Genomic DNA, 57,671 nt, shown 5'->3' with positions numbered 1-57,671 from the left:
TAAGGTTTAGCCGCTATAGAATCTTTCTTTTCCATAGCCCGGTTATATTGGTCTCCAATTTTGATAATCTGTTCCTGTATTGCTAGTTTTTTAGCTTGTAAAACCTCGAAATCTTTCTGGAAGGGTGATCCCGAAACAGTCAGCATCTGTATATTGCTCCCTGATTTGATATACAGATTATTTGCGCTCAGGATAAAAGTTCCGCCAAATTCGAAAAACTTGGTCTGCAGGGTCGCAAATGAGGGTTCACTGATCTTTCCTGTAAAAGTTCCTTTACCATCACGCACACCTACGCTGTCCTGGCCACTGTTCATCTTACCATTCTCCATGTTGAAATAGTTCAAAATCAAAATCTCCGGTACTGGTTTTATATTGCTTACATCTACTGTGACAGAGAAGGTCTGCCTGGTTTTTTCCTGGCTCATCACTTTTCCGGAAAAGCAAAGGAATATCAAAACCATTTTAATTATTTTCTTCATATGTGTTTATCGTATAATAGGTAACCTAATTCTTATTGATTCCAGCTGATTTGCTTAGAATTTACTTTTAATTGATGCAAAAACCCTTTTAATTTCCTCCAGTTCGCTGGGCGTTGCTCCTCCTGTTTCCCTAAGAATTTTTTCAAAGGTTTTATAGGTTGACTCATCTGCGGTATCGGGATAGCCGTTATAGTCGGCTAGGAATTTCCCGTTCTTATCTATAATTATCCAATATGGAATACCAATCCTGTCTGGCCCCTGATACTTTTTTATAATTTCCTTTGCCCCTGGATTTTGATCGGTGATGTGATTTTCACTTTCAAGAACGGTGATGTGATTAATGGCATACTTTTTATCAAAAAATGCCCTAACAGAAGGTTGGGACATGGCCGTATCAAGTACGTGGCACCAGTGACACCAGGAAGCATGGAAAATGATGAACGCTTTTTTATTCTCTTTATTTGCTATGGCAACGGTCTGACTGATAATGTCCTGCGCAGCAGGTGGTGCAATTTTTTTGTATAAAGCAGTCACTTTTCGATTTAAATCCTCGGCATCTCTGAATGTGAAGGTTTTGTTTTTAGTCAATAAGTCGCTCAACTTACTTAAATCGGCAAGGCCTTCCGTGAATCCACCGCTAAACTGTGCTAAGACTTTAACGTTTTGATCCAGTAGAATGACAGCGGGATATGGTGGAATTCCTTCAGTTTTTATATAATACTGATCAAAAACTTCCTTAGCGTCGGGATTTTCCCTTTCTCTATATTTAAGCGGCTCTTTTGGATTAATTTCGCACAACACGAAATTTTTCGATAGAATGGGTTTTACCTCTGGGTTGTTTAATACCTTTTGGAGGAATGGAGACCATGCATTCGTTGAGGAATAAGCCACCAGCAAAACTTGTTTGTTCTCCTTTTTTGCTTTTAATACTGCATTTTTTAACAATGTCTTTGCTGGTATACCCAGACGGGGTTGTGCAGAAATATTGTTCCAGATAGTTAGCATACCTAATGCGAGTAATCCGAATTTTTTAATTTTCATCATTTTGATTAATTGAAAGTTAGTTTGATCCGCTTAATGTTGCCAGCGCGTAATGCGCTGGCAACGTGGTGTAATTAATAATTTGGAGAAGCGAATACTTGATAACTGTCAGTAGAAAAGGGTGCTGAACTGAGCGAACCAAAAACCACCAAGGTTATAGCCTTAAAGCGAGCAGAAGTACTTGAAATGGGGTAGCCGTATTGACTAAGGTTAAATGTGGTCAATATTTGTCCGCTGGAGGCGTCTATGATATCAAAATCCAAGCCATTCCTTCCCTGCGAGCCGCTTAATGAGATTTTTTTAAATTCAGACTTTTCTTTATAGCTGATATTTGTTCCCAGACTGTTGCCTGATATAGAAAGATTTATTGATGGGCCATCCGATGATAGGTTAATCACGCGTACCGCCAGCGCACTGTCTGTATATCTTGGGATGATGTCATCCTTTACAAGCAAGTTTTCTCTCTTGCTCGCATTACCAGCAATAAATAATGAATACATTTTTAGCGGTTCCAGGTTAACAGTATTGCTGTAAAATGTTTTCAGTGTATCTGAAGCCGATACTACTTTTAAATCCGCACTTCCTGATCGAATTCCATAGACAATCGAATTTTTTAAATAGAGTGGGCTATTCTGACTGTTTTGCTTGGTATATATAATTTCGGACTTAAAAGGATTAATGTACACAGCAAAATCATCTGTTGCAACATTTACGATATTAAGTGATGCCAAAAGGGGCTCGGGGTTGACTGCAATATCTTTTTTACAGGCCATTGCGAAAATGGTCAGAAAGGCAGAGAGATAAATTAATTTTTTCATTTCCTATTTTCTTTAGATTAGTTGTAGCCTGTGTTCTGTGTTATATTACGGTTAAGCTTAATATTTTCAAATGGGATAGGCCATAACTGTTTGAAGGAAGCCCACGTGCCACCTTTGATAGGTGAAACATTAGTCATGACAGTATTGATAACAGCTGTTCTTTTAAGATCAAAAAAGCGATGTCCCCATTCGCAGAAAAGTTCGACTTGACGTTCCTGTGCGATTGCTGAATTGATGTCACCTTTAGATAAAGCTCCGCTATATGCTGAAAGTCCTGCACGAAGACGGATTACATCTAGGTCTTCTTTAGCTCCGGCGGGATTATTGGTTTCATTTCTGGCCTCTGCCCGAATGAGTAGAATTTCCGCTAATCTGATTACCGTTTCATTATGTTCCGGGATTGCCCCAAATCTGGCATTCTTGTACTTATAGGGGATGCTCAATGTGGTTCCGAAATTATCATAATTGTAAATCCATTTTTGCTTTCTCTGGTCTCCGTTTTCAAATGAGGCGAGCAGCTGTGGACTTATTGTCGAGGACCAGCTATCGCCAAAACTGCCGATTCCAAATTGTGGATAATAATTGTAACCTTGTGAATAATAATAGGTTTGTTGCTGTAAATCAAGTTGCCAGATGGCTTCGGTATTGATTGAACCCGAATTTTTTAGAAAAACTTGTTCCAGGTCTGATACCAGTGCGTATGTGGTGTTGTTATTGATAATCTCGGTTGCTTTAGCAGCAGCGTTAACGTAATTTTTCTGGTAAAGATAAACCCTGGCCAGCATTGCCTTAGCCGCCCATTTGTTAGGTCGAATACGGTCAGATGAACTGGCTGAACTATTTGATCCAACGTAATCATTTCCCAATAAGTTTTCAGCATTCAAAAGATCTGTAACAATCTGCTGATAAACCTGTGCTTGTGTGCTTTTAGATATTTGGAGATTCGTCCGATAATCTGTATTGATCACCAGCGGTAAGTCGCCATATATATTGGTCAAGTTAAAATAGGCAAAAGCCCGGGTAAACATGGCTTCTCCCAGCAGCTGATTTTTTACCTGTCCTGTAATGCCAGTGGAGTTGTTTAGCCCGGAAATAATCTGGTTTGCCTGGCTGATCACCTTAAAGTAATTTCGCCAAAGGTTATCATTCAGGTTTGCATTCAGCGAATTAACATAGCAGTTTCTTGTAAAATCTCCACCATCCAGATTAGTGAGTTCGTCAACATAACTACCGGTATAACGGCTCATTTGGTATGGCGTTTGATTGGCCAGCGTAAGATACATGCCCACTTCTGCAGCCGTCGCAGCCTTGACATCATTGAATACCGTATTCGAATCAATCAGAGTCTGCGGGGCTGGTAGTTCGATAAATTTTTTGCACCCTATTGCTGATAAGATGATCAGCAAACAAAGAAATATATTTATGCTTTTCATTTTTTTGTCTTTAATTGTCATGATAATTATAAAGAGACACGTATTCCCATTGAAATAGTTCTTAAGGGAGGCATTCCCGGCCCGGTTACCTCAGGATCAGGACTTGCGTATGGTGTAATCACCAAAACATTATCAATATTTCCATAGATTTGTAGCCCTTTTATTGAAAATTTATTTAACCATTCTTGCGGGAAAGTATAACTAAGATTAATGTTTTTTAATCGGATATACGAGCCATCAACAACTGATGCATCAGAATTAACATAATTGAAAAAATTAGTGGTAGCATTTGCAAAAAATGCGCCGGTGGTAAACCGTTGCACCACGCTGTTATCACCGGGTTTTTGCCATCTGTCTAAAACCATTACCGGGCTATTACTGAAACTACCCGAAGCCCCGTAATTAGCCAGATAGGCCCTTTGGGTTTGCTTAACAAAACTTATCAGCACATCTAACTGGAAATTTTTGTAACTTACAGTATTCGTTAACCCCCCATAATAAGATGGAGAAATATTTTTGATAGCTGTTTGATCCAGGTAATTGATCACCCCATCTTTATTTGTGTCTTCAAAGGTATATAAGCCTGTTTGCGGATTTAAACCTGTGTAATGGTATAGATTTCGAGCGCTTAATGGTTCACCTATTCTGTAAAAACTGGCGTACACTGATTGATCAAGTGAGGGGAAGGATATTAACTTATTTTTAAGAAAACTTAAATTGATGTTGGTGCTCCAGTTTACTTTACTCGATTTTAGATTTATGGTATTTAATACAATCTCAAGCCCTTGGTTTTGTACTACGGCAGGCAGGTTCTCTAAAATATTCTCGTAACCCAGGTACGAAGGTAAAGTTGTAGACACCAGCTGGTTTCCGGATCTGTTTCGGAAATAATCAACGGACAGATTTAAACGGTTATTGATAAAACCAAGATCTATTCCAAGTCCAATTTTGTGATTACTTTCCCATGCGGTCTCAGGATTGGCCAAACGGGTTGGTACAAGTCCTGATACATTTCCGTATAGAGTATTGTTGCTGGTTTCGTATGTGGTTAAAATATTATAGTCATCAATTTTATCGTTACCGGTGATTCCGTAATTTACTCTCAATTTACCTAGGCTTAGCCAGGTGAATTTTTTAGCAAACTCCTCATTTGAAATCAGCCATGCTAAGCCGGCCGATCCAAAGTTGCCATATTGCCTGTCAGGTCCGAAACGACTGCTCCCGTCTCTTCTGCCTGTAAGATTGATAATGTATTTCTCTTTATAAACATAGTTTAATCGGGTGTAAAAGGCTAAATAATGATAATCAGCATATCTCTGGCTGGTAAATGATTTGGTTTGTGCCGAGGAATAATTATCAAGTTGAGCATCACTTAAAAAACCCTGTGCCATGAAGGCAGAGCCGGTAGAACGCGTCTGCTGGAAAGTGGATCCTATTAAGGCCGAAAAATTTCCGTTTCCGAGTTTTTTATTATAATTTATTTGTGGTTCTGCAATCCAGGATTTTGAATCACTTTTTCCAACATTTACTGATGCTGAACTATACTGGTCATCAGGAGAGATAGCTGCAAATGGGTTTTTACCTAATTCATTTAGTTGTACTTTATTATAATTAAAGTTTGATGTAAAGTATAAATCGGGCGTGATTTTATAGCTAAGCCTGAAATTTCCCAGCAAATTATCAGTTACTGATTTCACTGTTCTCACTAAATTGATTGCCGGATTGCTATTGAAAGTATTGTTTTCGAAATTAATCTTCCCATCTTCTGTATACAAATCTGGGGCGTTTGGCGCCATTCTTAAAATAGAAGTGGTGGGATCATTCAGTGGCAGCAGGTTATTGTTGTTGATATAACTTATCTCTGCCGTTAAGCTCAATTTTTTATTATTCGATGTATGAGTAATACTGGTTCTTAACGATGCAGTTTTATCCCCCAGGCCATCGCCGCTATTGAATATCAATGATTGTGTTCTATATCCACCGTTAATGATGAACTGGGTATCCTGGTTTCCGCCAGATATGCTGGCTTGCAGATTGTTGATGCTCGCGTTATTCCCTAACAATTCTTTTTGCCAGTCAGTAAATTTGTTCTGATCCCAAGTTGTGAGGTCATAATCACTCGATTGAATGTTTGCACCGTCATTTCTATAAGCTTCCTTTCGCATTTCCAAATACTGCTGGGTATTCAACATATCAACAAATTTTGGGTAAGCGGAAATTGAATGACTATAATCCACAGAGGTTACAGTTGCGCCGATTTTACCTTTTTTTGTCGTAATTAAAACTACTCCATTGGCACCTCTGGATCCATAAATAGCTGTAGCGTCGGCGTCTTTCAAGATAGTGATTTCTTCAATATCGTTAGGATTCAATGCCGCCAGAGGATTAAGCCCCATAGAACTTCCATTTTGCTTATTTGAACCTACAAAAGATAGTGTGCTGGAATTGTATGGGACCCCATTTATAATGTAAAGTGGTTCTATGGCATTATTAATACTATTTCTACCCCTTATGGTAACCTGCTGCATCGCTCCTGGTAGTCCAGAAGAAGTTTCGATATACAATCCGGGAACTCTTCCTTGCAAACCCAGAATTGGGTTGGTCGATGGCGTTTTGCGTATATCATCACCGCTGACCATTATACTTTTGCCTGTAGAGAGTATTTCGCTTTCTGTATAGTAACCTTTATTGATCACAACTTCATCAAGCTGGTTAACTTTTTCAGAGACGGTGATGTCAAGATTCGTTTTTCCCTGAACATAGGTGTATGTCGTTTGTATCGTGAGGCCATTAACTCTTATGGTAGATAAGGGGTCCACATTTTTGAGCATATAATACCCATTCGCGTCCGTTACAACAATGTTATTGGTATTTACAACCTGAACGGCCAGTCCAGGGTAGGGGTCACCTTTGATGGTACTCACCTTGCCAGATACATTTATAGGCTTATCCTCATTTTTTTCGGGCTGAATTGATCGTGGCGTCACAACAATTGTTTTGTTTGTAATTACATATCTAACAGGTTGATCTAAGAAAACAGCCTCAAGCACACTATTTAACTCAGCTTTTGTGAAGGTCTTGCTGATTGTTTTGGTGTTCTTTAACTGATCTTTCCTATAAAAGACCTCATAACCTGTTTGCGATCCGATTTGCTTTATTACACTTTCAAGTGTCGCATGCTTGACATTTAGGGTTACAGTTTGTGCATTAATGCGGCTACCTAACCCTTGTATGACGATAATACAAAAGATGGCGATGACTAAGCGAATGATTGGAGATCCATTTCCACGGCTTGCCCCAGACGCGGGATAACCTTTTTTGGGTAAAATTAATTGCATAAATTTGATTGTTTGGTTGGGTTGATAAGTGGTTGATACTGCTTTTAGTCAGTTACCTGACCGGATTTTCCGGGGGCATTGCAGTGCTCCCGGTTTGTTATTGTTTTGAAACTATAATTTTTTTGTTTTCATATCGGAAATGCACGCCATTCAATTCAAGAACTTTGAGAACCTCAATTAAATTGTTGTTCATCTTTGTGCCTCCTGAAAATCTCAAGTTTTCTACGCCTTCTTCGTAGATAACATCTACATTGTACCATCTTTCAATTTGATTCATGATCGTGTTCAGGTCAGTATCTTCAAATTTGAAAATTCCTTTTGTCCAAGCTATTGCCGTCTCTGTTTCAATATTCTGAACGGCGAGATTGTTTGTAGACTTTTGGATAATTGCCTGTTGACCCGGTTTAAGTAATCGCCTCTGCCCGCTGGTCTGTAATTCAATGCTCCCTTCCAGCAAGGTCGTTTTGCTTAATGACTCATTGGGGTAATCGTTAATGTTAAAATGTGTTCCCAGCACCTTTAATGACTTGCCTGCAAATTTTACAATAAATGGATGGCTTTTGTCTTTTGCAATTTCAAAATAGCCCTCGCCTGCAAATTCTATGACACGTTCCTTAGCCTGTGCGAAAGAGACAGGAAATCTAATGTATGAACTAGCATTAAGCCAAACCTGGCTTCCGTCTGGCAGTAATACCTGATATTTCCCTCCTCTGGGGGTTTCAATTTTGTTTAACTCAGCCGATCCGTTTTTTAATGCTTCATATTTAATTTTTCCATCTGCTGATTTAATAACTCTTGTTCCATTCTCTAAAGCTATAATGCCATTATCTGAATTATTCAATACAATCTGTCGTCCGCTTGAAAGGGTTAGCAAGGCGGTGTTTATTCCTGGGGCTGCGTCAATCTTTGCAAGGGATTTCACAATTGGAATTCTATTATTTGACTGCTCTAGATAATATAGAGATCCCGCAATGATGGTCAATGCTGCAGCAATACTCCACTTTAACCATAAGCGAATAGGATTTCGTGTGCTTCGTATCCTTCGATCATTTAAGGTCGTATCTATACGGTCGAACATTGCATTCTGTGTGGCCAGGTCTAAAAACGCTCTCGCAGGTACTTCAATAGCTGCTGAGGCAAATGAGCTTAGGGCTTCGTCAAATTCTACTTCATGGTTACCGTCCCGAATAAGTTCGATAACCAATTCGTATTCGGTGTCGGAACAATTTCCTCGTATAAATTTTGTAAAAAGTATCTGTATCGCCGTGTTCAATTTATCCTCCTTTAATACCATTACAACTGGCCGGTGGATTACATATACAAGGAAACTAAATAAAAAGGATATTTTATTTTATATTGATTACAGGAGTCTTATTTTGTTAGGTAGAGCAAAATCAAAGTTAAGGATCCCTTAATGATGATATAGCGTTTAATAGATTTCAGTGCTCTAACCATTTGAGTGTTTACCGTGCCCTCTGTTATTCCAAGTTGCTTGGCTATTTGCTTATAGGACTTTCCCTCGAGTTTACAAAGATTGAAAATCCGTTTGCGTTGATCTGGAAGCTTCGCAATGGCTTCCAATATAATGGAACTGCTTTCATTAAAATTTACCTGATCTTCAGTAGCATGACTTGAAACGATCCGGTGTTTTTTGATTTCGTCCAATATGTATGATTCGTTTCTTGCCCTTTTGATTAAATTCAGCAAGTGGTTTTTTGCAACGGCAAACAGGTAAGGTTTAAAATTTCGTTCCGGATCGATACTGGAGCGGTTTTCCCAAATTTTGACAAACACGTCGTGGACAACATCTTCCGCCAGTGCCGGAGATTTCGAAGTATGAAGGATGAACTGATGCAAGTCGGCTACATAGCGATTGTAAAGTTCCCTGTAGGCATTTCTATCCTCCTTTTGAAGCAATTTCAGGAGTTTATCATCTGAAAGGGACACTAAGAAGGTCATTTGTTGATTACTTACTTTGTTATTTTTAAACTGTTCAAGATAACAAATATGATCAATAAATTTTAACCAACCTAGTGAGACCTATCTCGGGTGAGTATATCTGTTGCTTTTTCTACCAATTGACCTATACCTGATCCAAGTGTTGTGGATAGTTAAAGGATAGAACGTATAACACTATAAACATTAGAAATTATTTCGCATTCTATATTATAATGCTTCACGGCCTTGTAAATTATCACCAATAGAAAGGCGTGCGATGCGCATGATATGATATTGATCTGAATCGGGGAATAGCAGAGAATAATATCAGCCTATTTACACCTTTTAAAAAACGGACATTAATTCGAATCTAAGCTTATGGCACACTGAATAAAATTTATACTAAAACCTTCAATAATTTGCTGACCGTGCCCAATGGGTGGTCTATATTGGCAATAGCATTTACTTTTAAAACCATGTAGCTTTCGTGTATTGCTCAACAGGGATGTTAATTGTAGCTGTTATTTCTCGTCGTTGGTTTACACATAAAAAAAATCAAGGAAAAAATGCAGGTCATTTCACAGCTATAATCTGCAAGAATTTAATGAATGTAGCTTGTGGTGTTGATATATTTCAGTGCACATCTTATTCAGATCCGTCCAGATTATTAGGTGTGATAAAGTCAAGTGAGTGAATTAGCTAATTTAGGAAATTTAAAAGCTTTTTCATTTTAATTGGTATTTTGCGGACGATTACCATGGCTATCAAGCTAAGTACAGCGCTATGACCAGAATCCTAACTAAATACATCGCAATTACAATTCTTGCAATATTTTCATCTTTGTCAACCCTGCATGCCCAGGAGCAAATCGATCGGATCGGATTAATCGAAGGAATATCGAATAATGGTGTGCGCTGCATTCAACGGGACGCCTATGGTTTTTTGTGGTTTGGTACTAAAGACGGATTAAACAGGTATGATGGATATGGTTTTAAGGTCTTGCGAAATCAATTCAATGTTCCTAATTCGCTGATATGTAATAGCATCTCGGTATTGGCCAGTGATGCGGGTAGCAAGCTATGGATCGGTACGCGTCAGGGACTTAATGTCTACGATCAGATCATGGAAAAGTTTAACACTGTATCATACTCTGATGGTGCAAAAAGAAAAAATATTACGCAGGTTATCAAGGATATAAAAATAGATAGATCTCAAAATGCTTTGATTGCCAGTGAGGGGATTGGATTGATTAGTTGTAAAAAAGGTGCTTTCAGTGGGGACTTAATTCCATTATACATCAAGGGCGAGAGGATACAAAACTACGGTGTTCAGTCGATTGGTATCGATCGGTCAGGTCGCACCTGGGCCTTTGTGCAGAGTCAGGGACTAGCTGAATTAGATTCAAAAGGAAAGAAACTGCAAATCAAATGTTCAGACATTAAGCTTGCCTATTGTATGCGTATCTATGAAAATAACATTTTCATTGGGACCGCCTCAGGGGTTTATCGTTATGACAAAGAATCAAATCGATTTAACATTCTTCAAGGGACAGCGAATAATTTAGTGAGCGTATTTAGTCTGGATTTTGATAAAGAAGGAAACCTTTGGATTGGTTCGAAAGACCAGGGCATTTCGATTTATAACTTTAAATCCAAAGTAATTCAGCACATCAGATCAGGAAATAAGAATAACCAGATTGGAAATGGGATTGTTTATGCTATTTATGTCGATGAGGAAAATCGCAAATGGATTGGGACATCTCTTGGTGGTGTAAGTATTATAGATCCACGAAAAAATCGTTTTCAACGAATTACATATCAGTCCGGAGAAATCAATGGCATTCAAGCTAATGAGATTTCAGGTATATTTCAGGATAAATATAAAAAAGTTTGGATCGGAACAGAACTCTCAGGGGTTACGGTATGGGATAGAGATCGGAACGTTTTCACCAGTTTTAAGCATAATCATTCAGATCCGGGTAGCATTTCCGGAAATTATATCACCAATATAACTGCTGATGCCAATGGTGCTGTCTGGCTCTGCACACAATCAGAAGGTATAAATCGCTTCGATCAAAAAACAAAAACTTTTAAGCGCTACCCATGCATCAATCCCGTGACTGATTCAGAAAGCAACCCCGCTTATTTTTTGTATAACGATCTTAACCGAGATTTGTGGGCATCAACGCTTAGGAGGGGAACCTTGCTAGGTGGATTATATCGATTTGATGCCAATAACGATCGATTTGAATTATTTGATACGGGCTTGACAGATCTTTTTAGTTTGAAAGAAGATCAAGCAGGTGTGCTCTGGGGAGGGACGTTAACACAATTGGTCAAGATTGATAGAATAAATAAGCATCATCAGTTTTATGCGATTAATTCTATCGTCAGGGCAATTTACGACGATGCCCATGGGAATTTGTGGATTGGAACCGAAGACGCTGGACTCTTGCTTTTTGATAGGACTAAAGGAATAATCACAAAACGATTTACCACTGAGGATGGACTTTGCAATAATGCTGTGCTGACTATATTGGATGATCATTTAGGCAATCTTTGGTTGAGCACTTATAATGGACTTTCTAAGTTTAATATCAAGAACAAAACATTCTCCAATCTGTATCAAGGAGATGGTTTGCAGAGTAATCAGTTTCAGGCCAATAGTGCACTGATGCTTAGCAGTGGTGAGATGATTTTTGGTGGGATCAACGGCTTGAGCCTATTCTCACCTTCATCTATTCTACCAGTTAATAATTTTCCGCCATTATTGTTAACTAACCTTAAGATCAATAATGCACCTATCGATCAAAGTGCAAATTATATTGCCTCTACAGAAAACGCGCAGATTACGGCACTTAAAGTTCCGTATAGCCAGGCCGTGTTTGAATTCGGATTTACCGCGTTAGAGTATTCAACACCTAATAAAATAAAATATGCTTATTTTATGCAGGGATGGGATAGAAATTGGAATAATAACGGTAATGCAAGAAAGGCATCCTATACCCACATTGATGAAGGAAGCTATCTGTTTAGGGTAAGGAGTACAAATAGTGAAGGGCTATGGAATAAAAAAGAGATTACCTTAAGAATTATTGTACTACCGCCCTGGTACCGTAGCTGGTGGGCTTCCCTGTCATATTTGGCAATTATTGGATGTTTTGTCTATGTCTATCTTTGGTATCGTTCAAAACAAATTAATCTCAAATACCAGGTACAAATCGCTAATATCAGCGCTCAGCGTGAGAAGGCGGTGCTGGAAAAAGAGCGCTCTGAGTATGAGAAGGAGCGGGTCATAAGAGAGAAGGAAACAGAAATTAATGAAAAGCGTCTTACGTTTTTTACCAATATATCACACGAGTTCCGAACACCCTTAACACTTATTATTAATCCGGTTAAAGACCTTATCGATAAATACAGCGGGAATACTGGCATTCCTAGGAAAGACAAAGAACTTAATATAATCTATCGAAATGCCCGCAGAATGCTGAGTTTGGTTGATCAGCTACTACTTTTTAGGAAGGCAGAAACTGATACTAACCAGCTTCGTATCCGGGAACTCAACATCATTGAATTATGTAAAGAAGTTTACGTATGCTTTACCCAGCAAGCGAATGTTCAAAATATAATCTATCAGTTTGATGCTGAACATGGTGATGCGGAAGTTTTTGGCGATTGGGATAAAATTGAAATTATCCTGTTTAACCTTCTTTCAAACGCATTTAAATATACTCCCCCATATGGTAGTATAACATTAAAAATCTCCATTGAATTGGAAAGTGTATTGATTTCGGTTGAAGATACCGGACCAGGTGTACCTCAGGATGTCGGTAATAAAATCTTCGAAAGATTTTACCAGGTGAGCGGCCGCGATTTTCAATCTAAACCCGGTTTTGGTATTGGTCTATTTTTGGCTAAACAATTCGCTCTTGCCCATTATGCGACACTTGATTATGTCAGTAAGCACCAGCAGGGGAGTATCTTTACACTACAGCTTCTAAAGGGTAATGCCCATTTCAATGGCGCTATTTCACTAGATAACATGGCATTAAATAATGGTTCTATTTTAGAGGAACTATTACCAGATGATCATTCCGAAAGCCCCGAGGTAGACGATGAAAATTTTGTCTTAAGTGAAATCGTTACCGATAAAAAATCCATATTAATTGTCGACGATGAGATCGATATCAGGAAGTACATTAAAAACATGTTCTTAAAGGATTATATTATTTACGAGGCGGGAGATGGAATTGAGGGGTTTAATTTGGCACTGGCTAAGATTCCTAACCTGATTATTACGGATTTCAAAATGCAGGGAATGGATGGAATAGAACTTTGCGAAAAAATCAAGGCAGATGCAAGTATTTCTTTTATCCCGGTAATTATGCTAACCGCCAGTTCTTCCTCTGATATTAAAATTAAAAGTATTGATGGTGGTGCCGATGATTATATTAATAAGCCTTTTGAAAAGGACTATTTAATTGCCAGAGTAGCCAACCTCCTTAAAAACAGGAGCAACATTCAAAAATATTTTTATAATGAAATCACGTTACAAAAAAATTCAATTGTCGTTTCTGAAGAGTATAAGCAATTTCTGGATAATTGCATTTCTGTGGTTGAAAGAAATCTAATGAGCGCAGAATTTGGTGTGAAAGATCTGGCGCAAGAGGTAGGGGTTAGCCATTCTAATCTTTATAAACGTGTGAAGTCCATATCTGGGCAAAGCGTTAATGCGTTTATCCGTTATATCCGTCTGAAAAAATCTGCTGAACTGTTCATAAATACAGATCACAATGTAAATGAAGTCTCCTTTCAAGCTGGTTTTTCAGATGCAAAATACTTCAGTAAACAATTCTCGAAACTATTTAAAATGACACCCTCTGAGTTTATTAAAAGGCATCGTAAAATTTTCAATAGTGGTTTAAAGCGTGAATAATGGCATTTCCTGAAGGTTTTGGGGTGAAAATACACTCCTAAATTACCAAAATCACACCCCTCTCCATTTTATTACCTGTATATCTTCGGTAAGTAATTATTCTTTTTTAATTGAGATAAGCAATTGGAAAAATTCATGCAGAAAAATCAGCATGAATAGAATCCAATAGTTTCAATATTAAAAATTGTATTGCGCACTAACCAAATAACTAAATAATAAGATGGCACAATTTGAGGATTTAACCGCCTTGTGGGAGCAGGTCAAAATTGGAAATGAAACAGCATTCAGTAGTTTGCATGGACAACTTTATCAAGGCCTATTTATATATACGCTTAGGATTGTTGAGGATGAGGAAGTTGCAGATGACCTTCTTCAGGATTTATTTGTAAAGTTTTGGCAGAATAGAGCCAAAATGGACCATATCTATAATATCAAGGCGTATTTTTATAAGTCAATCCGATGCATGACACTAAATTACATCAGAAACAGTCAGTTGAAAGAATCAAAACTGAAGCTGATGCCCGAACCTGAGCTGATTTTTTCTAAAGAAGATTTGATAATGAAGGATGAATTCGATGTGAGATTGAAACATGAAATGCATCAAGCGCTGAATAATCTTCCGGGCAAGCAGCGGGAAGTCTTATATATGCGTTTCTACGAAAATCTGGAGTATGATCAGATTGCGGATATTATTGGGATCAAATATCAATCTGTCATTAATCATGTTTACCGCGGCATACAAATTTTACGGGAGGTAAAATCCTTATCGGGCATTTATGCTGCATAATGACTCAATCAGGTCTGATTTCCAGACTTAAAAACTATTAAAATCAAATTGAATAACAAAATATTATGATAAGAAGGAAATTTCTTAAGAATACATTATTTACTTCTGCGGGGATTTTACTATCGCCAGCAATTTCAACTGCAAATGGATTTTTTGATGTGGATTTATCAACAGATTTGAGCGTAAATGTTGATGGAACGGCGGCAGGGAAGCCTTTTAAACATTTTTGGAGTAAGTGTGTAGGGGCCGGGCGGGCCAATGAAGGTTTAAGGGCATCCTGGCTGGAACAACTGGCCCTTACAAAAAAGGATTGTGGTTTTCAGTATTGCCGTTTCCATGGGTTATTGCACGATGATATGTTTGTTTACAAAGAAATAGGAGGAAAACCTTTTTATAATTGGCAGTACATCGATGAATTATTTGACCGAATGTTATCGATAGGCGTTAGGCCTTTTGTAGAATTCGGTTTTATGCCTAAAGATTTGGCAAGTGATCTGAATGCCACACAATTTTGGTGGAAGGGAAATGTTTCTCCGCCAAATAATTATGCCAAATGGGCTGGTTTAGTTGGCGCTTTTACTCAACATTGTATTGATCGTTATGGGTTGGATGAAGTTAAACAGTGGTATTTTGAGGTCTGGAATGAACCGAATTTATGGGGCTTCTGGCAAGGAACAAAATTACAGTATTTTGAACTGTATAAAGTTTCCGTTCAGGCTATCAAAGCAGTAAATAAGGATTTGAGGGTAGGTGGACCTGCTACAAGCAATTACGTTCCAGATGATCGTTTCGCTGGAGAGAAGGAAGACAAGTCCAAACATAAGACTTTTACTGTTCAAGATATTGATTCATTAGAATGGCAAGGAGTCTGGATTAAAGATTTCTTAATCTACTGTTCAGAAAAAAATCTTCCAGTTGACTTTGTTTCGACTCATCCTTATCCAACTGACTGGGCACTTGATCCGATGACAGGTAAAGGTGGAGGTAAAGTCCGGAATGTAAATGCTACCAAAACTGACCTGGTCTGGTTGAAGAAGACAGTAGCCTCAAGTCCATACCCACATGCGGAGCTGCATTGCACTGAGTGGAGTAGCAGCCCGTCTTCCAGAGACACAACACATGATTCCCTACAGGCAGCCACCTATATTGTCAAAGCAAACCTGGATGGTATAGGACTTGTCGATTCCCTATCTTACTGGACCTTTAGCGATATTTTTGAAGAAAAAGGGGGAGGGGATGCTGCTTTTCATGGTGGTTTTGGAATGATCAATTTTCAAGGAGTAGTTAAACCAACTTTTCATGCTTATAGGATGCTTAATCAATTGGGTAACGAAATACTCCACCAGGAAGAAGGAATTATCATTACAAGAAATTCAGCCGATGGAAAAATGAGCGTGTTAATATATCATTATCCAAATGAGCGCAAACAAGTTGTTGATGGTGATATTGAGCAGGTGTTAAAGTCGGGCAGTAGCAGAAAGTTTGATCTCAGGCTGACACGGTTAAAATCAACAGTGGATTTTACTGAAGAAATTTTAGATGCGGATCATGGATATGCCTTACAGGATTGGAAAAAAATGGGAAGCCCTGTGTCCCCTACACGCGAACAGACCCAGATGCTTAAAAAACGGGCATTGGCTACAGATAAGCGTCAGCTAAAGACAGATAGATCCGACGGTCTTATTTGGCGCAAAACGCTCTCTCCATGGACGGTAATTCTTTTAAAGCAAGCCTAACAGACGCAATATCCTCTCTTGAATTCCTGGTTTTTATTTGCCGATTTAAAACTAAGTATTTAATAAACCGTCGGAATTTGAGATTTATTTAAATGAATTGAGTGGTCTAAATGCTTAGATACACACAGCGCATTTTTAGGAAAAAAAATATGAAAACCCAAATATTATGCATTATCGCCTATTTTCTTTTGCCCGCTCATTTATTTGCTCAGCAAGTTGATATTCCACAGTTTCCAGATGAAAATCATCCCAGATTACTTACAAATAATCTCACGGGTAAAAAAGAATTCCTGGATCTGATCAGAAATCAGAACTGGGCTAAGTCTACTTTTGAAAATATAAGCAAGCAGGTTGACTCTGATCTAAAGCGTTATAAAACAGATAGTACCTGGCTGGTTTCAAGATTGCAAATGTATTGGAATTCGCATTTCACTGATGTAAATATTCAAAATGGGGCATTTGTGAATGGCTCGGGGAAGGCGCCCATTCCTACCGTTCGTTTTACGGGGACGCGCGATGCAGCGTCAATGTACCTGCGGCCGAAACTTGAAGATGTGAAACCATACATGGACTTGGACGGGAAGATATTTCTTCAAAGTAAACAGGGAAGCCAGCAATGGGAGTGGGTTGAACAGGCTAAAACAGGAAGAATTGTGGAGTCGATTAACATCGAAATTCTCAAAAAAGCACGCGATGCTGCAATGTTGTATTGGGTATCCGGTGAGCAAATATATGCTGAGTTCGCTTATGATATTTTTGACGCCTACATTTCAGGTATGTATTACCGAAATGAGCCTGTCGACTTAAATCATGGTCATGATCAGACTTTGGTAGGCTTAACCTCCTTTGAGGTTATTCATGAGGACATTATTGAACCAGTTACGATCTGCTACGATTTTCTTTTCAAATACATTAAAACCAGGCATCCGGAAAAAATTGACCACTATTCTGTATGTCTTAAAAAGTGGGCCGACATCATCATCAAAAATGGAGTGCCATTTAATAACTGGAATCTGATAGAGGCCCGTTTTGTAGCAATGATCGCTATCGTTTTAGAAAATGATTCGGTATATCCGGATCGGCGCGGGGCACAGTATTATTTAGATGCTATTATCAATAAAACCAGTACCAGACAATGGGCTCTTGCAGATTTGTTTAAAACAGGGTACGATCGGCACCACTCCATATGGTTTGAATCTCCTGGTTACGCAACTGGAGTACTGGCGGATTTTACGGGATTTGTAAGTCTTTTCGATCGGACACTGGGGGTTGATATGATGCCTAAGTTTCCAAATCTTGATAAAGCAGTACTTGCTTCAGCCCAGTATTTATTTCCGAATGGATCAATCGTGGGTTTTGGCGATACGCATTATGGACCCCTAAGGACGGAACCCATTGAAGATATGATCAGGAACGCAAGACGCTATAAAAAAACTGAACAGGAGAAAACTTTTAGCCAGATGCTTAGTACAATTAGGGCGTTTGATAAAAAAAAATCGCCTGAAAACCTTTCAGGAGTAATGGGTTTCTCTGAATTATTTAACAATAAACCGCTTACAATTAATAAATCGATTGGCTCATTGCCACTAAGTGATTTTCTTACCCCAACTTATTGGTCTCAAAATGTAAGCTGGTTTGTACAGAGAAATGGTCTAAATCCTGAAAGCGGTATGATGATATCACAGGCTGGGTCCACTGGTAATCACGCCCATTCCAATGGTATTGCTATGGAACTTTATGCCAAAGGATATAATCTTGCGCCAGAAAGTGGGATTGGGTCAAGTTATTTTCAAAACGATTACTCCGAATATTATTCCCAATTTCCGGCGCATAATACCGTCGTTGTCGATGGTATCTCGTCATACCCTGTTATGAAAAGTAATCATGGTATTGACCTTATTAGTTGTTATCCTAAACCTGGATCCCGATACTACAACTTTGACGGCATTACCTTTTCGAGCCTTAATTTTCTTGAGCCTGAAACCAACGCCATCCAGAACAGATTAATGAGCATTGTCAGGATTAACGACAGTTTGGGCTATTTTGTAGATATCTTCCGTTCAAAAAAGAAGTATGGCGGAGATAAATACCATGATTATATTTATCATAACTTAGGACAGAGCCTATCCATTACAGATGGTTTCAATAGACCACTTGATTTGAAAAAGACAGATAAACTAACCTTTGCACATCAGGAATTAATGGGATATGATTACTGGTATAATAAGAAATCAATTCTTACTGATTATGATTTTAATGCCAGGTTTGATTTGAATCTTGGTCCGAATAAGCATATATCAATGAATGTTTGGATGAAGGGGGATAAGGACAGAGAAGTATTCAGCGTCTCGGCCCCTCCTTCAAGGGTTTGGCGTAAAGGCCAACTCATCGCTGATAGTATCGCAAATTTACCCTTACCTACATTGGTAGTGCGACAATCAGGGGCAGCATGGAACCGACCCTTTTTTGCGATATACGAGCCCGCAGATGGGAAAGAATCTCACATCAAGCATATTTCGTCTCTCGATCCATTGATGACAAAATGTGATTCCACCTTCTCTGGCGTAAAGGTGGAAACCGCAAGCGGAATAAAAGACTTTATATTAACTGCTGCGAATGCTGGTGTTAACGTGTTTTCAGATATTTGTTTTGATGGAAGCTATGCGGTAATCAGGATGAAGGATGAGCTATTAACATCCCTATTTTTGGGAAACGGACTGCTGGTTTGTAAAAATGGTTATGGATTGAGTGCTGAAGCGTCTTCATCAGCCGTACTTAGGTTTGAAAAAGGGAAGATATATTTTGAAAGTGAGGGATCGGTTTCTATTTTGATTCCTCATTGCAATAGTGAAAAGCCAGTTAAATTGACCTATGTCCATTCAGGCAAAAAAATAATGACCGATGGTATTGGCAAAACTATTCAAGGACTTAAAGTGGTAGCCTTTAAGATGGGACCGATGTCGTTAACAGAAATTGAATTGTCTGATTGAGATGCTTTTAGTTCTTAATGCATGCTATCGCTGGAAATTTCGCCATGGTTATGCTGACTATGATATTGAGATCTGACAAATTTGTTTTGAAATTGAATCCCTTTTACGCGCTGCTGAAATTGGCGAACTATTTCGGATTGCTTACATCTTCATCATTATTTGAAACTAATGAGTATAGCAACCGACTTTGCGTGTCTAATTCAGGAACACAGCTAACTACTTTGTTAAAACTAACCACCTAACCATCGGAATAATATGAGCCTTTACATTACTTAATTTCAGCGTTTACTACGCTGTTTCGATTAGCATTTTGCTTGAGAAACATGATGTGTTAATTTTTATCAATCAATTTGATCTCTAACCAATAATAATTTATGATTTTTTTTTACAAGGTATGCCCTAGAATCTTTTTTAATCTATCACTGCTTTTTTTGGTTTCTATTGGGACCTCGAACGCAATTTCGCTGTCCGAAACACAAAAAGTCCAGCGGCAGGATACGATTAGAGGAAATATAATAGATGCAAACGGAAAACCAGTAGTCGGGGCTGATGTATTTAATACGAGACAAGCATTAACTGCAAGAAGCAATAGTGAGGGTAAATTTTCCATTCCCGCTGTAAGCGGGGATCGGCTCCAATTTAAGGCGAAAGGTTTTAATATTAAGCTTCTCACGCTCAGCGGTGAGGGGTCGATAGTGATCCGACTTACAGAAGCTTTTCTGGGGCAAAATGATTCACTTCAATATTCGTTTACCAAAAAAGCAACCGGTAGTATATTGGGGTCTGTATCAACGATCTACACGAATGAACTTCTATGTGCACCGGTTTCTTCTACATTGATTGCTATGGCAGGTAGGTTACCAGGGTTCAATGTTTTGCAATCTAATGGTTTCCCAATCCGGGATGGTGATGGTCAGTCGTTACCTGAGAATTTATCAGCATCGATAAGAGGCTATACCGGGATTACATCAGGAGGTAACCCTGAACTCATTATGCTCATTGATGGAGCTCCCCGGCCTTTCACCTCCATTGATCCCGAGGAGATCGCGTCCGTTTCAATCCTGAAAGATGGATTGTCAACGGTAATGTATGGTCAGCGTTCTAGCCCAGGCATTGTTTCCATCATTACAAAAAAGGGAATGAGAGGTGCGGCACGTTTGTCCTTTACAGCTCAGACTGCCATTCAATCGCCTTTGGCATTCCCATCAACTCTTAATGCTTTTGAATATGCGAGTTTATATAACAAAACACAGTTGTATGCAAACCCAGGCGCAATGCCAAAATATACCCAGGCTGCGCTTGATGCTTATCGGACCGGCTCGGATCCTTACCTTTTTCCTAATGTAGACTGGAAGGATGTAATTTTAAAAGATAAAACTTCATTGAGCCGTTATAATTTCAATGTACAGGGGGGAAATAGTACCGTTCATTATTTTGTGTCTTTGGATTACCTTCATGAAGGTGGTCTTTTTAATACCGCGGCTTTCAATACATACAGCACAAATTCTGACAATAACAGATATATTGCCAGATCAAATGTTGGAATTGACCTGAATAAAAGTTTAAAACTTGACGTCGGCATTTTTGCCCGTATACAGGATGGAAACCAACCGGGAGGCAATGATGCTCAAAGTATTTTGAATGGTATTTTAACTACCCCCGCATTGGCGTATCCGGTTAACAATGCAAATGGTACCTATGGTGGTAATAGTGCATACAGCACAAACCTTTTGGGCAGATCTGTTCAGTCTGGATATTCAATAACCAACACACGTGACCTAGCCTTCGACCTTGGCTTAACACAGCGGTTAGATCAGTTCGTCGATGGATTGTTTGTCAAGGCGAGTGGAAATGTCAATCTTGCAACTTCATATTTAACGAACCGGACAAAAACCTATGCAGTCGTGCCTATTACGGGAACGAGTTTAAACGGATATACCTATGGAACGCCAATTGGAACCAATACTGATATTCCGCAGCCGGTTAGCGGCACAGCGAGAGGAAGTGCTCAGTATCGTCAGACATATAGCTATTTGGAAGCTATGGCGGGTTACGATCGAAGTTTCACCAACCACAATATTAGCAGCAGATTGCTCGCAGATGTGCAATCTTCAATTCGAAATCAAGACATCCCGGTCACTTACACGACTTATGCTGCAAACTTTTCCTATAACTATTCTACAAGATATTTTGCTGAAGTTGCGGGAAGTTATAGTGGCTTTAATCAGTTTGCAAAGGGACACCAATATGAACCCTATTATGCTATTGGCCTTGGATGGAATATCACAAATGAAGAATTTTTGAATCAAAGTGCGAACTGGTTAAATAACCTGAAAGTAAGGACTACATATGGAAAAACAGGATATGTCAACCGCGGTAGCTATGGGTATTTTGATTACATCTATAGATATGCTAATTCTGGTACCTATTCGTACTATACTCAAACTGCTAGCAGTGTACAGGGATACAATGAAACTGGTTTAGCCAATGCTGATTTGGAAGGAGAGAAGGCCCGTAAGTTTAATTTAGGGATTGATGTGGGCTTATTTAAAAGTAAGCTTAATCTGACAGCAGATTTTTTTGTGAACAATATTTATGATATGATGGCCGTAAGAGGCAACGGGCTGCAGGTTTTAGGTACTTCCTTTCCTTATGAAAATATTGGCAAGCAGCGTTATGAGGGTTTTGAGTTTACTGCAACTTATAAAAATAATTTCAATAATTTTAGTTACTTCATTAGTGCAAATGCTGCTTTGGTAAGATCAAAGCAATTAGAATTTGGAGAGCTCATTCAGGAGAATCAATATCAACAACGTACAGGAATGCCGGTGGGCAGTCGGTATGGCTTAACTTCTGCAGGATTGTTTCGTTCTCAGGCTGAGATCAATACCTCAGCTACTCCCTCCGACATTCTAAAGTCAAGCATCCTTCCGGGTGATATAAAATATGTAGACCGTAATGGTGACGGAATAATTGATGCAAGGGATGAGGGAGTCATCGGGAATTTAAACCCTCAGCTTGTTTATGGAGCCACAGTCGGTTTCAACTTTAAAAATGTTGATTTTAGCTTGCTGTTGCAAGGCGTTCAAAACAGAGACGTGTATATCAGTGGCGATGCAGAATGGGCGTTTCGTAACAGTGGTTTAGGAAATGCGTTTAAACACAATCTGGATGCCTATTCTCCGGAAAACCCAAATTCAAACTACCCAAGACTCACTATTGGAACCAATCAGAATAATGAGAAAACTTCGACTTTCTGGCTTCATAATGGAAGTTTTCTCAGACTTAAGAATGTCCAGCTCGGCTATACATTCCCACATTCATTAACCAGTAAAATTAAAATTCCCTCTGCAAGATTATTTGTGAGTGGCGAAAATCTTCTGGTAAGCTCTCCATTATCTAAATACAGAAATGACGTTGATCCGGAAGTTTTTGGAGCATCATATCCAATGCAACGGATTTTCAATTTCGGGGTAAATATTAAACTTTAATCCTAAGCATTAATAAAAATGAAATATAAAAAAACTTTATATATCCTGTTCACAGCAACAGTTTTAGTTTCTGGATGTACCAAGGATTATGAGAAGATGCCAAAAGAATATGTGTCTGACCAATATGCATTTGACGTTACGGATCCTAATGGAACCCAGGCAGAACTTTTTTTAGCAGGTATTTATGCTCAAATGCCTTTAGGTTATAACCGAATAGGTAGTGGTATTTCAGGCAATCGTTTGGCGCTGAATGATGAAGGAGGTACGCCATTGGATGCATCCGCTGATGACGGGGTTTCAACCATACAGAATACAGCGGGAGAACGAGTTAGCCTGAGTGGTTATACTCCCTTTTACAATCCTGATGATTGCTGGGGGAATTCTTATGGAGGCATTCGGCTGGCAAACATTTTTTTAGCCAATTACAATAAAATTCCGTGGGCGCAGGCTAACAAGCGTCAATACTATGGTGCTGAAGCTCGGTTCTTAAGGGCATTCTTTTATTTTGAATTAGTTAAGAGGTATGGTGGTGTAATTTTAGTTGGGGATCAAGTTTTTTCACTTAACGATAATCTGGATTTACCAAGGAGTAGTTATGATCAATGTGTGACTTATCTGGTGAGTGAACTTGATGCAATAAAAGATTTACTAAGGCCTGATCAATTTGGAGCAGGCGGAGGTGGCAATTCTGATATTGGAAGGATCTCCAAGGGTGCTGCTTATGCTTTAAAGGCAAAAATATTGTTATATTCAGCAAGCCCCCAGAACAATGCAAATAATGATCCTGCAAGGTGGGAAGCCGCTGCAAATGCCGCAAAAGCTGTAATGACTTTGGGTACATTTCAACTTGAAAGTGATGTTAGAAATGTTTTCACGACGCTTAATAATCGGGAAATGATTTTTTATAAAATTCACGGTCTCACAAGCGGAACTACGGCAACTGTCCAAACAAATGCCCTGGAATATGCACTTAGTCCGGTAGGCTATACTGTCGCCAATACCATTTCAAGGGGTAGGGTCAGCCCCTCTCAGGAGCTAGTTGATGCCTTTCCAACGTCCAGAGGCTTACCCATTTCAACTGATTTGAAATCGGCTTCAAACACTAATGGTTTTGATGCGAACAATCCTTATGCAAATCGCGACCCTAGGTTGACCTTGACCGTATTTTTTAATGGGCAGACTTGGCAAAACCGGGCTGTGGAAACATTTGTCAATGGCCGGGATAATATGAGTAGTGATGCTGTTAAGACAAGGACCGGATACTATCAGCGTAAATTTTTGGGAAATTTTGCGAGTGGATCAACTTATGGAAATTCTTACCGTCCCTGGTCTTACATCCGTTATGCTGAAATTCTCTTGGATTTTGCTGAAGCCAGGAATGAGTTTTCCGGACCCGACACCGAAATTAATAATGCGTTAGTTTTATTGAGAGCGAGAGCTGGAATACCTGCAACTACGGCAGGTACCGCAACCAGTGTTGCTGTTCTCAATTACGGTATACCAACTGTGTCCGCCGGAGTTACCAAAGATCAGATGAGGATTTTCATCAGAAATGAACGGCGAATTGAATTGGCATTTGAGGAGCAGCGCTACTGGGATTTACGCAGGTGGAAAATTGCTGAAGCCGTATATAACAGTGGAGTCAGCGGAATGAGTATTGTTAAAAATTCCAATGGGACCTTAACCTATACAAAGGTGCCGGTAGTTACACCATTCTTTCAGGCGAGGATGTATCTCTATCCAATTCCATACAATCAGGTAGCTTCCGGAAAAAACCTGTCTCAGAATCCTGGTTGGTAGTTGTTAATGATCAAATAGAACATAAAAATGAAGAAAATTATATATTTTATTGCCGTCCTTCTCTTTGCCGGTTCAGGTTCGGTATTTGCACAGAATACATTCGTTACCGGTAGTGTTACAGATGGAAAGGATCCTTTAGTCGGGGCATCTATTTTGGAGAAAGGTCAGTCCAATAGCACGAGCGTAGATGGTAATGGAAACTTTAAAATTGTACTGAAAAAAACTTCTGCCATATTAGTCATAAAATTTGTCGGGTATTTGGAGAAAGAAGTAGCGGTGCGTGCCGGTGCTACTATAAGTGTCATACTTTCTGCCGATACTAAAGGATTGGAAGAGGTGGTCGTTGTAGGTTACGGACAGAAAAAGAAAATTACAAATGTCGGGTCTCTGAGTCAGATTTCCGGCGAAAGTATCCGTAACGTACCCACTTCCAATTTACAAAATACCTTATCAGGTCGTTTGCCAGGATTCTCATCCCAACAGCGTTCAGGCCAGCCTGGTCGGAACGCAGCAAACTTTTTCATTAGAGGGGTTAACTCACTCAATGGGGCCAATAACGCGCTTATAATTGTTGATGATATAGAATATTCTTATGATCAGGTCTCACAACTGGATGCGAACGAAATTGAAACCGTAACTATCCTAAAAGATGCCTCAACTACGGCTGTATACGGGATAAAAGGTGCCAATGGCGTTTTGGTAATCACTACAAGGCGTGGAAAAGCGGGTAAGCCGCAGTTCAATTTTACTGCTCAAACGGGCTTTGATAAAATCATACAGAAGCCACGGTTTTTAGGAGCATATGACGTAGCTGTTTTAAGAAATGAAGCACTGGCAAATGACGGTCTTGCTCCAGACTTCACGCAGGCTGATCTCGATCTTTTTAAAAGTGGGTCTGATCCATATGGACATCCAAATACTGATTGGATGGAAACGCTCTTGAATGATACTTCCCCTCAAAGCCGATTAGGGATGGATATACAAGGTGGTAATGATTTTATTAAGTATTTCGTCAGTTTAGGTAGCTTTTCTCAGGAAGGTGCTTTAAAAAACTTTAGTCAGGACAATGATATCAATAGCAGTTATTTTTATCGCAGGCAAAATTTCAGAACCAATCTGGATATCAACCCAAATAAGCGGCTCAAACTTCGGTTCGATTTGACTGGTCGCTTGGCAACAACCAATGAACCTAATGGGGTGGTGACGGGACAATCTGGTGCCGCTAAAGATATCTTTTATGAGCTATATCGTTATGGGAATATCAATCCCTTCATGCCTGCCATACAAAATCCAAACGGAACCTGGGCCTCCAACAGGTATCAAACAGGAGCGAGTCTGGTTGAGCGTCTGGCTTTAGGCGGCTATAACAGATACAATACTGCTGACCTCAACATAGTGCTGGGCGCAACTCATCAACTGGACTTTCTAGCTAAAGGTCTTTCTGCGAATATAAACGTCGCTTACGCAAGTTCTTCTTCAGATTTGAGGAGTTTATCCAGAAATTCTGGGGTGGCACAACTACCATCATATATCTATGATCAGACCACAGCAAGCTATTCGAATCCGAATAATGTCTTTCAACTGCCGCTGTTAGGTGCCAGTGGTGCCAATAATGCATTTATCAGAACTTTGAATGTAATTTCTCAGCTAAACTATAGTCGTTCCTTTGGTAACCATAATGTTGGCGGATTACTTTTGTATAGAAATACCAGCTCTACCGACAGGTGGCTGCTTCCAGTGAATTCAAACGGATTTTCCGCAAGAGCAAACTACGACTTTAAAAGTAAATATCTATTTGAATTTACCGTGGCCCGCTATGGTACGGATAAGTTTCAGGGCAGTAAGCGTTTTGGTATCTTTCCATCGGTTTCCGCTGGATGGAATGTCGCTGAAGAGAAATTTTTCCAGCAGGCTTTACCATTTGTTGATTTGCTGAAATTCAGGGGGTCTTACGGATTAGTGGGATCTGATCAGGGCCCGGCCGGAGGTATTCAGGGCCAAATTTATGCTTCCGGAAATAACTATAATTTTGGAAACACTTCCACTACCGCACCGGGTATCATAGAAGGCGCGCTGATTAATACTGATATCAATTGGGAACAGGAGGAGAAATTGAACCTGGCAGTGGATGTGACAATGTTTAAAAAACTGAGCATGACCGCTGAATATTTTAATGATTATCGTTATGATCAGGTAATCACCCCAACCAATGTATCGTTGATTATTGGTCAGGCTTTGGGAAGTTACAACCTGGGCATTAGTAAAAGACATGGTGTTGAATTTCAGCTTACCTATAAGGGTAATATTGGTAAGGTTGGATTTACAGTTTCCCCGCAGATTTCTTACGTTAAAAATAAGGTCATATACGGTGGCCAGGTTGCTGCATATCCATGGTTAAGTATCGATGGTCAGCCTATTGGTATCAGGACAGGATACATCGCTGAAGGATTTTATTCGCAGTCAGAAATCGATGGGATGAACGCCGGAACAAATTCGTTAGCGAAACCAAGTGTTCCTGTAAAAGCAGGATATTTAAAGTACAGGGATATGCAATCTCCGGGAGAGGATGGATATGGTGTAATTGACAGCAGGGATTTATCTATAATCGGCAAACCCAACCTGCCGACTACTACAGGTGGTTTAAATTTAGCATTTGATTATAAAGGTTTTCACCTTGATGCGCTTTTCCAAGCCGCGATGGATTACTCCATAATTCTTAACAGTGATGGAGGTGACCCATTTAACAGTAACCTCACGCCGATACATTTGGAAAGGTGGACGCCGGCTACCGCTGGTTCGGCAAGATACCCGCTTTTGAGTACCAAAGCGGATTCTTACAATTATTCATTTCAGTATACTTCGACCTTTTGGGTACATAATATGCGTTATCTCAGATTCAAACAATTACAGTTAAGTTATGCATTGCCGACCAAATGGATTAGTAAATTAAAGCTTAATAGTGTGATGTTGACCGCAAGTGGTTATAACCTGTTGACCTGGGATAATAATGATGTCTTTGAACAAGATGCTGAAGCTTCAAGTTCAAGTGCTGGCTCAGTAGCTTCTGGAGACAGAGGACAAACTTCCTACCCAAATAGTTCCCAGTATTTGTTCGGGGTTAAAATCGGATTTTAATAAAAAGATAAACACATGAAAAAATTTATATATCTGTTATTTTCTAGCTTGGCCATGATTTCATGCAAGAAAAATTTTCTTGATCCAAAATTAGTCAATACCGTTAATACAGAGGCGGGAACTTTCACCGATAGTGCCCGTACCGTTCAGTTTGTGAATGGTATTTATAATAATATTTACTGGACTTATGCCCATAACCGATATAATGGCGGCGGAAATTTGGCTGGTGCAATTGACGAGGCGGTTAACAGGGACAATAGTACATCCAATCAGGCTAACCATATTAACCAGGCGACCCTTACTGCCGTAAATATTGGTTCTGGGTCTGCACTTACAACCAATAATGACCGGGGTTACTGGCTGGTTTACTGGATGCCCATCAGAGCTGCAAATATTGCGATTAAAAATGTCCCTGATGCTCCAATTCCGATGGAGTTAAAAAATCGTTTGCTCGGAGAGGCAAGGTTTTTACGGGCTTACTATTATTTTACCCTCATGAAATACTATGGTGGCGTTCCTATAATCGGTGATAAAGTTTTTGATCCTGAAGAAGGGGTGGGTGTTCCTCGTAATTCCTTTGCTGAAACCGTTAACTATATTGTTGCTGAATGCGAGGCAGCTGAAAAATTACTTTACAACGGTTCTGAGGTAATCCGTAATTCGGCAAATGCCCAAATTTTTGACGGCCCTGGAGCAGATAATGGTCGGATCACTAAGGGAGCCTGCCTTGCATTAAAAGCCAAAACACTTCTGTACGCTGCCAGCCCGTTATTTAATGGGGGCAACATTTCCCTAAATGAATTAAATGGATACAGTAATCCGGAATACACCGGCTATTTAAACTACGACGCGGAACGTTGGAAAAAAGCATATGATGCGCAGGAAGCTGTGGTCAGCTCTAATCAGTATGCGCTCAAAGTGGATAATACAACCGCTCCGGGGTATGGCTTTTATTCCGTGTTCGTCACCCGGCCAACACAAAGTTCACCTGAATTTATATTGTCTTTCATGCGGGCAAATAATAATGTTAATGAAACGCAATACGATGTGCCTTCCAGAGGTAATGCTGCGCCCAGCACTTTCCCTTATCAGGAGCTGGTCGATGCATTTCCAATGAAAAATGGAAAGGCCATAAATGAAGCCGGATCGGGCTTCGATGCTTCAAATCCTTATGCCAATCGCGATCCTCGTTTTGATTTTACTATTCTACATAACGAATCGATGAGGAGATTGCAGTCTGCCAATGCGTTACGCCCGGTTTACACCTATCTGAATGCTCCCCAGGATGGATATAAGACAGGTTCTGCAACCACTACTACCGGTTATTATGTATTTAAAACGCTGGATAAGGACGTGACCAGGGCAAGCGGCAATTCACCGCGATGTGATGGAATAATCCGTTATGCAGAGGTTGTCTTGGGTGCAGCTGAAGCCTTAAATGAATATGCCGGACCTACATCCCGCGTTTATGATTTATTGAAACAAATTCGCCTGAGGGCTGGAATCACGCCCGGAAATGACGGCTTATACGGTATCCCATCTGGTTTGGACAAGACAGCGATGCGTAATTTAATTCAGAACGAAAGAAGGATAGAGCTGGCGTTTGAAGATCAACGTATCTGGGATATTCATAGATGGAAGATAGGTGAACAAACCATGAACAAAACCCAGCATGGTATGCAGGTTGAAATGAAAGTTGGAGGGGGCTATACCTATACACAAATCAATGCTAATCAGACCCGGTGGTTGCCCAGATTATATTTATTTCCATTTTCTCAATATGAGGTGGCTAGAAATCCTTTGATGAAACAAAATCCTGGATGGAATTAGAGATAATAATTTCCCTTATCGGAAATTTATCTAAATCTTATTACCAATAACGAGACATGAATAAACAAAAGATTATCTCATTAGCTTTTTTTGTAGTCACCTTTGCTCCCACTGTTAATGCGCAGCAAATTACTGTTTCCAACGGCCTGCCAGCTGACAGAAGAGATGAACTGATTGTAATAAGCCGTAAACTAGTGACCTCGAAATTAACCACCCTTAAAGAATCAGAGTATATCAGATTATCGGATGCACAAGGGAAGGATCAAATTCTGCAATTTGATGATTTAGATCGTGACGGAAAGTGGGACGAAGTTGTGTTTTTATGTAATTTTAAACCGCTTGAAAACGCAGTTTTCCATATAAGAGCGGTCAAAAAAGTGGCCAAAAAAACAGGCTTGAATCGGGCACATGTACGCCAGCGCCGAAAGAACGCAGATGATAAATTTGGTGTCCAACTATTAATAGACAGTGTACCCAGGGGACAATTAAGTACCGATTTCAGTAAGCATGCGCTGCCACCTTTATTAACAGAAGGTCCAGCCTGGGAAAACGACAAAGTTGGTTTCAGGATTTATATGGATGTACGCAATATAAAGGACATATGGGGCAAACTAACACCAAATATGGTCCTTGATACGGTGGGTACAGACCCGAATGTAATTTATCACCACTTGGATAGTTGGGGAATGGATATTCTTGCAGTTGGTAAATCTCTCGGTGCAGGATCCCTTGCTTTACGTTTGCAACAGCAAAATGGGATAGACACGCTCGTTAGGCTAGGGGGTAAAAACATGGGTGAAATTCGCTATCAGCAAATTGCAGATGGACCAGTAAGAGCCGTTTTTAAGCTGATATACCCCCAATGGAATGTACTACCATATTTAGCGCCCACACATCTTGAAGAAGAAATTAGCATTTGGGGTGGGCAATATTTCTATCAAAGTAAGGTTACCCTTACACATGCGCCAGACGCTGCCAGTCTGGTATCGGGTATTGTCAACCTCAAAAGTAAAACATCATATTTATTTAAAGATGCCCAGGCTACCGCGCTTTATACTTACGATGTACAATCCGAAAATAACGATGCACTTGGACTCGCCATTATGACCACAAACAAAGTGAAGACAACCGGAGTCACACCAAATGAGTGCTCCGATGTGCTAAATACCTATACGATAGATTTTCTTTTGTCTGGAAATGAGCCGATTGTGACCAGGTTTTACGCTTCCTGGAGCTTGAGCGACAAAAGATTTAAGGACTTGGCGGGTTATAAGAAATATATAAAAGAGGAGTTGTCAAAACAAAACAATCCCATTATTATTCAATGAAGACATTTTGAACATATTTTCTAATGATCTGGGAAATTTAAATTTAATTATTTATTAAAATGAGAGTATATAATTAAATAGGAAGTGTCCTGTATATGTGTGCAACAAAAAAAAAATTAGAGAGGCTGAAAAAGATATGCCGATAGCCTTTAGTATCAAAGATGCATTATCTGGAAATAAAGATATACACTGGCAGAAAATTCTTAATGAAATTAAAAAATCGGAGAATAAATCTGTTTGGAATAATGATGAAAAGTTTGGCTGAAAGTAAATAGATTAGTTAGTTTTTGATTTAAAAGTTTGGCCATACAGACGTATGGTCATCTTTTTTTTTACGAATGGCTTCATTAATCTAGTCTGAAGAATTATTGATTTCCTTAAACAATTTTTCGGTTTGAACCTCCCGTTGTAATAGTTTAATATATATAAATGTTCAAAAAAATTTCTAAAATAAGTATCGTTTCTGTGGTGCTCTTGTGCCAGGTAGCGTATGTGAAAGGGCAGATAAATCCTGATGATGCTTTAGCATATTGTAGCGTTCAAGCTCAAAAAACTTTACAAAATATTCCCTTTAGCAGTGCTAATATTCCAAGAAGCATCCCGAATGGTGAGGCTAATTGGCGATATGTAAATTATCAGGATTGGTGTAGCGGATTTTGGCCAGGTATTCTCTGGTATCTATTCGAGGGGACAAAAAATCCACTTTTTAAAAAACAAGCCGATCGATTCTCGAAAGAATTGACCCCCTTATCCCAGAGTAAAGCAATTGATCACGATTTAGGTTTTCAGATTTTTAACAGTTTTGGCAATGGGTACCGGTTATCGCGTAATCCTGAATATAAAAAGATAGTTCTGGCAACTGCTGATACGCTAGCCACACTATATAATCCTAAAGTAGGTACGATCCTATCCTGGCCACGGCCAGTGCCTAATATGGATTGGCCACAACATAATACGATTATCGACAATATGATTAATCTGGAGTTGTTATTTTGGGCATCAAAAAACGGCGGCAGTAAGAAGCTTTATGACATTGCAGTATCTCATGCCTTGGTTACCATGGATAATCATTTTCGTTCTGATTTTACCTCATATCATGCTGTGGTTTATGATAAGGAAACAGGCAAGAAGATAAAAGGAATAACTCATCAAGGTTATGGGGATGATTCCATGTGGGCAAGGGGGCAATCTTGGGCAATTTATGGATATACGATGTGCTATAGGGAGACGAAAAACCCTTTATTCCTGGATTTTGCTCAAAAAGTGAGTGATGTGTATTTGAAAAAACTGCCTGCCGATGCCGTACCCTACTGGGATTTTAATGATCCTGCTATATCCAATGTGCCTCGGGATGCTTCGGCAGCTGCAGTTGTTGCATCCGCTCTACTCGAACTTTCAACCTTTGTAAAAGAAAAAACGAAAGCTACCTTTTATAAAAACCAGGCAATAAGAATGCTCACCACACTGTCGAGTCCTGATTATTTGAGTGGATCCTTAAATGATGCATTTCTATTGCATTCGACAGGAAACAAGCCTGCAAAATCCGAGATAGATGCCTCCATTATATATGCAGACTATTACTATGTAGAGGCGCTGGTAAGGTTGATGAAATTAAATAAGGGAATGAAGCTTGTTGCTCAGGTCAAATAAATATCCAAACAATCACCTAATTAAATACGATGTTCTGCAAAAATAAATTAAATTACATCTTTGCAATTTTCCTTTACTCTTCAGCCAGTTTTGCGCAAAGTACTACAGCGCTTAAGCTTTGGTATAAAAAGCCTTCGGGCAACACTTGGACGAACGCTTTACCATTGGGTAACGGCCGTTTGGGTGCAATGATTTATGGAAATCCAGAGAGAGAAAATATCCAGTTAAACGAATCATCGGTATGGACAGGGGGACCTTACCGGAACGATAATCCGGAAGCTTTAGGGGCACTTCCTCAGATCAGGAATCTCCTTTTTGAAGGTAAATATAAAGATGCTCAGGATTTGGCCGGACAAAAGATCGAATCCAAAATCGCGAACGGTATGAAGTTTCAGCCCGTAGCTAACCTATATCTCAATTTCAAAGGGCACCAACGCCCCGAGAATTATTATCGGGAACTTAACATTGAAACCGCAGTAAGCAAAACAATCTATTCAATTGATGGTATAACATACACAAGGGAATCATTTATCTCCATTCCAGATCAGGTACTGGTGATGCGGCTTTCGGCAGATAAGGCTGCAAGTTTAAACTTTGAAGCCAATATATTCACTCAGCAACGGGCTAATGTGGAGTCTGGGGATCATTCCTTAATATTAAACGGAACAACGGAAGACCATGAGGGTATAAAGTCTAAAGTTAAGTTCTCAGCGCAGGTAAAAATGATTACTGACGGGGGAACTGTTTTGAAAACTGATACGTCCATCCTGGTGAAGAATGCAACCACGGCAACAATCTTTGTCTCTATTGCGACTAATTTCGTCAACTACCATGATGTGAGTGCAAATGAGCAGCAAAAGGCATTTAGATATTTGGAGCTGGCAAGCAAGAAAACCTATAAGCAATTGCTAAGCGACCACATTTCCTGTTATCAAAAATATTTTAACAGGGTAAAGCTTGATCTGGGTAGCATGAAATCTGCGGACTTGCCTACTGATGAGCGTCTCAGGCAATTTGCCAGCGTTAGTGATCCGGCACTAGTATCTTTATATTTTCAATATGGCAGATATCTGCTGATATCGAGCTCTCAACCGGGTGGCCAGGCTTCGAATCTTCAAGGTGTGTGGAATGATAAAATGAGCCCTGCATGGGATAGTAAATATACCATCAACATTAACACACAAATGAATTACTGGCCGGCCGAAAATACCAATCTGGCGGAGCTTCATGGTCCATTGATGGATATGGTTAAAGATCTTTCTGAAACGGGAAAGGAAACTGCAAGGGTCATGTACGGCGCTCGAGGTTGGATGGCACACCACAATACGGATATATGGCGCATCACAGGACCTGTTGACCGGATCTACTGGGCAGTTTGGCCTATGGGTGGCGCCTGGCTTACTCAGCATGTCTGGGAGAAATACCTCTACAGTGGTGATAAAAAATTCCTCACTTCCTATTATAATATTCTCAAAGGTGCCTCTGAATTTTTTGTCGATCATCTTGTTGAAGAGCCCTCACACCATTGGTTGGTCAATGCACCCGGGACATCACCAGAAAACGAACCAAAACTGCCTGGCTGGAAAGGTGTATCAATCACAGTTGGCGCCACGATGGATAATCAGATAGTTTTTGATCTGTTCTCTAATACCATTCGTGCTGCGCAGGCTTTAGGTATTGACCATACTTTTATCCAAAAATTAGTAGCTACACGCAAACGCATGCCGCCAATGCAAATTGGTAAACATAGCCAATTGCAGGAATGGTTGAGCGATATGGATGACCCGTTGGATAAACATCGCCATATTTCACACTTATTTGGCTTATACCCAGGTAAGCAGATTTCACCCTATCGCACTCCCGATCTTTATGAAGCTGCGAAAAATTCGCTCAATTTCAGAGGTGATATTTCCACAGGGTGGAGTATGGGTTGGAAGGTCAATCTTTGGGCAAGGTTTTTAGATGGAAACCACGCCTACGAACTCATCAAAAAACAATTATCGCCTCTGGGAACTAATAAAGAAGGGGGTGGAACATATAATAATCTCTTTGATGCACACCCGCCGTTCCAAATTGATGGCAATTTCGGGTGTACTGCCGGTATTGCCGAAATGCTGATGCAAAGCCATGATGGAGACATCCATCTTTTACCGGCATTGCCTGATGCTTGGAGCTTTGGTGTAGTAAAAGGCCTGAGGGCAAGGGGAGGTTTTGAAATATTGGAAATGAAATGGCTAAATGGCCGTCTAACAAGACTTACTATTAAATCAACACTTGGTGGAAATTGCAGGATAAGGATTCCTAATGTGCTAAGTGGAGATGGTAGACTAAAATTGCTAAAAGCCACCGGTAAAAATTCAAATATTTTCTACCAAACTGATGATATTCCCTCACCGCTGGTCTCGTCAATGGCGAAATTAAATAAACCAATTATTAAAAATACGGAACTTTATGATTTTGCTACACAAAAAGGAAAGATTTATACATTCACTGGGAATTAACATTCAAAATATGTTCAATATCAAATTTTGCCTTGCCATTCTGTTAACATTATTCTCATTGGAAAATGGGTTCGCAACTGAAATTGTGCCCGGTTCTGAGCAAATCTTAAGCTCACCGGACCGAAAGTTAACTTTGAGTTTTTTTCAGCAAAATGATCACAATAAACGAAGCTTTTATTACCATCTTAAATATGAGAATAAGGAAGTGATTCTACCTTCCAAACTCAACTTGGAACTCGATAACCACTTGTCTGAGCTCGCTATGGCATTAAAGGTAGATGTCCATAAAGAATGGTTTGAGAATTTAGAGATTAAAGCGGCCAGTAGAACTCAGCGCGATTCCGTATGGAGACCTATCTATGGCGAGCAGTCCAGTATTCGTGATCAATACAACGCTTTAACTATTGAAACGGTCAAGGACGATCATCCGATGTATAAGATGAATATTGAGTTCCGGCTTTACAATGAAGGTTTAGCAATGCGTTTTTATTTTCCTGAAAATGAAAAAGGGTCTTATTTTAAAGTGATATCGGAAAACACAGAATTTACGATGCCTGATGGGAGTTTGGCATGGGTAGCGAAATGGGCGCAGGCGCCCTATCGGAAGTTGCCTCTTGTTAACTGGCCGGAAGAAGCCGAAAGACCGATGACCCTTCAGCTTAAAAACGGATTATTTGCATGTCTGGCAGAAGCTGGAATGGTGGATTACAGCCGAACAAAATTTAAGTTGAGTGGAACAAAGGCAAATACCATTGTTACCGCTATGGATAGTCCTGTTGATTTGATTTCGCCTTTCGTCACACCTTGGCGTGTAGTAATTATAGCAGAAACCCCCCAGCAACTCGCTGTGCGAAACCATTTAGTTTTAAACCTCAACAGAGCTAATAAGATTGAAAATCCCAATTGGATTCAGCCGGGTAAGATCATGAGGGTCATGTCGCAAACAACCAAGGATGCATTGGATAATATTGATTTTGCGCGTCAACGAAATCTCCAGTATATACTTTTTGACTGGAAATGGTATGGGCCTGCATTTAGTTTTGATTCAGATGCAACCAAAGTTGCAATCAAGGATTTTGACCTTCCGGCGATTATTAAATATGGTAAAGAGAAAGGAGTAGGTGTTTGGTTATATGTCAATCAGCAGGCCTTGTTGGCACAAAGTGATAGTTTATTTTCAGTATATAGGAAATGGGGAATAGCTGGCGTAAAATTTGGCTTTGTGCAGGTAGGTTCGCACCGCTGGACCACTTGGATACAAAAAGCAATACAACAGGCAGCGGCCAACCATATTATGGTAAATATACATGATGACTGGAGGCCAACAGGGGAGCAACGTACCTGGCCTAATTTAATGACTGCTGAAGGGGTAAGGGGGAATGAGGAAATGCCGGATGCTACACACAATACCATATTACCTTTTACCAGGTATATTGCTGGTGCAGCAGATTATACAATTTGTTATTTTGACAAGCGTATCAAAACCACCCATGCACATCAATTGGCGCTGGGTGTTATTTATTTTAGTCCCATTCAAACCCTTTACTGGTATGATAAGCCATCGGCTTACCAGAATGAACCCGAGCTCGAATTTTGGGACAGACTACCGGTGAGTTGGGATGAGACCATTGTTTTGCAGGGTATGCCCGGGGAGTTTATAACTACCGCCCGGAGAAAAGATAAGGATTGGTTTATTGGATCCATCACTAACAATTTTGGCAGAGTAGTGAAATTAGATTTCAGTTTCCTCCCTAAAGGAAAAAGGTATACTGCAAAGATTTTTTCGGATGATGATTCTATTCATACACAAACTAAAGTTGCCGTAAATAGCATGACTGTAAATGCATCGACAGTGTTGTCTGTACATTTAAAACCATCGGGTGGTCTCGCCATCTGGCTTTCTGAAAAATAATAATCAAAAAATACGACACAGACCACAATAAACATGTCACAAAAACCAGCTTTCACAGACAAAAAATATCTATTTACGTTTATCCTTGTTACTTCCTTATTTATGTTGTGGGGAGTGGCCCATTCGATGAGCGACGTCCTCAACAAACACTTCCAAAATGTACTTAACCTCTCTAAGGCACAGTCAGGATTAATCCAGCTGTCTGTATTTGGAGCTTATTTCGTTATGAGTATCCCTGCTGGGATTTTTCTTAAAAAATTTGGCTATAAATCTGGAGTAATTTTAGGACTTGTTCTTTTTGCGACCGGTACTTTTCTTTTTGTACCCGCTGCCACTGCCAGCTCATTTGGCTTCTTCAGGATTGCGCTCTTTGTCCTGGGCTGTGGCATGGCCACACTGGAAACGGTAGCCCATCCTTTTGCTGCAGCACTTGGGGATCAGCGTACGAGCGATCGCAGGGTGAACTTTTCCCAATCATTCAATGCAATTGGTGCCATTATAGGCCCGGCCATTGGAACCTATTTTTTGCTACGGGCAACATCTGGCGAGGGAACAACTATGGACTCGGTTAAAACCCTTTATGTCGGGTTGGGTGGTTTCATTGTGGTGGTTGCTATTGCTTTTTGCTTTATCACAATCCCAACACTAACTGCTCCTCAAGCAATCTTGCATGATGAGACTGAACTTGAAGCTAGAAATATAGATGCAGCACCACTAAAGAAGCTTTATCGGCATAGTCATTTTGTGTGGGCAGCTGTGGCACAGTTTTTTAATGTGGCGGCACAGGCAGGCACTTGGAGTTATTTTATTAATTACGGTCATGAAAAGATGGGATTTACCGATGAAAAGGCTGGCAACTATATGGTTTTATTTATGGCTATGATGGCCATCGGACGCCTCACTGGGACTTATCTTATGAAATTTATTTCACCAAATAAGATTCTGGCCGCGTTTGCATTTTGTAGTATGGTCGCATGTGTTATCGTAGCCCAAAGTTGGGGATGGATATCATATGGCGCCCTGTTTAGCTTAAATTTTTTCTTTAGTATCATGTTCCCGACCATTTTTAGCTTAGGACTAAAAAATCTGGGTAAGCATACTCAACAGGCCTCTTCGTTCATTTCAATGGGTGTTGTTGGAGGAGCTGTTTTACCATACTTTATGGGAAAAGTGGCCAATCACGATGTAGCACAAGCCTACTATTTGCCTATAGTTTGTTATTTTGTTATTTTTCTTTTTGGATTAAGGTTATATAGGGTCAAAGTATAAACAGGCTATTTATCTACTTCCGATTGATTAGAATGATCAGTTTGTTCTAAGTTTTCAAGATATGTTCGCCAGCTTATTAATTCAGCAATTTAAGTACATGAATTTAGAGCGATTTGCAGTGAAAAGAGAAAGTTTCTTTTAATTTATGAATCCAAAAATAGGTTTCGATGATAAAAATTTTTTTCACCATTATATTGGTTTTGTCAGGGGTGGCCACTCAATTTCTCAGCGCGCAGACCCACCCAATCATTTTTGCCACTGGGCAGGATCGCAGTAGTATTTTAGAAAAGATCAAGCATCAGCAGTGGGCCAGTTTATCCTTTAATAAAATTAAGGCTACTGTAGATCCCTATGTGAATAGACATCAGGCGGACCCGAAATGGATTATATCAAAGATGTCAATGTACTGGAAGGATGGTGAACACTTCACGCAATGCTATCTGGAAAACCTGCAATGGGCGCGTGGGGAAGGTAATGCACCAGTTCCGACGGTTAGAATGCCGGGCATGCGGGTTTGGAACGAGTACGTTAATGTTCCACTAGCGGACCGTATTTCATATAATGAAAGCGGAGATATGCGCGCCATCAGAAAAACACCCTCTGGAGACCAGATTGATCTGGTACCGTATAAAAAATCCGGTCACCTTATCCGACAAAATAATAACGAAATCCTAACTCTTGCGGAAAAGTCAGCCTTTATCTACTGGCTTTCAGGAGACAGTCGTTACGCGAAGTTTTCCGCCGATATTTTCAGTACCTGGCTCCTGGGAACTTATTATATGAATCCTATTCTTGATCCCGGAAAATCTTCTGGAGGGCCGGGAGGCTATGCTCCGGGCGGTACGCTTGGATATTATGATTATGAACAGATTCATGATGATCTGCAAACTCATGGTGCAATAATCTACGATTTTCTTTACGATTATCTTCGTGATAATGAACCGAAGATAATCCATGTCACTGGAAAATCTCTGAGGGAAATCGCTGCAACTGTATTTAGAAGGTTCATTGATATCGGTATGGTTAGAGGAGGTAAGAGCGGTAATTGGAACATCAATGGCTGGGAAATGATGATGCCATCGATATTGGTGCTGGATACAGACCTTTCATATGCTGATGGTCATGGCCGTGATTATTATTTAAAATATTTCACTACGACCTCAACTCCATATCATAACGCACTTCCTGATATTTTAAAGGATTATGATCCGGTAACGGGACTTTGGGCGGAGTCGCCCGGCTACGCTTTGGGTACCATTAACTCTGTATTAAATATGAGTTTGATGATTTACAAAACTGGTGTCAATACTATTGGTGAAAACCCAATGATTCAAAAAGCCGCTATGGCTATTTTTCCATGGTTGGATGCCCGGGGGAATGTGGTCGTATTTGGCGATATGCGGGGAGGACCAGGAAATTTTAACTCCTTTGAACGCCTGTTGACCTATTATTATTGGAGAAATGATTCACTTAATGCTTCAAAAGTTGCTTCTGCTTTAATCAAGGGTATTAGCCAGGGACATTACAACAGAAATGCTACCGATATCAAAGGCCTTTGTTTAAATGTCCCAGAGATTCCTGAATCGAAAGATAAGATTGATTATGATAGGATCGCCTATAGTGCCGCCCACAGGCATTTGGTTTTAAAAAATGGGGATGACATTGCTACAGGATTAATGGCCACCCTGTATGGAGGGTTTAATAAAAAACAGCATCTTTCGCCCAATGGACTGGCGGCTCAATTCTATAACGACGGATGGGCCATGGCACCTGATGCCTCGGGCTATGAGTCTTATTGGACTGCTGACTATAATTACCACCAAACTGCAACCGGCAGCAATACCATCATACCTGGCTATAGTTTTGGAGAAATTAAAATCAATGCTTCTGAACCATATATAGACAGTTTATCCTTTACAAACTCAAAAACAGTTTCAGATATGGTTTGCTTTGCAGATGTTTCAGCAGCAGAGAAAAGACGAGTAATCGCATTGGTGAGGACTTCTGCCAAGACCGGTTATTATGTGGATATTTTTCGGTCAAATCAAAATTCTAACGATTACCTTTACCATAATCTTGGAGATTTTTTTCAAATAAAAGATAGTTTAGATTTTCCTTTAAGACTTAATGCTAAACCCTTAAACCGCGTTGGTGAGCCCGGCTTTGCGTTCTTTAAAAATTCGAAGTCTGCCTATTATAATGGGGATTTTACAGCTTGCTTCAAGGCGCTTTCCTCAGAGCCGACATTGTCCATGGACATGCATATGAAGGGAGAAGATGGTCGCGAGATTTTTGCAACAGAGGCGCCATATACTACAATCATCGGGGCTGTCACACCCAATAAAATTAACGCCGCACCTGGCACTACACCCATGCTCTTGATAAGACAAAACGATAAAGATGGCTGGCAAAGCCCATTTGTTGGTGTATTCGAGCCTTATAGTAAAGATCCTTCGATTGTAAAGGTTTCCTTTCCTGATTCTCCGCCAGGCATGGAGATTATTAAAGTTGATCAGCTGCATGCCAGCCAGTATATCATTCATTCGGTAGATAATTTGAAGAAAAAAACCCTAAGCGGGAATATTGATTTTCAGGGATGTTTTGGATTAGTTTCACTTCTTGATGGGCACTTGGATTATTTGTTTTTAGCAAAAGGAAAATCTTTAAGTTTTGAAGGAATAGAAATCAATGCCGCTGAAGATATCTCTGTATGCTTAACAAAAACTGGAAAATTTTTGACTTATTCTTCTACAGGTCCATTTAAGTTAAAGATACCTACTGACCGCGGATTCAGAACCCGGATAATACAGACTGTCAAAGTTACCCAAGAGGAAAAAGAAATCCAGGTACCTTTAATCAGATCCGCCGACCGGAAATCCATGTCTCTGACATTACCAATGGGGCATAAATTAATGTTCAGGATGATGTAGTTATTTGTACATTAAAACACTTTTTTATGAGTGGCAGTTGACTTTATCCTTGGGATAATTAAGAACAATTGTATAATGGTTTCCAAAAAGCGTTGTTAAAAACTGCCTGAGATACCATTTATTGCTAATCCGTATTACTTTAACATGTATCAACAGATGCTCCGGTTTTGCATAATCATCTGCGATTGGTTGTTGCCTTTTTTGTTATTGACCAGTATAAACTTTCAGTAACTTGAAATCATGGGCTATTTTTGCTTTGTCAATTCAAAAAAGATTAGTGATACGGAGGATAAATTTAATATTACAAAAAAGAGGTCATTGGTTCCGTTGCTATTCTGAGGGACCACCATTCACAAGGTAAACATCGGATATTAAAATCGTAAATTGTAAATCCAATAAATTGTGAATTTTAACAGTCACTGGGATTCAGTAAAATGTTGATGAGCTGAATGGAGGTGAATATCCTATACAAATTAATTGCATATGGTCGTTTTCTGGAAGGATCACAAGGGATATAAATGGAAGGCCCCAATCCAGGTGGCCTTCCGGTCTAACCAAATATTTACCTTAGCTAATGATTATCCGCTGCAGTGTTCTATCAAGACACCAGCTTTTAGTTTGAATACTCAATTTTATTTCGATATCAATCAACTTTGAGATGACTGCCTGATATTAAAGGACTGATTGTCCTTGCAGATGCTTGTTTAGCTAGCACCGTATACTGAATAGATCCATTAAGACCATTTTGGCTTAAGTTCACGGTTTTTTTCAGGATGCTGCTTTATAAATTTGGATTAACGGTCTCCCATGCATCTGATGGATTTCCCGCAAGCTGGCTCACATTGTCAAAATATATTGTTCTGCTTTCATTAGCCGTGTAGTTGCCGTCGTCCCAATTATACATCCCAAATTTGAGTCCGATTGGCGAATTCGCATCCAAAGTATCATTAACCCAGGTACCAAATCCAAAATTGATATTTGTAGCCTGATAGGTTGGCGTATTTTTACCTGCGCCAGCATACCATACCTGAACCAAACCTGTTCCGTTATTTGATGCTCGGAAATGGATAATGAAATCTTTCCAAGCATTTCGCTGAATACTTCCCGTGATTTGAACTTCCGTGTTGCCGGTTGTTGCACAGTTACCGCGGTACACAAGCCAGAGTGCATTATTTTTGACCTCAAGCATTGCTGTCCAGGAAGCACATCCACCATTAGAGAAAACCTGCGCAATGGTTTGGGATTTGTTGGTTGGAAATGCTGTCGAGGATAAATAGAAATGAAATCCGTACCATCCATCCTTATAAATATTCAGGTCGCTGCAAGCTTCTGCACCACGGTCCATTCTTGTACCATCATAGCCTGTCTGGGTCCAATAAAACTTCATACACTTCTGTCCATTAAGGGTGAATGCCTGCCCATAAGCCGGATTTTGTGTTGTACAGATGGAAAAAGGTGAAATGGTACCATCCTCAAAATCGCTCTCTTTTTGAGTAGTTGAATTGATAAGTGACGATTGTTGAATGGTCTGTGATGAAATCAACGATGCCTCGCTAATTAAACTTGCGTTGGATTCAATGGCTCCCGTTTTTCTGCAGGAAAAACTGCAGCCCAACATAACCATAAGTGAAGGCACTAAGATCAGCTGTTTGATTTTAATTTGTTTGCTCATAAAAATATATCTTTGAAAGATTAGGGGTTAGCGGTAGTGGTCTGATGTGCTTGACTTGTGAATTCGGCACTTTCGCTCTCAGGTACAACGAGTAATGTGCTGATATTTATTGGCCGGTCTGCTTTGCTTAAACTGATAGAGATGATATTTTGCTTTCCTTTACCAAATTCTAACCAGCACTCTGGCAAGAAAAAATTAGTTTGAGGACCAGATTGCCAATAACGGCCGATGCAATGACCATTAAGATAAATGAATCCATTTCCGGAGGCTTTAATTTTCAGATGCCATGGATACCATACCCCGGATGTTTGATCTGGTAATTCAAAGGTGGCCCTGCTCCAGGTCAGAAGTTTTGTATCACTAAGGGTTTTGACAGTATCCAAGTTGACTGCGATCCACTCTGATTCCAGTTTATAGTCTTTCGATGAATAGTGTTCACCGTTCTTCTTTTCCTGATAAGCGAACTGTAAGGGAACTTGACGACCATTAACTTCAAGTCCTTTAGGTCCGTTAAGCCAATGTTTTTCCAAACTAGCATTAGTATGGTGATGTAAGCCCTTATTTTGGAACAACAGGATCACCTCATTCTCATGATCTGGCATCTGAAAAGTTATTGATTCCCTGTTCTGGGAAACTGGTACTAATATCTTTCCGTTTACCCAGGCTGTTAAAGAATCGGCTTCAGTTGCGTTAACGACTTTTTGTCCAATACGCTTAACTGAAAATTTCGCAAAAGCCGGAACTGTTGCCTTGTAATAGATGTAATGGCGTCCATATATGCCAAAATGATCAACCGTCTGTCCCAATTTCAGCGGTATCCATTTTTGTGGTAGGTCATCTGGTTTAAGCTGAATATTATTTATTGTAATGGTATCAGCATGGATAGTGGGGCGTTGTAAAGGATCAGGCAACTTTGGATACCATTCTCCTTTTGTTTGCGCAGTGGCATTTGGTGGCAGGTAAAATATCTTCGATCCGAATGCTTCGAGGCTAAAATCAAAGTTAAACCTCGAATCTTCACCTTCCTTTATTTCAATGTTCCCATAGTGATTACGGCTGTGTTCCTCTGTACGTACGAAAAAATAACGGCTGCCGTCTTTTCCTCTGCGAAGTGTGACCTTAACTGTCGAGTCAGATGATTTTGATGTTATTTTTGTAATTTCACTCCGCAATAGGTTATTACCATGCTCTTTTAAAAACTGTCCGATTGCTGTTAGCCTGCGATAGCGTTCATTCACTGCTCCATTCTCCTGTATGGCTGCCCCGAAATCATATGTTGTTGTTGTCTGTCTGGAAGCCCAGTCATCAAAGTTTGTCCCACCACAAAGCATGTAGAAATTGATTAGGCTATAACCGCGCTGCAGTGCATAAAGGGTTATGTTTTGTGTTTGAACTGGCGCGGTACCATCCTGATCCTTGCTCAGTTTTCCTGAAACTTCAGAATACCATCCACCTTGTAGCTCCATAGTCATTAAAGGTAGATCGGACTGTGTACGTTCCTGTATGGAGGTAAGTCTTCCGAAAACTTTTTCAATTTCCCATTTAGGGTAAGCATTTACAAAATCGAGTACACCTTTGAGAGGGCCTGTCTCTACTTTACGCGACTGATCGGTCCAGCAGGTAAAAATGGGAACATCGATCCCACTGGATCTGGCTGTTGAGGTAAGTATTTCCAAATATTCTTTTTTAATATTCGGGGAAAACCATTTGATACGGTTATATTCATTTTCTACTTGAAAAAGAATTACGCCAGAATTTCCAGAAGTCTTTTGAGTAATCTGGTGGGGTTTAACTACTTTGCAGACGGCATTGTACCAGTGTTTATTCCATTTGATATACTCAGAATCAGTTCCCTGCAGCCAGACCTCCGAAGCTAAATTTTTAGGTCTCTTTTGGGCAAGCCATTGTGGGAATCCGCCACCATCCCATTCCGCGCAAATGTACGGACCGGGCCTTACAGTGATATATAATCCGAATTTCTCTGCCATGCTCATCCACTCCTCCAGGTCAGATAAGTCGATCTGGCTAAAATCATTTTCGGATTTTGGCATCTTGCGCTCATGCCAGTTCCAGGGTATATAACTCTCTACGGCATTGAATCCTGCTGCTTTGATTTTCTTAAATCGATCACTCCAAAGAGGTTTTGGTATCCTGAAATAGTGAAACGCCGCGCTATAAATGAAGGTGTCTTTTCCTTCGATTTGCATGCACTTTGAATCAAAGCTAACCGTTCCGCGAGTTGAAGCGGGCATACGTTGTGCATTAACCGTAGTGAATATTAATGTGAAAAGAAATGCAAGAATTGACTGATATTTTTTAATCATTTTGGGTTTCCTATATAGTTCCTTATATGACAGCAAAATCAGCTCATCATACTCTATTGGTTTGAGAAAATTGAGAAAACCTTACTTTTGCACTTTAAATGCCTTTTTTTGTAGGCTCAACTGGTCGATATCAAGCGAATCACAGATGAATTGAAATGCCTGTTGAAAAATTTACTAGTCATGTAGTGTAGGATCAACTGCGTAAGAGCTTTAAAGGGAGACTCATAGCGCTCGAGTTTAAATTTCAAGCTCAACTGTCCAGTACGATGAGTATGGGAAAAGATTCCGATTGTCTATGTATCAGAACAACGAAGATCGTAGTCTTAGCCAGTTAGTGTTGTTCAAAGCTTTGTATTCGAAGACTCAGCCTGTTTGTATCAATAGTCTAATAACTTAAGCCGATCAATAACCAATATAAACCTTTAACCATGAGAAAAAAACAACGAAATATTTTAATATTATTCTTTTTATTAATTGCGGGTGCGTGCACTAAAAAGAATGTAGAAGTGACGCAAACAGAAGTCATCCCTCCAAAAGAAGTGGGCGGCACAACCCTGACTGGTAGCTTTCGCCATCCAGGGATTGCATTCAGCAGTTATGATCTTGAGCGAATGAAGGCCAATCGTACAGTTGCGCCATGGTCTACAGGATATAATTTACTTGCATCCAGTGCACAAGGGTCTCTTAATTACACGATGATGGGCCCGTATGCTACGGTTGGTCGAGAACCAAATTTGAATTTGACTCAGTATGAAAGTGATGCAAAAGCGGTGCTCTATCAGGCAATCCAATTTTATGTGACCGGAAATAGTGCATACGCGGCCAAGGCGCTTCAAATCCTAAATGCCTGGACGACAACCCATACCTCTTGGTCAGGTGGGACACCTTTCCTTGCCGCAAGCGATTATGGTTTGAACTTTATAATCGGAGCTGAAATTTTGCGATATAACTATACTGGCTGGAATAGTGCGGCAACGACAAATTGCGAAAGTTATTTTGCCAATATGCTTTGGCCCCTTTTCGGAGTTAGTGAAAATTCGGAACTTAGGGCGGCAAATCAAGGGGCTGCTCAGCTCAAGGGGGCAATTGCGGTTGCTGTCTTTAACAATGATGCTACAAAATTCAATCAGGTCTTAGACGCATGGCACAATAATGCATGTGGAGGACTTGCTGGAACAACACTGGCTTCTGGTCAAAATGCCGACTCGGGGCGCGACCAAGCTCATGCATTGGGGCTGATCGGGAATTTTGCCTTTGTTGCTGAAACAGCCTGGAAACAGAACATAGATCTTTTTGGTGAGCTTGATAATAGGATTTTGGCTACCATGGAATACTTCGCTAAATATAATTTAAACAATTCAGTTCCCTTTACACCCTTTGGTGCGTGTTACGGATATTACACTTCAATGGGATCGGGGCAAGGTGCCTGGAACTGGCCTGTGGTATATGAGCTGATATACGGAGCTTATGCGATAAGGAAAGGTATCCCTGCACCATTTACCGATCAGTACCGAAACAGTATGGGCGCAACTGCGGAAACTTTTTTATATCGAAAGGATGGTGCAACTCCGCCTACACCCCCAGCCGCTCCACCGGCATCGCTTGCCCCTGCAGTTCCTCCAATAATGAATGCGGTAACCAATTTAACTGGGCTGGATATTGGTGCTGTTGGCGTATCCGGAAGCACGGCTTTTGCTAACGGCACTTGGACTATTAAAGGTTCAGGTAAAGACATCTATAATACTATTGATGCTTTCCATTTTGCTTACAGGGAAATATCAGGTGATGTGGTGTTGATCACCAAGGTTGCTTCGATTCAAAATACCTATGCCTGGGCTAAGGCTGGGCTAATGATCAGGGAATCTCTTTCACCAAATTCAAGGCATGCTACAATTTATATGGAGCCAGGGAATGCTGGAGCAGAATTTTTTAGGCGTAACGTCCTGGGCGGTCCTGCAGTTGACCTGCAAAAACATGATACTGCCGGTCCGGTACCATACTGGTTAAAAATGGTCAGGAAGGGCAATATGATTACCGCTTATCATTCTTTTAATGGGCTTATCTGGACACCCATGAGGTCGGTAAATCTTGCTATGGACGCAAAAGTATATGTGGGCTTGGTCGTTTGTGCAATCGATAATACAGTACTCAATACCTCAACATTTACAGATTTTTCTATTGGCTTGGGCGGATAATATATTTCATTTCCACCTTGAAAAACGGGCTACCAAGCCAGCTCAGGATTTCTAACTCTGCTGTACAGAGATCATATTTGTGATCTCTGTTTTATTTAGCAATATTAGATATTTTGTGGGTTTCAAATAGGGCATTTGTACGCTTGGGTATTGGCCTCATTCATCAGCCAGAATTTAAATTTTGCATCGAGAATGAAATTGATATACAAATCGTGTATTTGATGGCTGTGGCCTTCTATTTTTTCTTCTTGACAATTTCTAGGCGAAATCCGATTGTAATATCTAATTATTAACTACCATGGCCTTGGTGAATGCAACTGCTAAGCATAACAGCTGTATATTTGGTATCAAACTTTTTTCGGCTATATTTACAAAAAACTTTAGGGGTGCCTTGTGCTGAGATATACCCTTTGAACCTGATACAGTTAGTACTGTCGAAGGGAAAAGTAGAACGCAGTTCCAAAGCGCTTCTTTTAAGTTCCGTATTGGGCTTTCCTATAGTTTTTCCAAATGATCAAATATGGAATTAACTGTTCACAATCGGAAATATTTTCTCAATCATAACTCTTCAAGGATGTGTATGCCCGCTATGGACGGGATCTGGATTTTGAAAATTATAATTACCATCCATCAGACCGTTTTCGAAGATATGGCTTGGCAGCGCACAAATCTTCATCTACAGAGAATTATATTCATCACTACTGCTTAGCGCAGATAAATCATTAATATGAAAAAAGAAAAGTTACCAGATCAAAACCTGATCAGCAGAGATCCCTTTCCAAACTCCTGCAAAATATTCGTTCCCGGGAAAATTCACGATATACAGGTGGCAATGAGGGAGATAAAACTTAGTGAAACCAAAATTCACAGTGGGTTTGGCATGAGCTCGAATAATCCATCGGTAACTGTCTATGATTCCAGTGGTCCCTATACAGACCCAGATGTAGCTATTGATATTAGAAAGGGATTGCCCCGGATGCGAGAGCGGTGGATCACTAACCGAGGGGATGTTGAACAATTATCTCAATTGTCCTCAGCTTACGGCCAGGAACGGCTTGAAGATGCCCGGTTGGATGAATTGCGATTTGACTTTTCCCACAGGCCTTATAAAGCAATCCAGGGTGCTAATGTTTCACAGATGCACTATGCCAAAAAAGGAATAATTACTGCCGAAATGGAATATATTGCTATCCGGGAAAACCAGCAAATTGATCTCATTAATGAACAACTGGAAGGCGATGCTCGAACGATGAACCATCAGCATCAAGGGCACAGTTTTGGAGCTAACACGCCCAGAAAATATATTACTGCAGAATTTGTCAGGCAAGAAGTTGCTTCGGGACGAGCAGTAATTCCCTGCAACATCAATCACCCTGAACTTGAGCCGATGATCATCGGCCGAAATTTCTTGGTCAAGATTAATGCCAATATTGGTAATTCTGCAGTGAGTTCTTCTATTGAGGAAGAAGTCGAGAAGGCCGTATGGGCGTGCCGCTGGGGGGCTGATACGATCATGGATTTGTCAACAGGGAAAAATATACACGAAACCCGGGAGTGGATTATTCGGAATTCACCTGTACCAATAGGGACAGTACCAATATATCAGGCACTGGAAAAGGTAAACGGTAAAGCAGAAGATCTAAGTTGGGAGATATTTCGAGATACGCTCATCGAGCAGGCGGAGCAGGGAGTTGACTATTTTACTATCCATGCGGGTGTATTGCTTCGCTACATACCCCTCACTGCTAAGAGAATTACAGGCATTGTTTCCCGTGGGGGCTCGATAATGGCGAAATGGTGCCTGGCCCACCATAAAGAAAATTTTCTCTTTACGCATTTTGAGGAGATCTGTGAGATCATGAAAGCTTATGACATTTCTTTTTCGCTGGGCGACGGGTTAAGGCCTGGCTGTATTGCCGATGCAAACGATGCAGCGCAGTTTTCCGAGCTGGAAACGCTCGGCGAACTGACTAAAATAGCATGGCAGCATGACGTACAAACTATTATTGAAGGACCCGGACATGTGCCGATGCATTTAATCAAAGAAAATATGGAAAAGCAGCTTGAATGTTGTCATGAGGCACCGTTTTATACCTTGGGTCCATTGACTACAGATATTGCGCCGGGTTATGATCATATCACCTCAGCTATTGGAGCTGCTATGATAGGTTGGTTCGGCACAGCTATGCTGTGTTATGTTACCCCCAAAGAGCATCTTGGGCTTCCCAACAAAAAGGATGTGAAAGATGGAGTAATCACATATAAAATCGCAGCCCATGCAGCGGATTTGGCCAAAGGCCATCCCGGGGCTCAATACCGTGATAATGCTTTAAGTAAGGCCAGGTTTGAGTTCAGGTGGGAGGATCAATTCAATTTATCACTTGACCCGGATACCGCGAGAGAATTTCATGATGAGACCCTACCGGCGGAAGGGGCGAAAATCGCCCATTTCTGTTCAATGTGCGGGCCTAACTTTTGTTCCATGAAAATCACTCAGGATGTTCGCGAGTATGCTGCCGCGCAAGGGGTTGGTGAGCAGGAGGCATTGGAAAGGGGTATGCAGGAAAAATCAGGGGAATTCACCAGAAATGGAAACCAGATTTACTCGTAAATGATATAGGTTATACCAGGATGCTGCCCTTACACTTTGAGGATAAAGCAAAGTTTAATTGCGCTTTTTGCTGTGTGATTATAATTAGTCCACCGCTAAAAAAAATGGCATCCTGGGATATTCAATTATTATTTGAGTCAGTTAATATATATATATATATATTATCCTGTATGAATTTATTTGACTCGTCTGGCCTTACTTGTTCAAGGTCAGCCTGACTAAAGAAGATAGGTTAGTGCCTAGCAACTAAATTAAACCGAAAGCAGCACAGCGGAAAATGGCTTGAAAATTTGCTTGTGATTTGATGCTGGATTACAGGGCGGTATCGCTTGAAAATACCAATATGAATGAGATAACCAGTTTGCTTTGTTGGCAGACGAAAGGGCAGCGATGTATGAAAATTGATTGGATGCGTTTGACGGATAATATTTAGTAAGCCCTTTCAGGATGTTTCTTTAAATTGTTTTGAGCTGTTAAAGCTCGTTATGGTGAGGATGTAATTTAGTTCATCATTGTTTGCTGCCGTTTTGGATAATTAACCTTGGAGGTTAATACCTGAATTATTTTACTTTTGGCGCGATGGTAAATATGACCTATATTGCGGCATAAATAAGCTTTAGGGGTGCCTGCAATTATCTGGCTGAGAATATACCCTCATAACCTGATCCGTGATCATACCGGCGTAGGGAATAGTTTGTCTGCAAGAAATTGCATGTGATGCATCCGGCATTTGGCGGCTCCTAAAGTTCAAATTTAAAATATGGAGTCTGAAATCGTCAAAAATCTTATTTCGCTACGCGAAGGACAACCATTGGTGCATAGTATCACCAATTATGTGGTTATGAATAATACGGCCAATGCGCTACTGGCTATCGGCGCCTCGCCATTGATGTCACATGCTCACCCTGAACAATCCGATATTGCAAAGATATCAAATGCATTAGTTATTAATATTGGAACCTTGGATGAGTACTGGGTGAATAGCATGCTTCTGGCTATTCATGAAGCTAAAGCTGCTGGAAAACCGTGGGTATTGGATCCGGTTGGCGCCGGGGCGAGTAATTTTAGAAACGAAGTACTCCATCAGTTCCTCCATCTGGGCCCTACAGTGATCCGTGGGAATGCCTCAGAAATTATGGCGATTGCGAAATATGATGTGTCTTCCAAAGGAGTTGACAGTGTTCATCAGTCAGCTGAGGCAATCCGGGCAGCTACCATGCTCTCTGAGCAAACTGGTGCTGTTGTATGTATCTCTGGAGAAACCGATTACATCGTCCACCGTGACCGTTTAATGGCCGTTCACAATGGTCATCCTTTGATGGCCAGGGTTACAGGAATGGGATGTACGGCAACGGCCATCATCGCTGCATTTTTGCCGTTTTCCACGGGTATTTTTGATGGGGTCTGCAGCGCAATGGCTATAATGGGGATTTGCGGGGAGATGGCTGGGAAATTAGCCCAGGGATCCGGAAGTTTCCAAATGGCTTTTTATGATGCCTTGTACCAAATTGATGAGCAACAAATTTCGGTATATTTAAAATGATAGGGTTTCATTACCGGCTTTATTTGGTGACTGATGAGGCCGCCTGTTTGGGAAGAGACTTTTTTTGGGTGATAGAGCAGGCGCTGAAGGGTGGCGTGGATCTGGTTCAGCTAAGGGAAAAATCATTGCCGGCGGATAAATTTATTGATAAAGCTTTCAGGCTTGCGGAACTTTGTGAACGGTATGATGTCCCTTTGATTATTAATGACAGCTTTGAGATCGCCAGAGCGGTTAACGCATTTGGTCTTCATGTGGGACAGAGTGATATAAAGCTTGATACCGTGCTTAAAATATCTGGCCACCATTATCCGGTAGGATTGTCCGTTGAACTCCCCGAACATCTTTTGGATAAACAAACCGAAAAGGTCTGGTATCTCGGCGTGAGCCCGATTTTTGCTACGCCCACTAAGAATGACACCATTAGCGAATGGGGACTAGAAGGTTTGCATGCCATTAGGTTGCAATCAGATAAACCACTTGTGGCTATTGGCAATATAAAATCCGCTAATGCAGCTGACGTTGTACGTAGTGGTGCGGATTGCATCGCTGTAGTCTCAGAAATCTGTTCAGCCGACTGTCCGTCGAAAGCTGCGGAAATACTAAGGGATATTATTGAAAAGAATGTTTAAAGAAAAAAAATATATAGGTGTGCTGACCATTGCGGGTTCAGATAGTGGCGGAGGAGCCGGCATTCAAGCTGACCTCAAAACGTTTTCAGCTCTGGGCTGCTATGGGTGCTCTGTGATTACAGCAGTTACTGCACAGAATACACTTGGAGTCAGCGCTGTCCATGCTATACCTTTAGAGGTAATCAAGGATCAATTGGTTGCTGTGATGGATGATATAAAACCCCAGGGAATTAAAATAGGAATGCTGAACACAAGTGGGGTTGTTGCAGAAATTGCGCATCAGCTAGGGGTATATTGCACTAATGTTCCAGTCATACTTGATCCCGTTATGGTCGCTACCAGCGGAGATAGATTGATGGAGCCTGATGCAGTAAGGGAATTACGCAAAACGCTTTTTCCCTTGGCAACACTTATTACTCCGAACATAGATGAGGCAGAAGTGCTGACGGGGATGGAAATTGTTGACCTGGCTGGAATGATTTTGGCCGGAAAGGAAATTGTTGAGCAAGGTGCTAAAGCAGTTTTGATCAAAGGCGGTCATTTATCTGGGGATGTGATATATGATGTGTTAGTTGAACGGGGTAAAATGGAACCTCTTATCATGAAAAGTGATTTTATTCAAACCAGAAATCTACATGGCACAGGATGTACCTTATCCTCTGCTATTGCCAGTGAAATGGCTAAAGGCGCTCCGCTTACAGTTGCAATCGAACGCGCTAAAGCTTATATCTCCGATGCCTTAAATGCAGGGAGGAATGTAGTAACGGGCAAGGGAAACGGCCCGCTGAACCATTTTTTTAATCCTTTAAAACTTCTTATAACATGAAATGGAGTGAAATAGCTTGGCTAAAAATTGCGCCTATATTCAACAGTATCATTGCCCACCCATTTAATAGCGAATTAAGTAGTGGAACGCTCAGCCGTGAGCGTTTTCTTTTCTATCTTGCGCAGGATGCTTATTATCTTTTGGATTTTGCCAGGGCTTTGAGCACCATAAGTGGGCGAATGAATAGTCCTGAACTTGTGTTGGCCTTCTCCGAGTTTTCAACTGGCGCTATCGTAGCCGAAAGAAGTTTGCATGAGCGTTATTTTGTTGAATTCGGTCTAAACGAAGATGCTCAACCCTCACCATCTACGTTTTTATACACCAACTACATTCTTCGACAGGCTGCATATGGTGATCTAGGTGTTGCAGTTGCTTCTGTTTTACCCTGTTTTTGGATTTACAAAGCTGTCGGAGATCACATTTTTTCACTTCAAGCAGGTAATGATAACGTCTATAAAGAATGGATCGACCTTTACTCTGGGGATGACTTTGGTTAAGTAGTGAAGAAGGCCATTGAAATTGCCGATCATTTGGCATTAAGCGGCAGTGATCTGCTCAAAAAAGACATGTTTGAAGCATTTACAACAGCTGCCAGAATGGAGTGGATATTTTGGGATAGCGCATACCAACTAGAACAATGGAAGATATGATCCTGAGGGTTAACGATTTGCTGTTGCATTAGCCTGGGCAAGTAATCATGCTTTCCTTGGTAATCAAATTCAGCCGAACATTTAAAAATTTTTGAGCGTTTACCCTACATTATCGCCAGGTCGTTTTTACGGTTTGTTAGCAGGATAGCACAGGATGTTCATCATCAAAGCATTTATTATTATTGTATTAAGCTGTGGCTTTTTGTGCTGCAGAACTTTTCTAACCAGAATTTTATGAGACTATTCAATCTGATCGCTCTTTTTTATTTACTGTATGCATCTTCCTTATTTGCGCAGCAGCCTTCTAAGTTAATTTTAACTTATAACAAACCGGCACGAAATTGGGATGAGGCCCTCCCCTTGGGTAACGGCAGGTTAGGCGCTATGGTATTTGGCCGAGTGGATTCAGAACTCATACAGCTTAATGAAGAAACGCTTTGGACAGGTGGGCCGGCTGAGCTAAATCCGAATCCCCAGGCGCCGCAATATCTGAGCGATATAAGAAATATGCTTTTCAAAGGGGATAATGGCTCGGCAGTTAAGCTGATGCGGAAAATGCAGGGTCCAAATACCAATATGTATCAACCGCTGGCCAATCTGTCTCTATTGCAAAATATAAATGGAGAAATTACGGATTATTCCAGAACATTGGACATCTCACAGGCTATTGCAACTACAAGTTTTAAAGTAGATGGGGTAGGTTATAAAAGAGAAATATTTTCTTCATTTCCCGATCAGGTGATCGTGCTGCGGCTGACCTCTACAGTAAAAAATAAATTGTCAGTGAGTTTTTCTTTAGGGAATGAGCTTAAACACGAGGTTCATCTGGGGGGCAATCAAATCGTGCTTAATGGTAAGGCCAGGATCGAGGCGGATGAGCGTAGAAATCCAAAACCATTGGTTTTCTCTGACAGTCTGCATCACAACGGCATGCGTTATCAGGCAAGGATGAAAGTGATGAGTACGGACGGCAAAATCAGTACCGACAGTCTTCTTCATGTAACAGGTGCATCTCAGATCCTGGTGATCATCTCTGGGGCGACAAGTTTTAATGGTTTTGATCGTTATCCTGACAAAGACGGGCTTGATGAACATGCTAAGGCATTGGCGTTTATCGAGAGGGCAGAAAAAAAATCTTTTCAGTTAATAAGAAAGAAACATATTCTGGATTATCAGAACTATTTTGATCGTTTATCCATCAAGGTGAATGAGGGTGATGATATGCTCTCCACTGTTCCAACGGACGAGCGTCTGGAACGCTATAAAAAAGGTGGGATTGATTTTGGACTCGAAGCGCTATATTTTCAGTTCGGGCGGTATCTGTTAATTTCCAGCTCCCGACCTGGCGGTATCCCTGCTAACCTACAAGGTATATGGAATCCATTGATCAGACCTTCATGGCGTAGCAATTTCACGACCAATATCAATGTGCAGATGAATTACTGGCCAGCTGAGGTAACCAATCTTTCAGAATTAACCGAACCGCTAATTCGCCAGATCGCACACTGGGCGAAAAATGGTTCACATACGGCAAAGAACTATTATGGAGTAAGGGGATGGGTTTTACACCATAATTCTGATATATGGGCACAGACTAACCCCGTGGGAGAGGGAAATGGGGATCCGAAATGGGCGAATTGGTCTATGGGAAGTCCCTGGGTGTCTCAGCATCTCTATGAACATTATCTTTTTACCGGTGATAAGAAATATCTCAGGGAAGTTGCCTATCCATTAATGAAAGGAGCGGCACTCTTTTGTCTGGACTGGTTGGTGGAAAAAGACGAATATCTAATTACTGCTCCATCAACTTCACCTGAAAATAGCTACTATCTTCCTAACGGAAATAAGGAAGTCGTTACGATGGGTTCAACCATGGATTTGTCGATTATTCGTGATTTGTTTTCTAACCTGATCGATGCCGGTGGTATACTGGGTATAGACCAGGAATTTACAAGTTTGCTGACTCGGACAAAAAGCAAACTCCGTCCGCTGCAAATAGGTAAAAAGGGAAATCTTCAGGAGTGGTACGGTGATTTTGAGGATGTCGATCCTCAACATCGCCACGTCTCCCATTTGTTTGGCCTGCATCCAGGGAGGGAAATTTCGCCATTGCTTGATACGGTTTTTTCTAATGCTGCCAAAAAAAGCCTGCTGATCCGGGGAGATGAAGGTACAGGATGGAGTAAAGCCTGGAAAATTAATTTCTGGGCCAGACTGCTTGATGGTGACCATGCGTATAAAATGTATCAGGAACTGCTGAAAACCTCTACGCTAAATAACCTTTTTGACACCCATCCGCCTTTTCAGATCGATGGAAATTTTGGTGCTACAGCTGGTGTAGCAGAGATGTTTCTCCAGAGTCATTTAGGTACAATACAATTATTGCCCGCTCTACCCATTGCATGGAAGACAGGCTATGTCAAAGGTCTGGTGGCCAGGGGTGGGTTTATTGTTGATTTATATTGGAAAGAAGGTAGATTAATCAGGGCATCAATTCTTTCGAAAAACGGTGGTTCACTAAAATTGCTGACTAATGTTCCGTTGAAAAAACGCCACAACTATGAGCAAAAGCCTAGAGGATATAGCAACATACTTGCTACAAAGGCAGGAAAAAGATATGAGTTCATACCAGAATCGGATAACTAATTGATTGTTATATCGGAAGCAGCTATCGATTGCCCATTTCTCAAAGGATTAATTAATCCTGAATGTCAGGTATTTATTTTCGCTATCATGGCATTCCAAGAGGCTACGGTTTTCATTCCACTTATTTTTTGCACTGAGATAAGTATAGGTTTGATAAATAATGACTTGGTGTCCTGAACTGGTAGGTATCATGCAGGAATTCAGAACTCTTAATGATGAAAATCTGTACTGCTATCGCAGATTTATACGCAACAAGTTTATTTAGAGATTTAGATGGATTGATTCAAAGGAGCGATTTCGATAAATTTTACACTTGGGGCTAGCCTTTTTCTTAGTCAGAATCTTGAGCGCATTTTAGGATTTGCTTTTTTCAATTAATACACTAAAAAGAATGTCCAGTAAATAATAAACAGATTTGATTAGGATTATATTGATGCTAAAGTTGACCACTCAATTTGCTTTAAAATTAATTGAAGGGCTTTTAAGGGAAGAGATCGATTAAAGTGACTCTTCTTTGCTGAATAAGCGACAAGACTGCTAGTTTATCATCTCCAGGATTGTTGTCTATTCAGGTTAGAAACCCTAAATTGTATGTCACTAAAATTATTTATTAACGTTAGCTTATTTATCTTTTTCTTTGGTATTGGATTCTGCATGGCGCAATCTTCAACGGTTAATGAACAGCGCTTTCGTTCAGTTTTTTCTGAAGGTTATACCAGTCAGAACCGGCTCCCAACTGGCGCGCCCACAAATCAATACTGGCAGAATCGTGCAGATTATCATATTAAAGCTTATTTAGATGAGCAGAAACATTCCATTTCTGCAGATGTAGAGATTCTCTATGTAAACAATAGCCCTACTACATTGGAATTCCTGTGGCTTCAATTAGATCAAAATATATTTAGATCTGATTCAAGAGCCTTTCTCACTGCAGCACCTCGGCGACTTGGGGGTGACCCGTTCATCAACGTTACAGCTGGCTACGAAATTTCCTCAGTTATGGTAACGGGCAGTAAGATAAATTTAATAGATTATCTCATCACTGATACACGTATGAAAATTCGCTTGAGCAGCCCGCTTCAGAAAAACGCGTCGGTTAAATTAAAGATAAAATATAGTTTCCAGGTTCCCCTTCAGGGAGCAGACAGGATGGGGAGGATGAAAGCAAACGATGGATGGATTTACCAGATTGCGCAGTGGTATCCAAGAATGTGCGTTTATGACGATCTTAATG

At 40.4% G+C, this 57,671-nt stretch carries 31 protein-coding genes and 2 riboswitches (2 of these 33 running past the window's edge); of the genes, 22 read left to right on the top strand and 9 right to left on the bottom strand.

Going from position 1 to position 57,671, the window contains the following annotated elements; all coding sequences use genetic code 11:
- From R2Q80_RS11680 to R2Q80_RS11650, 7 genes are all read right to left on the bottom strand, one after another.
- A protein-coding gene (locus R2Q80_RS11680; protein WP_316799788.1) for a TlpA disulfide reductase family protein crosses the window boundary here: on the bottom strand, positions 1-479 show its 5' end (the start). 670 nt of this gene lie to the left of the window's left edge; only the first 479 of its 1,149 coding nucleotides appear in the window; its start codon is at positions 477-479; the stop codon falls past the left edge of the window.
- Between the two features lie 54 nt (positions 480-533).
- Positions 534-1,523, bottom strand: a complete 990-nt coding sequence (locus tag R2Q80_RS11675; RefSeq protein WP_316799787.1) for a thioredoxin family protein — start codon at positions 1,521-1,523, stop codon at positions 534-536.
- Positions 1,524-1,594: 71 nt separating this feature from the next.
- Positions 1,595-2,338, bottom strand: a complete 744-nt coding sequence (locus R2Q80_RS11670) for a DUF4397 domain-containing protein (RefSeq protein ID WP_316799786.1) — start codon at positions 2,336-2,338, stop codon at positions 1,595-1,597.
- A gap of 17 nt (positions 2,339-2,355) precedes the next feature.
- Positions 2,356-3,771 carry a RagB/SusD family nutrient uptake outer membrane protein gene (locus tag R2Q80_RS11665; RefSeq protein ID WP_316799785.1) on the bottom strand — a complete coding sequence of 472 codons (1,416 nt, stop codon included), beginning with the start codon at positions 3,769-3,771 and terminating at the stop codon, positions 2,356-2,358.
- Positions 3,772-3,797: 26 nt separating this feature from the next.
- A complete protein-coding gene (locus R2Q80_RS11660) occupies positions 3,798-7,109 on the bottom strand; it encodes a SusC/RagA family TonB-linked outer membrane protein (protein WP_316799784.1) in 3,312 nt (1,103 codons plus the stop codon).
- Positions 7,110-7,206: 97 nt separating this feature from the next.
- Positions 7,207-8,403 (bottom strand): FecR domain-containing protein, encoded by a 1,197-nt coding sequence (locus R2Q80_RS11655; RefSeq protein ID WP_316799783.1) that lies wholly within the window; start codon positions 8,401-8,403, stop codon positions 7,207-7,209.
- Positions 8,404-8,480: 77 nt separating this feature from the next.
- Positions 8,481-9,068 (bottom strand): RNA polymerase sigma-70 factor, encoded by a 588-nt coding sequence (locus R2Q80_RS11650; protein ID WP_316799782.1) that lies wholly within the window; start codon positions 9,066-9,068, stop codon positions 8,481-8,483.
- 762 nt (positions 9,069-9,830) lie between these two features.
- On the opposite strand from R2Q80_RS11650, the gene R2Q80_RS11645 reads away from it, so the two are divergent.
- The 14 genes from R2Q80_RS11645 to R2Q80_RS11580 all read left to right on the top strand — a co-directional run bounded on the left by R2Q80_RS11645 (position 9,831) and on the right by R2Q80_RS11580 (position 41,341).
- Positions 9,831-13,982 carry a two-component regulator propeller domain-containing protein gene (locus R2Q80_RS11645; protein ID WP_316799781.1) on the top strand — a complete coding sequence of 1,384 codons (4,152 nt, stop codon included), beginning with the start codon at positions 9,831-9,833 and terminating at the stop codon, positions 13,980-13,982.
- Positions 13,983-14,202: 220 nt separating this feature from the next.
- On the top strand, positions 14,203-14,769 hold the full coding sequence (locus R2Q80_RS11640) for an RNA polymerase sigma factor (protein WP_316799780.1): 567 nt from the start codon (positions 14,203-14,205) through the stop codon (positions 14,767-14,769).
- 65 nt (positions 14,770-14,834) lie between these two features.
- Complete coding sequence (locus tag R2Q80_RS11635; protein ID WP_316799779.1) at positions 14,835-16,505, top strand: GH39 family glycosyl hydrolase; 1,671 nt, start codon at positions 14,835-14,837, stop codon at positions 16,503-16,505.
- A gap of 149 nt (positions 16,506-16,654) precedes the next feature.
- A complete protein-coding gene (locus R2Q80_RS11630; RefSeq protein ID WP_316799778.1) occupies positions 16,655-19,495 on the top strand; it encodes a heparinase II/III family protein in 2,841 nt (946 codons plus the stop codon).
- A gap of 374 nt (positions 19,496-19,869) precedes the next feature.
- Positions 19,870-22,986 (top strand): SusC/RagA family TonB-linked outer membrane protein, encoded by a 3,117-nt coding sequence (locus tag R2Q80_RS11625; protein WP_316799777.1) that lies wholly within the window; start codon positions 19,870-19,872, stop codon positions 22,984-22,986.
- A gap of 18 nt (positions 22,987-23,004) precedes the next feature.
- A complete protein-coding gene (locus R2Q80_RS11620) occupies positions 23,005-24,786 on the top strand; it encodes a RagB/SusD family nutrient uptake outer membrane protein (RefSeq protein ID WP_316799776.1) in 1,782 nt (593 codons plus the stop codon).
- 27 nt (positions 24,787-24,813) lie between these two features.
- Positions 24,814-27,921 carry a TonB-dependent receptor gene (locus tag R2Q80_RS11615; RefSeq protein ID WP_316799775.1) on the top strand — a complete coding sequence of 1,036 codons (3,108 nt, stop codon included), beginning with the start codon at positions 24,814-24,816 and terminating at the stop codon, positions 27,919-27,921.
- Between the two features lie 15 nt (positions 27,922-27,936).
- Positions 27,937-29,751 (top strand): RagB/SusD family nutrient uptake outer membrane protein, encoded by a 1,815-nt coding sequence (locus R2Q80_RS11610; protein WP_316799774.1) that lies wholly within the window; start codon positions 27,937-27,939, stop codon positions 29,749-29,751.
- Positions 29,752-29,807: 56 nt separating this feature from the next.
- Complete coding sequence (locus tag R2Q80_RS11605; protein WP_316799773.1) at positions 29,808-31,079, top strand: DUF4861 domain-containing protein; 1,272 nt, start codon at positions 29,808-29,810, stop codon at positions 31,077-31,079.
- Between the two features lie 429 nt (positions 31,080-31,508).
- Positions 31,509-32,729, top strand: a complete 1,221-nt coding sequence (locus tag R2Q80_RS11600; RefSeq protein ID WP_316799772.1) for a glycoside hydrolase family 88 protein — start codon at positions 31,509-31,511, stop codon at positions 32,727-32,729.
- A 29-nt stretch (positions 32,730-32,758) separates the two neighbouring features.
- On the top strand, positions 32,759-35,230 hold the full coding sequence (locus R2Q80_RS11595) for a glycoside hydrolase family 95 protein (protein WP_316799771.1): 2,472 nt from the start codon (positions 32,759-32,761) through the stop codon (positions 35,228-35,230).
- Positions 35,231-35,240: 10 nt separating this feature from the next.
- On the top strand, positions 35,241-37,142 hold the full coding sequence (locus tag R2Q80_RS11590) for a glycoside hydrolase family 97 protein (RefSeq protein ID WP_316799770.1): 1,902 nt from the start codon (positions 35,241-35,243) through the stop codon (positions 37,140-37,142).
- A 33-nt stretch (positions 37,143-37,175) separates the two neighbouring features.
- Positions 37,176-38,411, top strand: coding sequence for an L-fucose:H+ symporter permease (gene fucP / locus R2Q80_RS11585; RefSeq protein ID WP_316799769.1), 1,236 nt, complete (start codon positions 37,176-37,178; stop codon positions 38,409-38,411).
- Positions 38,412-38,578: 167 nt separating this feature from the next.
- Positions 38,579-41,341, top strand: a complete 2,763-nt coding sequence (locus tag R2Q80_RS11580) for a hypothetical protein (RefSeq protein ID WP_316799768.1) — start codon at positions 38,579-38,581, stop codon at positions 41,339-41,341.
- A 781-nt stretch (positions 41,342-42,122) separates the two neighbouring features.
- Here R2Q80_RS11580 and R2Q80_RS11575 read toward each other — a convergent pair.
- Both R2Q80_RS11575 and R2Q80_RS11570 read right to left on the bottom strand, forming a co-directional pair.
- Positions 42,123-43,013, bottom strand: coding sequence for a heparin lyase I family protein (locus tag R2Q80_RS11575; protein ID WP_316799767.1), 891 nt, complete (start codon positions 43,011-43,013; stop codon positions 42,123-42,125).
- Between the two features lie 20 nt (positions 43,014-43,033).
- On the bottom strand, positions 43,034-45,337 hold the full coding sequence (locus R2Q80_RS11570) for a beta-galactosidase (RefSeq protein WP_316799766.1): 2,304 nt from the start codon (positions 45,335-45,337) through the stop codon (positions 43,034-43,036).
- 428 nt (positions 45,338-45,765) lie between these two features.
- Here R2Q80_RS11570 and R2Q80_RS11565 point away from each other — a divergent pair, with 428 nt between their 5' ends.
- From R2Q80_RS11565 to R2Q80_RS11530, 8 genes are all read left to right on the top strand, one after another.
- The gene (locus R2Q80_RS11565; protein WP_316799765.1) at positions 45,766-47,532 is read left to right on the top strand and encodes a DUF1349 domain-containing protein; all 1,767 of its coding nucleotides are present in this window, start codon (positions 45,766-45,768) and stop codon (positions 47,530-47,532) included.
- A gap of 372 nt (positions 47,533-47,904) precedes the next feature.
- A riboswitch (TPP riboswitch) is annotated at positions 47,905-47,992 on the top strand.
- 267 nt (positions 47,993-48,259) lie between these two features.
- Positions 48,260-50,143 carry a phosphomethylpyrimidine synthase ThiC gene (gene thiC / locus R2Q80_RS11560; RefSeq protein WP_316799764.1) on the top strand — a complete coding sequence of 628 codons (1,884 nt, stop codon included), beginning with the start codon at positions 48,260-48,262 and terminating at the stop codon, positions 50,141-50,143.
- A gap of 608 nt (positions 50,144-50,751) precedes the next feature.
- A riboswitch (TPP riboswitch) is annotated at positions 50,752-50,849 on the top strand.
- A gap of 54 nt (positions 50,850-50,903) precedes the next feature.
- On the top strand, positions 50,904-51,686 hold the full coding sequence (gene thiM / locus R2Q80_RS11555; RefSeq protein WP_316799763.1) for a hydroxyethylthiazole kinase: 783 nt from the start codon (positions 50,904-50,906) through the stop codon (positions 51,684-51,686).
- Complete coding sequence (thiE, locus tag R2Q80_RS11550) at positions 51,683-52,315, top strand: thiamine phosphate synthase (protein WP_316799762.1); 633 nt, start codon at positions 51,683-51,685, stop codon at positions 52,313-52,315. Before thiM ends, thiE begins: the two co-directional genes overlap by 4 nt.
- Positions 52,308-53,141, top strand: coding sequence for a bifunctional hydroxymethylpyrimidine kinase/phosphomethylpyrimidine kinase (thiD, locus tag R2Q80_RS11545; RefSeq protein WP_316799761.1), 834 nt, complete (start codon positions 52,308-52,310; stop codon positions 53,139-53,141). The genes thiE and thiD overlap by 8 nt, the downstream gene beginning before the upstream one ends.
- Complete coding sequence (locus tag R2Q80_RS11540) at positions 53,138-53,638, top strand: TenA family protein (RefSeq protein ID WP_316799760.1); 501 nt, start codon at positions 53,138-53,140, stop codon at positions 53,636-53,638. The genes thiD and R2Q80_RS11540 overlap by 4 nt, the downstream gene beginning before the upstream one ends.
- Before the next feature lie 387 nt (positions 53,639-54,025).
- Entirely contained in the window at positions 54,026-56,437 is a 2,412-nt protein-coding gene (locus R2Q80_RS11535) for a glycoside hydrolase family 95 protein (protein ID WP_316799759.1), read from the top strand.
- Between the two features lie 591 nt (positions 56,438-57,028).
- Positions 57,029-57,671 carry the 5' end (the start) of a M1 family metallopeptidase gene (locus R2Q80_RS11530; protein WP_316799758.1) on the top strand. Its footprint extends 1,289 nt past the window's final position, so only the first 643 of its 1,932 coding nucleotides appear in the window; it begins with the start codon at positions 57,029-57,031; the stop codon falls past the right edge of the window.

This window comes from Pedobacter frigidisoli, from assembly GCF_032678525.1.
Taxonomy (GTDB): domain Bacteria; phylum Bacteroidota; class Bacteroidia; order Sphingobacteriales; family Sphingobacteriaceae; genus Pedobacter; species Pedobacter frigidisoli_A.
The sequence above is the reverse complement of the archived record's forward strand: the minus strand, read 5'-3'. Positions and strand labels throughout refer to the sequence as shown.

Bases quoted from the DNA above. Each gene is read 5' to 3' on its own strand.
- R2Q80_RS11675 (WP_316799787.1), bottom strand. From the start codon at position 1,523: ATGATGAAAATTAAAAAATTCGGATTACTCGCATTAGGTATGCTAACT.
- R2Q80_RS11670 (WP_316799786.1), bottom strand. From the start codon at position 2,338: ATGAAAAAATTAATTTATCTCTCTGCCTTTCTGACCATTTTCGCAATG.
- R2Q80_RS11665 (WP_316799785.1), bottom strand. From the start codon at position 3,771: ATGAAAAGCATAAATATATTTCTTTGTTTGCTGATCATCTTATCAGCA.
- R2Q80_RS11660 (WP_316799784.1), bottom strand. From the start codon at position 7,109: ATGCAATTAATTTTACCCAAAAAAGGTTATCCCGCGTCTGGGGCAAGC.
- R2Q80_RS11655 (WP_316799783.1), bottom strand. From the start codon at position 8,403: ATGGTATTAAAGGAGGATAAATTGAACACGGCGATACAGATACTTTTT.
- R2Q80_RS11650 (WP_316799782.1), bottom strand. From the start codon at position 9,068: ATGACCTTCTTAGTGTCCCTTTCAGATGATAAACTCCTGAAATTGCTT.
- R2Q80_RS11645 (WP_316799781.1), top strand. From the start codon at position 9,831: ATGACCAGAATCCTAACTAAATACATCGCAATTACAATTCTTGCAATA.
- R2Q80_RS11640 (WP_316799780.1), top strand. From the start codon at position 14,203: ATGGCACAATTTGAGGATTTAACCGCCTTGTGGGAGCAGGTCAAAATT.
- R2Q80_RS11635 (WP_316799779.1), top strand. From the start codon at position 14,835: ATGATAAGAAGGAAATTTCTTAAGAATACATTATTTACTTCTGCGGGG.
- R2Q80_RS11630 (WP_316799778.1), top strand. From the start codon at position 16,655: ATGAAAACCCAAATATTATGCATTATCGCCTATTTTCTTTTGCCCGCT.
- R2Q80_RS11625 (WP_316799777.1), top strand. From the start codon at position 19,870: ATGATTTTTTTTTACAAGGTATGCCCTAGAATCTTTTTTAATCTATCA.
- R2Q80_RS11620 (WP_316799776.1), top strand. From the start codon at position 23,005: ATGAAATATAAAAAAACTTTATATATCCTGTTCACAGCAACAGTTTTA.
- R2Q80_RS11615 (WP_316799775.1), top strand. From the start codon at position 24,814: ATGAAGAAAATTATATATTTTATTGCCGTCCTTCTCTTTGCCGGTTCA.
- R2Q80_RS11610 (WP_316799774.1), top strand. From the start codon at position 27,937: ATGAAAAAATTTATATATCTGTTATTTTCTAGCTTGGCCATGATTTCA.
- R2Q80_RS11605 (WP_316799773.1), top strand. From the start codon at position 29,808: ATGAATAAACAAAAGATTATCTCATTAGCTTTTTTTGTAGTCACCTTT.
- R2Q80_RS11600 (WP_316799772.1), top strand. From the start codon at position 31,509: ATGTTCAAAAAAATTTCTAAAATAAGTATCGTTTCTGTGGTGCTCTTG.
- R2Q80_RS11595 (WP_316799771.1), top strand. From the start codon at position 32,759: ATGTTCTGCAAAAATAAATTAAATTACATCTTTGCAATTTTCCTTTAC.
- R2Q80_RS11590 (WP_316799770.1), top strand. From the start codon at position 35,241: ATGTTCAATATCAAATTTTGCCTTGCCATTCTGTTAACATTATTCTCA.
- fucP (WP_316799769.1), top strand. From the start codon at position 37,176: ATGTCACAAAAACCAGCTTTCACAGACAAAAAATATCTATTTACGTTT.
- R2Q80_RS11580 (WP_316799768.1), top strand. From the start codon at position 38,579: ATGATAAAAATTTTTTTCACCATTATATTGGTTTTGTCAGGGGTGGCC.
- R2Q80_RS11575 (WP_316799767.1), bottom strand. From the start codon at position 43,013: ATGAGCAAACAAATTAAAATCAAACAGCTGATCTTAGTGCCTTCACTT.
- R2Q80_RS11570 (WP_316799766.1), bottom strand. From the start codon at position 45,337: ATGATTAAAAAATATCAGTCAATTCTTGCATTTCTTTTCACATTAATA.
- R2Q80_RS11565 (WP_316799765.1), top strand. From the start codon at position 45,766: ATGAGAAAAAAACAACGAAATATTTTAATATTATTCTTTTTATTAATT.
- thiC (WP_316799764.1), top strand. From the start codon at position 48,260: ATGAAAAAAGAAAAGTTACCAGATCAAAACCTGATCAGCAGAGATCCC.
- thiM (WP_316799763.1), top strand. From the start codon at position 50,904: ATGGAGTCTGAAATCGTCAAAAATCTTATTTCGCTACGCGAAGGACAA.
- thiE (WP_316799762.1), top strand. From the start codon at position 51,683: ATGATAGGGTTTCATTACCGGCTTTATTTGGTGACTGATGAGGCCGCC.
- thiD (WP_316799761.1), top strand. From the start codon at position 52,308: ATGTTTAAAGAAAAAAAATATATAGGTGTGCTGACCATTGCGGGTTCA.
- R2Q80_RS11540 (WP_316799760.1), top strand. From the start codon at position 53,138: ATGAAATGGAGTGAAATAGCTTGGCTAAAAATTGCGCCTATATTCAAC.
- R2Q80_RS11535 (WP_316799759.1), top strand. From the start codon at position 54,026: ATGAGACTATTCAATCTGATCGCTCTTTTTTATTTACTGTATGCATCT.